The organism is Streptococcus intermedius SK54 = ATCC 27335 (genome assembly GCF_000413475.1).
In the GTDB taxonomy this organism is placed as follows: domain Bacteria; phylum Bacillota; class Bacilli; order Lactobacillales; family Streptococcaceae; genus Streptococcus; species Streptococcus intermedius.
Window position 1 is genome coordinate 173,015 of sequence record NZ_ATFK01000001.1, and the last position, 56,270, is coordinate 229,284.

General features: G+C 38.2%; 58 protein-coding genes, 3 pseudogenes and 1 riboswitch (2 of these 62 running past the window's edge). Of the genes and pseudogenes, 53 read left to right on the forward strand and 8 right to left on the reverse strand.

What is annotated here, in order from left to right; all coding sequences use genetic code 11:
* From treC to HMPREF1654_RS00890, 7 genes are all read left to right on the forward strand, one after another.
* A protein-coding gene (treC, locus tag HMPREF1654_RS00860; RefSeq protein ID WP_003078290.1) for an alpha,alpha-phosphotrehalase crosses the window boundary here: on the forward strand, nt 1-1,370 show its 3' portion. It extends 274 nt beyond the left edge of the window; 1,370 of the gene's 1,644 nt are visible here — the last part of the coding sequence; the start codon falls outside the window, past its left edge; its stop codon occupies nt 1,368-1,370.
* 147 nt (nt 1,371-1,517) lie between these two features.
* Nucleotides 1,518-3,692, forward strand: coding sequence for an endonuclease/exonuclease/phosphatase family protein (locus tag HMPREF1654_RS00865; RefSeq protein WP_004234078.1), 2,175 nt, complete (start codon nt 1,518-1,520; stop codon nt 3,690-3,692).
* A 168-nt stretch (nt 3,693-3,860) separates the two neighbouring features.
* Nucleotides 3,861-4,658: a pyruvate formate-lyase-activating protein gene (gene pflA, locus HMPREF1654_RS00870; RefSeq protein ID WP_003078337.1), complete on the forward strand. Its 798-nt coding sequence runs from the start codon at nt 3,861-3,863 to the stop codon at nt 4,656-4,658.
* Between the two features lie 144 nt (nt 4,659-4,802).
* Nucleotides 4,803-5,738 (forward strand): manganese-dependent inorganic pyrophosphatase, encoded by a 936-nt coding sequence (locus HMPREF1654_RS00875; protein ID WP_003078406.1) that lies wholly within the window; start codon nt 4,803-4,805, stop codon nt 5,736-5,738.
* A gap of 500 nt (nt 5,739-6,238) precedes the next feature.
* Entirely contained in the window at nt 6,239-6,751 is a 513-nt protein-coding gene (locus tag HMPREF1654_RS00880; protein WP_003073546.1) for a YiiX/YebB-like N1pC/P60 family cysteine hydrolase, read from the forward strand.
* Entirely contained in the window at nt 6,735-7,418 is a 684-nt protein-coding gene (locus tag HMPREF1654_RS00885) for a DUF1803 domain-containing protein (RefSeq protein WP_004234061.1), read from the forward strand. The genes HMPREF1654_RS00880 and HMPREF1654_RS00885 overlap by 17 nt, the downstream gene beginning before the upstream one ends.
* A gap of 334 nt (nt 7,419-7,752) precedes the next feature.
* On the forward strand, nt 7,753-8,511 hold the full coding sequence (locus HMPREF1654_RS00890; protein ID WP_003078272.1) for a CPBP family intramembrane glutamic endopeptidase: 759 nt from the start codon (nt 7,753-7,755) through the stop codon (nt 8,509-8,511).
* 123 nt (nt 8,512-8,634) lie between these two features.
* Here HMPREF1654_RS00890 and HMPREF1654_RS00895 read toward each other — a convergent pair whose 3' ends face one another.
* Nucleotides 8,635-10,080 carry a UDP-N-acetylmuramoyl-L-alanyl-D-glutamate--L-lysine ligase gene (locus HMPREF1654_RS00895; protein ID WP_003078286.1) on the reverse strand — a complete coding sequence of 482 codons (1,446 nt, stop codon included), beginning with the start codon at nt 10,078-10,080 and terminating at the stop codon, nt 8,635-8,637.
* 85 nt (nt 10,081-10,165) lie between these two features.
* Here HMPREF1654_RS00895 and HMPREF1654_RS00900 point away from each other — a divergent pair, with 85 nt between their 5' ends.
* The 13 genes and pseudogenes from HMPREF1654_RS00900 to HMPREF1654_RS00960 all read left to right on the forward strand — a co-directional run bounded on the left by HMPREF1654_RS00900 (nt 10,166) and on the right by HMPREF1654_RS00960 (nt 24,405).
* Nucleotides 10,166-11,794, forward strand: coding sequence for a putative polysaccharide biosynthesis protein (locus HMPREF1654_RS00900; RefSeq protein WP_003078382.1), 1,629 nt, complete (start codon nt 10,166-10,168; stop codon nt 11,792-11,794).
* Nucleotides 11,795-12,185: 391 nt separating this feature from the next.
* Nucleotides 12,186-12,398 carry a PLP-dependent transferase gene (locus HMPREF1654_RS10140; protein ID WP_003078200.1) on the forward strand — a complete coding sequence of 71 codons (213 nt, stop codon included), beginning with the start codon at nt 12,186-12,188 and terminating at the stop codon, nt 12,396-12,398.
* A 185-nt stretch (nt 12,399-12,583) separates the two neighbouring features.
* Nucleotides 12,584-13,749, forward strand: a pseudogene (locus tag HMPREF1654_RS00910) (MalY/PatB family protein).
* Between the two features lie 68 nt (nt 13,750-13,817).
* A riboswitch (M-box (ykoK) riboswitch) is annotated at nt 13,818-13,970 on the forward strand.
* A 260-nt stretch (nt 13,971-14,230) separates the two neighbouring features.
* Nucleotides 14,231-16,885, forward strand: a complete 2,655-nt coding sequence (gene mgtA, locus HMPREF1654_RS00915; protein WP_003078159.1) for a magnesium-translocating P-type ATPase — start codon at nt 14,231-14,233, stop codon at nt 16,883-16,885.
* Between the two features lie 97 nt (nt 16,886-16,982).
* Nucleotides 16,983-17,612 (forward strand): uracil phosphoribosyltransferase, encoded by a 630-nt coding sequence (gene upp / locus HMPREF1654_RS00920; RefSeq protein ID WP_003025639.1) that lies wholly within the window; start codon nt 16,983-16,985, stop codon nt 17,610-17,612.
* A gap of 88 nt (nt 17,613-17,700) precedes the next feature.
* On the forward strand, nt 17,701-18,315 hold the full coding sequence (locus HMPREF1654_RS00925) for an ATP-dependent Clp protease proteolytic subunit (RefSeq protein ID WP_257995664.1): 615 nt from the start codon (nt 17,701-17,703) through the stop codon (nt 18,313-18,315).
* Between the two features lie 90 nt (nt 18,316-18,405).
* A complete protein-coding gene (locus HMPREF1654_RS00930) occupies nt 18,406-18,675 on the forward strand; it encodes a DUF2129 domain-containing protein (RefSeq protein ID WP_003073520.1) in 270 nt (89 codons plus the stop codon).
* 82 nt (nt 18,676-18,757) lie between these two features.
* On the forward strand, nt 18,758-19,921 hold the full coding sequence (locus tag HMPREF1654_RS00935; protein ID WP_003078199.1) for an ABC transporter substrate-binding protein: 1,164 nt from the start codon (nt 18,758-18,760) through the stop codon (nt 19,919-19,921).
* Between the two features lie 383 nt (nt 19,922-20,304).
* Complete coding sequence (locus HMPREF1654_RS00940; protein ID WP_003043257.1) at nt 20,305-21,174, forward strand: branched-chain amino acid ABC transporter permease; 870 nt, start codon at nt 20,305-20,307, stop codon at nt 21,172-21,174.
* Nucleotides 21,175-21,177: 3 nt separating this feature from the next.
* Nucleotides 21,178-22,128, forward strand: coding sequence for a branched-chain amino acid ABC transporter permease (locus HMPREF1654_RS00945; RefSeq protein ID WP_003078202.1), 951 nt, complete (start codon nt 21,178-21,180; stop codon nt 22,126-22,128).
* Nucleotides 22,128-22,892 (forward strand): ABC transporter ATP-binding protein, encoded by a 765-nt coding sequence (locus HMPREF1654_RS00950; RefSeq protein WP_003078178.1) that lies wholly within the window; start codon nt 22,128-22,130, stop codon nt 22,890-22,892. Before HMPREF1654_RS00945 ends, HMPREF1654_RS00950 begins: the two co-directional genes overlap by 1 nt.
* Entirely contained in the window at nt 22,892-23,602 is a 711-nt protein-coding gene (locus tag HMPREF1654_RS00955) for an ABC transporter ATP-binding protein (protein ID WP_003078197.1), read from the forward strand. Before HMPREF1654_RS00950 ends, HMPREF1654_RS00955 begins: the two co-directional genes overlap by 1 nt.
* Nucleotides 23,603-23,748: 146 nt before the next feature.
* Nucleotides 23,749-24,405 carry a CBS domain-containing protein gene (locus tag HMPREF1654_RS00960; protein WP_003078187.1) on the forward strand — a complete coding sequence of 219 codons (657 nt, stop codon included), beginning with the start codon at nt 23,749-23,751 and terminating at the stop codon, nt 24,403-24,405.
* Nucleotides 24,406-24,469: 64 nt separating this feature from the next.
* On the opposite strand, the gene HMPREF1654_RS00965 is transcribed toward HMPREF1654_RS00960, so the two are convergent.
* On the reverse strand, nt 24,470-25,333 hold the full coding sequence (locus HMPREF1654_RS00965) for a YitT family protein (protein ID WP_003078147.1): 864 nt from the start codon (nt 25,331-25,333) through the stop codon (nt 24,470-24,472).
* Between the two features lie 152 nt (nt 25,334-25,485).
* Here HMPREF1654_RS00965 and tmk point away from each other — a divergent pair, with 152 nt between their 5' ends.
* From tmk to nth, 7 genes are all read left to right on the forward strand, one after another.
* The gene (gene tmk, locus HMPREF1654_RS00970; protein WP_003078145.1) at nt 25,486-26,124 is read left to right on the forward strand and encodes a dTMP kinase; all 639 of its coding nucleotides are present in this window, start codon (nt 25,486-25,488) and stop codon (nt 26,122-26,124) included.
* Nucleotides 26,121-27,014 (forward strand): DNA polymerase III subunit delta', encoded by an 894-nt coding sequence (locus HMPREF1654_RS00975; RefSeq protein WP_003078169.1) that lies wholly within the window; start codon nt 26,121-26,123, stop codon nt 27,012-27,014. The genes tmk and HMPREF1654_RS00975 overlap by 4 nt, the downstream gene beginning before the upstream one ends.
* Nucleotides 27,015-27,048: 34 nt before the next feature.
* Entirely contained in the window at nt 27,049-27,366 is a 318-nt protein-coding gene (gene yabA / locus HMPREF1654_RS00980) for a DNA replication initiation control protein YabA (RefSeq protein WP_003078181.1), read from the forward strand.
* A 2-nt stretch (nt 27,367-27,368) separates the two neighbouring features.
* Nucleotides 27,369-28,232, forward strand: coding sequence for a 16S rRNA (cytidine(1402)-2'-O)-methyltransferase (rsmI, locus tag HMPREF1654_RS00985; protein ID WP_003078138.1), 864 nt, complete (start codon nt 27,369-27,371; stop codon nt 28,230-28,232).
* An 11-nt stretch (nt 28,233-28,243) separates the two neighbouring features.
* Nucleotides 28,244-28,753: a methylated-DNA--[protein]-cysteine S-methyltransferase gene (locus HMPREF1654_RS00990; protein ID WP_003078172.1), complete on the forward strand. Its 510-nt coding sequence runs from the start codon at nt 28,244-28,246 to the stop codon at nt 28,751-28,753.
* 17 nt (nt 28,754-28,770) lie between these two features.
* Nucleotides 28,771-29,124 carry an arsenate reductase family protein gene (locus tag HMPREF1654_RS00995; protein WP_003073487.1) on the forward strand — a complete coding sequence of 118 codons (354 nt, stop codon included), beginning with the start codon at nt 28,771-28,773 and terminating at the stop codon, nt 29,122-29,124.
* Nucleotides 29,125-29,507: 383 nt separating this feature from the next.
* Nucleotides 29,508-30,137 (forward strand): endonuclease III, encoded by a 630-nt coding sequence (gene nth, locus HMPREF1654_RS01000; RefSeq protein WP_003078163.1) that lies wholly within the window; start codon nt 29,508-29,510, stop codon nt 30,135-30,137.
* 27 nt (nt 30,138-30,164) lie between these two features.
* Here the strand turns inward: nth and HMPREF1654_RS01005 are convergent, their stop codons facing one another.
* Together HMPREF1654_RS01005 and HMPREF1654_RS01010 are read right to left on the reverse strand one after the other, a co-directional pair.
* Nucleotides 30,165-30,551 (reverse strand): bleomycin resistance protein, encoded by a 387-nt coding sequence (locus tag HMPREF1654_RS01005; protein ID WP_003073479.1) that lies wholly within the window; start codon nt 30,549-30,551, stop codon nt 30,165-30,167.
* An 11-nt stretch (nt 30,552-30,562) separates the two neighbouring features.
* Nucleotides 30,563-31,390 carry an exodeoxyribonuclease III gene (locus HMPREF1654_RS01010; RefSeq protein ID WP_003073477.1) on the reverse strand — a complete coding sequence of 276 codons (828 nt, stop codon included), beginning with the start codon at nt 31,388-31,390 and terminating at the stop codon, nt 30,563-30,565.
* A 115-nt stretch (nt 31,391-31,505) separates the two neighbouring features.
* Here HMPREF1654_RS01010 and HMPREF1654_RS01015 point away from each other — a divergent pair, with 115 nt between their 5' ends.
* The 5 genes and pseudogenes from HMPREF1654_RS01015 (at nt 31,506) to HMPREF1654_RS01035 (ending at nt 33,689) form a co-directional block, all read left to right on the forward strand.
* Complete coding sequence (locus HMPREF1654_RS01015) at nt 31,506-31,739, forward strand: hypothetical protein (RefSeq protein WP_003078205.1); 234 nt, start codon at nt 31,506-31,508, stop codon at nt 31,737-31,739.
* A 267-nt stretch (nt 31,740-32,006) separates the two neighbouring features.
* Nucleotides 32,007-32,207, forward strand: a pseudogene (locus HMPREF1654_RS10145) (transcriptional regulator).
* Nucleotides 32,194-32,503 (forward strand): annotated as a pseudogene (locus tag HMPREF1654_RS01025) (DUF1648 domain-containing protein); the annotation flags it as partial. The pseudogenes HMPREF1654_RS10145 and HMPREF1654_RS01025, both read left to right, overlap by 14 nt.
* Nucleotides 32,504-32,604: 101 nt before the next feature.
* Nucleotides 32,605-33,060, forward strand: coding sequence for a DUF3290 family protein (locus tag HMPREF1654_RS01030; RefSeq protein ID WP_003078142.1), 456 nt, complete (start codon nt 32,605-32,607; stop codon nt 33,058-33,060).
* Nucleotides 33,057-33,689: a DUF421 domain-containing protein gene (locus tag HMPREF1654_RS01035; RefSeq protein ID WP_003028311.1), complete on the forward strand. Its 633-nt coding sequence runs from the start codon at nt 33,057-33,059 to the stop codon at nt 33,687-33,689. The genes HMPREF1654_RS01030 and HMPREF1654_RS01035 overlap by 4 nt, the downstream gene beginning before the upstream one ends.
* A gap of 362 nt (nt 33,690-34,051) precedes the next feature.
* Here HMPREF1654_RS01035 and HMPREF1654_RS01040 read toward each other — a convergent pair whose 3' ends face one another.
* Nucleotides 34,052-34,312 (reverse strand): SemiSWEET family transporter, encoded by a 261-nt coding sequence (locus tag HMPREF1654_RS01040; protein ID WP_003043441.1) that lies wholly within the window; start codon nt 34,310-34,312, stop codon nt 34,052-34,054.
* Between the two features lie 246 nt (nt 34,313-34,558).
* Between HMPREF1654_RS01040 and metG the strand changes: the two genes are divergently transcribed.
* Entirely contained in the window at nt 34,559-36,556 is a 1,998-nt protein-coding gene (gene metG / locus HMPREF1654_RS01045) for a methionine--tRNA ligase (RefSeq protein ID WP_003078166.1), read from the forward strand.
* Nucleotides 36,557-36,645: 89 nt separating this feature from the next.
* Here metG and HMPREF1654_RS01050 read toward each other — a convergent pair whose 3' ends face one another.
* Nucleotides 36,646-37,827, reverse strand: coding sequence for a DUF2974 domain-containing protein (locus tag HMPREF1654_RS01050; RefSeq protein ID WP_003078207.1), 1,182 nt, complete (start codon nt 37,825-37,827; stop codon nt 36,646-36,648).
* A 91-nt stretch (nt 37,828-37,918) separates the two neighbouring features.
* On the opposite strand from HMPREF1654_RS01050, the gene HMPREF1654_RS01055 reads away from it, so the two are divergent.
* The 9 genes from HMPREF1654_RS01055 (at nt 37,919) to HMPREF1654_RS01095 (ending at nt 46,171) form a co-directional block, all read left to right on the forward strand.
* Nucleotides 37,919-38,605 carry a response regulator transcription factor gene (locus tag HMPREF1654_RS01055; protein ID WP_003078190.1) on the forward strand — a complete coding sequence of 229 codons (687 nt, stop codon included), beginning with the start codon at nt 37,919-37,921 and terminating at the stop codon, nt 38,603-38,605.
* Nucleotides 38,589-39,569 carry a sensor histidine kinase gene (locus HMPREF1654_RS01060; protein WP_003078184.1) on the forward strand — a complete coding sequence of 327 codons (981 nt, stop codon included), beginning with the start codon at nt 38,589-38,591 and terminating at the stop codon, nt 39,567-39,569. Before HMPREF1654_RS01055 ends, HMPREF1654_RS01060 begins: the two co-directional genes overlap by 17 nt.
* 122 nt (nt 39,570-39,691) lie before the next feature.
* Entirely contained in the window at nt 39,692-40,450 is a 759-nt protein-coding gene (locus tag HMPREF1654_RS01065) for a TraX family protein (protein WP_003078156.1), read from the forward strand.
* A gap of 217 nt (nt 40,451-40,667) precedes the next feature.
* Nucleotides 40,668-41,447 (forward strand): ABC transporter ATP-binding protein, encoded by a 780-nt coding sequence (locus HMPREF1654_RS01070; RefSeq protein ID WP_009568230.1) that lies wholly within the window; start codon nt 40,668-40,670, stop codon nt 41,445-41,447.
* On the forward strand, nt 41,428-43,407 hold the full coding sequence (locus HMPREF1654_RS01075; protein WP_003077109.1) for an FtsX-like permease family protein: 1,980 nt from the start codon (nt 41,428-41,430) through the stop codon (nt 43,405-43,407). Before HMPREF1654_RS01070 ends, HMPREF1654_RS01075 begins: the two co-directional genes overlap by 20 nt.
* 148 nt (nt 43,408-43,555) lie before the next feature.
* Complete coding sequence (locus HMPREF1654_RS01080; RefSeq protein ID WP_003077113.1) at nt 43,556-44,422, forward strand: ABC transporter ATP-binding protein; 867 nt, start codon at nt 43,556-43,558, stop codon at nt 44,420-44,422.
* Between the two features lies 1 nt (nt 44,423).
* Nucleotides 44,424-45,287, forward strand: a complete 864-nt coding sequence (locus tag HMPREF1654_RS01085; RefSeq protein WP_003073448.1) for an ABC transporter permease — start codon at nt 44,424-44,426, stop codon at nt 45,285-45,287.
* A 26-nt stretch (nt 45,288-45,313) separates the two neighbouring features.
* Nucleotides 45,314-45,769 carry a LytTR family DNA-binding domain-containing protein gene (locus HMPREF1654_RS01090; protein WP_014829592.1) on the forward strand — a complete coding sequence of 152 codons (456 nt, stop codon included), beginning with the start codon at nt 45,314-45,316 and terminating at the stop codon, nt 45,767-45,769.
* A gap of 12 nt (nt 45,770-45,781) precedes the next feature.
* Nucleotides 45,782-46,171, forward strand: a complete 390-nt coding sequence (locus HMPREF1654_RS01095) for a DUF3021 domain-containing protein (protein WP_003073443.1) — start codon at nt 45,782-45,784, stop codon at nt 46,169-46,171.
* A gap of 73 nt (nt 46,172-46,244) precedes the next feature.
* On the opposite strand, the gene HMPREF1654_RS01100 is transcribed toward HMPREF1654_RS01095, so the two are convergent.
* A complete protein-coding gene (locus HMPREF1654_RS01100; RefSeq protein WP_003077116.1) occupies nt 46,245-47,210 on the reverse strand; it encodes a hypothetical protein in 966 nt (321 codons plus the stop codon).
* Nucleotides 47,211-47,716: 506 nt separating this feature from the next.
* On the opposite strand from HMPREF1654_RS01100, the gene HMPREF1654_RS10280 reads away from it, so the two are divergent.
* From HMPREF1654_RS10280 to HMPREF1654_RS01130, 7 genes are all read left to right on the forward strand, one after another.
* The gene (locus HMPREF1654_RS10280) at nt 47,717-47,845 is read left to right on the forward strand and encodes a hypothetical protein (protein ID WP_003073439.1); all 129 of its coding nucleotides are present in this window, start codon (nt 47,717-47,719) and stop codon (nt 47,843-47,845) included.
* A gap of 139 nt (nt 47,846-47,984) precedes the next feature.
* Nucleotides 47,985-48,752 carry an ABC transporter ATP-binding protein gene (locus HMPREF1654_RS01105; protein ID WP_014829593.1) on the forward strand — a complete coding sequence of 256 codons (768 nt, stop codon included), beginning with the start codon at nt 47,985-47,987 and terminating at the stop codon, nt 48,750-48,752.
* Entirely contained in the window at nt 48,745-50,733 is a 1,989-nt protein-coding gene (locus HMPREF1654_RS01110; protein ID WP_004233790.1) for an ABC transporter permease, read from the forward strand. The genes HMPREF1654_RS01105 and HMPREF1654_RS01110 overlap by 8 nt, the downstream gene beginning before the upstream one ends.
* A gap of 171 nt (nt 50,734-50,904) precedes the next feature.
* Complete coding sequence (locus HMPREF1654_RS01115) at nt 50,905-52,293, forward strand: APC family permease (protein WP_004233991.1); 1,389 nt, start codon at nt 50,905-50,907, stop codon at nt 52,291-52,293.
* 68 nt (nt 52,294-52,361) lie between these two features.
* Entirely contained in the window at nt 52,362-52,790 is a 429-nt protein-coding gene (locus tag HMPREF1654_RS01120; RefSeq protein ID WP_003078125.1) for a GNAT family N-acetyltransferase, read from the forward strand.
* Nucleotides 52,791-52,802: 12 nt separating this feature from the next.
* Nucleotides 52,803-53,264 carry a GNAT family N-acetyltransferase gene (locus HMPREF1654_RS01125; protein ID WP_004233937.1) on the forward strand — a complete coding sequence of 154 codons (462 nt, stop codon included), beginning with the start codon at nt 52,803-52,805 and terminating at the stop codon, nt 53,262-53,264.
* Complete coding sequence (locus tag HMPREF1654_RS01130) at nt 53,261-53,899, forward strand: RpiB/LacA/LacB family sugar-phosphate isomerase (RefSeq protein WP_004233743.1); 639 nt, start codon at nt 53,261-53,263, stop codon at nt 53,897-53,899. Before HMPREF1654_RS01125 ends, HMPREF1654_RS01130 begins: the two co-directional genes overlap by 4 nt.
* A gap of 145 nt (nt 53,900-54,044) precedes the next feature.
* Here HMPREF1654_RS01130 and HMPREF1654_RS01135 read toward each other — a convergent pair whose 3' ends face one another.
* Nucleotides 54,045-54,248, reverse strand: a complete 204-nt coding sequence (locus HMPREF1654_RS01135) for a cold-shock protein (RefSeq protein WP_003069970.1) — start codon at nt 54,246-54,248, stop codon at nt 54,045-54,047.
* Between the two features lie 194 nt (nt 54,249-54,442).
* On the opposite strand from HMPREF1654_RS01135, the gene HMPREF1654_RS01140 reads away from it, so the two are divergent.
* The 4 genes in view from HMPREF1654_RS01140 to HMPREF1654_RS01155 are tightly spaced (at most 20 nt apart) and all read left to right on the forward strand, a layout consistent with a single transcriptional unit that may run on beyond the window.
* Entirely contained in the window at nt 54,443-54,679 is a 237-nt protein-coding gene (locus HMPREF1654_RS01140; RefSeq protein WP_003073423.1) for a DUF2829 domain-containing protein, read from the forward strand.
* Entirely contained in the window at nt 54,672-55,370 is a 699-nt protein-coding gene (locus HMPREF1654_RS01145) for a 3-oxoacyl-ACP reductase (RefSeq protein ID WP_014829597.1), read from the forward strand. The genes HMPREF1654_RS01140 and HMPREF1654_RS01145 overlap by 8 nt, the downstream gene beginning before the upstream one ends.
* Nucleotides 55,371-55,390: 20 nt before the next feature.
* Nucleotides 55,391-56,128 (forward strand): GNAT family N-acetyltransferase, encoded by a 738-nt coding sequence (locus tag HMPREF1654_RS01150; RefSeq protein ID WP_004233929.1) that lies wholly within the window; start codon nt 55,391-55,393, stop codon nt 56,126-56,128.
* Nucleotides 56,125-56,270, forward strand: the 5' portion of a protein-coding gene (locus tag HMPREF1654_RS01155) for a DUF7716 domain-containing protein (protein WP_004233746.1). It continues 187 nt past the right edge of the window; the window shows 146 of its 333 coding nt (coding positions 1-146); the start codon lies at nt 56,125-56,127; the stop codon falls past the right edge of the window. The genes HMPREF1654_RS01150 and HMPREF1654_RS01155 overlap by 4 nt, the downstream gene beginning before the upstream one ends.

Here is a 56,270-nt window from a genome sequence, read left to right on the forward strand (position 1 = left end):
ATTTTATGCTAGACATGGTACTCAACCATTGCTCAACGGAACATGAGTGGTTTCAAAAAGCACTAGCTGGAGATAAATATTACCAAGACTTCTTTTTTCTACGCGACGAGCCGACAGATTGGCTGTCTAAGTTTGGTGGAAATGCATGGGCACCTTTTGGAAAGACCGGCAAGTACTATTTGCATCTTTATGATGTGACCCAGGCTGATCTTAATTGGCGCAAGCCTCATGTTCGTGAGGAACTCTTTAAAGTTGTCAATTTTTGGCTAGGCAAGGGTGTGAAGGGGTTCCGTTTTGATGTTATTAACGTCATCGGGAAGGATGAAATATTAGAGAATTGTCCGGAGAATGACGGGAAGCCAGCCTATACTGATAGACCTATCGTACACGAGTATCTTCACATGTTGAATGAGGAGACTTTTGGAACGGATGAGACTATTATGACTGTTGGTGAAATGAGCGCGACGAATATTGAAAATTGTATTCTTTATACAGCTCCAGAACGCCACGAATTATCTATGGCTTTCAATTTTCACCATTTAAAAGTGGATTATGAAAATGGCAAGAAATGGACACTGAAGAATTTTGATTTCGAGGAATTAAAGCGTCTTTTCCATACATGGGGCAAGGAGATGAGCGATCATAATGGTTGGAGTGCTCTTTTCTGGAACAATCATGACCAGCCTCGCGCACTAAATCGTTTTGTAGATGTTAAGAATTTCCGCAATGAAGGTGCAACAATGTTGGCAGCAAGTATCCATTTATCTCGTGGAACACCTTACATTTATATGGGAGAAGAAATTGGTATGATTGACCCAGGCTATGATAGCATGGAAGATTATGCAGATGTTGAATCTTTCAATGCATACAAAATGTTACTAAATGAAGGGAAGCAGGTAGAAGAAGCGTTTAAGATTATTCAAGCTAAATCTCGTGACAATTCTCGTACTCCTATGCAATGGGATAGCTCAGCGAATGCTGGTTTCACAAGTGGAACTCCTTGGTTAAAAGTAGGTAAGTTTTATCCGGAAATCAATGTTGAGAATGAAATTCGAGGTCCAATTTTTACTTTTTACCAAAAATTGATTGCTCTTCGTAAAAAATTGCCTCTTATAGCGGAGGGCAGCTACAAACCAGCTTATGAAGATAGCCAGCAAGTCTATGCCTTCGAACGTCAGTTGGGTGATGAAAAACTGTTAGTGCTCAATAACTTCTACTCGGATCCGATTACAGTAGATGTGTTACCGGAGTATCAGAATGGTGAAATGCTCCTTTCTAATTATGGAGATTCCCAAGTGGAGGCTGTTATGACCTTGAGACCTTATGAAAGTTTGGCTATTCTGATGAAGAAACACGAATTGCAGCAATAAATTCTAAAATCGACTGAATATTTCAGCCGATTTTTTAAAACTCGATAGAAAGCGCTTGCGCTATTCTTCTGTTTTATTTATAATAGTTACGGTAGGAACACATCTCAAGGAAATTTAATTTCCAATTTATGATGTAAAGGAGAATATATGAAAAAAAGTTCAAAGCAATTATCTGTCTTGTTTGCGACAGCTATTTTGTTAGCAAACACCACTGTTAGTCCTCTTGTTCAGGCGAAAGAGAGTAGTTCCACAGGTTCAGAAACTTCTGTAACGACAACTTCAGGGTCTAGTTCTGTTGCTTCAACAACGCAGTCGCAATCATCAAAACGTGCTTCTGAAAGTTCAGCAAGCAGTATGAGCGAAGCAAGTGGCAATAGGGAAGGAACAGGTAAGACAGAAGCTGCAAGCGGTGAAGAACGAACCGATACTTCGAAAGTTACTCCAGTTGCTAATATAGGTCAAATACAGGGCGAGTCACATGAATCACCTTATAATGGGAAAAAGGTTCGTGTTGCCAATGTGGTTGTGACAAAAACAGACCAATATGGTTTTTACGTGCAGGACATCAAAGGGGATGGAAATACTAAAACTTCAGATGCTATTTATGTAGTTTCACAGGAAAAAGTCGCTGTTGGAGATCAACTAACTATTGAAGGTGAAGTCAAAGAAGGCTATATGGAAGCTCTCGGTCTTCGTCCAGGACAAGAGTTTAAAAAGCCGACTAATAGTTTAACAGTCACACAATTGTTTGCTTCTAAGGTAACGAAAAACGGTACAGCCACATTACCAGAACCAGTTAATATTTCAGAGCGAATGCCAAAAGATATCGTAGACAATACCCCGACTACTTATGATCCAGAATATGATGCATTGGATTATTGGGAAAGTCTGGAGGGTATGTTGACAACAGTGAAAAAACCTCGTGTGCTTGGCCCACAATATCGAGGAGATATTTATCTTTTGCCTGCTGCTTACCAAGACCTTCCACTCAATAATATCGGTGGTGTCAATCTTCGCCCTAATGTCCAAAACACAGCAACTATTCCAGTCTATGTGGGAAATACATATGTTGCAAAAGCTAAGGACTACTTTAATGAAGATGTGGTTGGTGTTGTGACTTACCGAGGTAGAATTTACAAGTTGAACCCAACCAAATTACCAGACTTACAAGATGGTGGTTTAAAAAGAGAAGTTTCCAAAATTTACCCAAGTGAGGATAAATTGACGATTGCTTCCTACAATATCGAAAATTTCTCAGCAAATAACGCAGCTGGTGAAACCCCTGATGAAAAAGTAGACAAAATTGCTAAGTCCTTTATCAATGAAATTCATAGTCCAGATATTATTACCCTGATAGAAGTTCAAGATAATAATGGCAGCGTTAATGACGGAACAGTTAGTGGTGTAAAAAGTGGTGAAAAACTAGCTGCTCGCATTAAACAATTAGGTGGAAAAGAATACAGATATACCGAAGTCGCCCCTGTTGATGGAGCAGATGGAGGAAAACCAGGCTCCAATATTCGTGTAGCTTACTTGTATAACCCTCAAAGAGTAAAACTAGTGGAGCGAGCAGCAGGAAAGAGCACAGAAGCAGCTGCGTTTAAAGATGGACACCTAGTCAAAAATCCTGCAAGAATTGACCCGACCAATCCAATTTTTACGAAAGTTAGAAAATCCTTAGCAGCAGAATTTGAATTTAAAGGTGAGCATATTGTCGTCATTGCCAATCATTTGAAATCTAAGCTTGGTGATGATGCAGTGTATGGCGCCAAGCAACCAGCAGTACAAAATACCTTGGGCCAACGCATTGAGCAAGGCAAGCTGTTGAACGCTTTTGTCAAAGAAGGTTTGAAGCAAAATCCTAATTTGAAGTTTGTCTTGACTGGTGACTTTAATGACTTTGAATTTTCAGAAACTGCCAAAGCAGTGGCTGGTAATGAATTAGTCAATATGATGCTTAATCACGACGCAGCAGACCGCTATTCTTATTTCTATCGTGGTAGCAATCAAAGTTTAGACAATATCTTTGTCTCAAAAAACATTGCTGATAAGACAGTATTCTCACCAGTTCATATCAATGCTTCTTTCATGGAAGAACATGGCCGGGCATCAGATCACGATCCTGTTATTGCTCAGCTTGACTTCAGTAAGAAGCAGGAAACTCCACCAGCTAGCCCTAAGCCTTCTGACGAAAATAAAGCTGAGAAATCTGGTGAAAAAGGAACTTTACCATCTACAGGAACAAAAGGTACTGAAGTAGCTGTTGTAGGATTACTCTTGTTTAGTGTAACACTTCTCTTTAGAAAAAAATTAACAAAATAATATAGTAATGAGAGATTGAGGCCATAGTTCTCAATCTCATTTGTTTTGAAAAATATTGAAAATGAAACTGAAAAACAGATTATTTTCTAAAAAATAGGCAAATTATGCCTCTATATAGAAAAGAAGTGTTATAATAGTAACATAAAACGTTTTCAAGAGGATAAGACGATGAAAAAAGAAGTAATTGATTATGGAAAAGTAACAGGTATGGTCCATTCGACTGAAAGTTTTGGAGCTGTTGATGGGCCTGGTATCCGTTTCATTGTCTTTTTACAGGGGTGTAAAATGCGTTGTCAATATTGCCACAATCCAGATACATGGGCAATAGAAACAAATAATTCAAGAGAGCGAACGGTTGAAGATGTCTTGCAAGAAGCTCTTCGGTATCGTGGCTTTTGGGGTAAAAAAGGTGGGATTACAGTAAGTGGCGGTGAAGCCCTTTTGCAAATTAATTTTGTGACTGCACTCTTTACCAAAGCTAAAGAATTGGGAATTCATTGCACTTTAGATACTTGTGCGATGCCTTTCCGCAATACACCAGAGTATCTCAAAGTTTTTGATCGTTTACTTGAAGTGACAGATTTAGTGTTGCTGGATATTAAAGAAGTCAATGATGCTCAGCATAGATTTGTAACAGGGCACACTAATAAGAATATTTTGGAATGTGCAAAATATTTATCTGATAAAGGTGTTCCAATGTGGATTCGCCATGTTTTGGTTCCAACGTTAACAGACCGTGATGACGACTTAAAGGAATTAGGTGAGTTTGTCAAAACTTTAAAAACAGTTGATAAATTTGAAGTGCTACCTTATCATACAATGGGAGAATTTAAATGGCGTGAATTAGGAATTCCTTATCCATTAGAAGGTATTAAACCACCAACCGCTGACCGAGTAAAAAATGCCAAAGAACTCATGAAAACCGAATCCTATATAGAGTATATGAATCGCATACATAATAGTTGATCAAAAGTAGAAAGTGAAATGTTGACCAGCACTTAAGAAGTTAGCTAGAAAAACTGACGATTAAGTGCTTTTCTATTCCTCTCTTTGTGAAAATCTTAAAATTGTGCTAAAATAAGGTGTATAAAAAGTTTATGAGGTACTATCATGTCTAAAATTTTAGTTTTCGGTCATCAAAATCCAGATTCAGATGCGATTGGCTCAGCTGTGGCCTTTGCTTATCTTGCGCGTGAAGCTTATGGCTTGGATACAGAAGCAGTGGCTCTTGGGACTCCAAATGAAGAAACAGCTTTTGTCTTGAACTATTTTGGTGTAGAAGCACCGCGTGTGGTGACATCTGCCAAAGCAGAAGGAGTTGAGCAAGTCATTTTAACAGACCATAATGAATTTCAACAGTCTATTTCTGACATTGCAGAGGTAGAAGTGTATGGCGTTGTGGATCATCACCGTGTAGCGAATTTTGAAACAGCCAGCCCGCTTTATATGCGTTTGGAGCCTGTTGGTTCTGCATCTTCTATCGTTTATCGTATGTTTAAAGAATGTGGCGTAGCTGTACCAAAAGAACTCGCAGGACTAATGCTCTCAGGTTTGATTTCGGATACTCTTCTTTTGAAATCACCTACCACACATCCAAGTGATAAGGTCATTGCTCCAGAATTGGCTGAACTTGCTGGTGTAAATTTGGAAGAATATGGTTTGGCAATGCTAAAGGCTGGAACTAACTTGGCTAGCAAAACAGCAGAAGAACTGATTGATATTGATGCTAAAACATTCGAATTAAACGGAAACCAAGTTCGTGTAGCACAAGTCAACACAGTTGATATTGCAGAAGTCTTAGAACGTCAAGGTGAATTGGAAGCAGCAATGCAAGCAGCTAATGCAGCAAATGGTTATTCTGACTTCGTTTTGATGATTACAGATATCGTTAACTCAAACTCAGAAATCCTTGCACTTGGATCAAACATGGACAAGGTTGAAGCAGCCTTCAACTTTAAACTTGAAAACAACCACGCTTTCTTGGCTGGTGCTGTTTCCCGTAAGAAACAAGTAGTGCCTCAATTGACTGAAAGCTTTAATGGGTAATTCTTAATGAATGTTAGGAACTGCTAATTTGACTACTTATACAAGGTGATGGTATGATACGATTGATTGAAGGACTACGCTTTTTGGTTGAGATTGTAGCAATCTTTGGTCTTTTCTCTGTGTCTGTGATACAAATTTCCTGATTGGAAAAATTCCTGTTTTTTCTTCTAGCAGTTCTATTAATCTTATTCTGGGCTCGATATATGGCACCAAAATCTCCATATGCTTTAAAAAATGGCAACGCATCGTTACTGAGACATCGATTTTTATTCTAGTTAGTGGTAGTTTTTGGTATTTGTATGGGTTGCAAATAGGAGTCCTCTACTTTGTTCTATCATTTGGAAGTTTAGTGCTACTTTATTATTTTCAGCTAGAGTGATTCTTATAGTATAGTTGATGAATTATTTAGACGACAATAATTTGACTAGCAATTGAATTAGGAAATTCTTGTTTCCTTATAGCTAAAGGGGTCTCGGCTCCTTTTTTTCTAGGAGAGAAGTATGTTAGAAAATGGCGACTTGATTTTTGTGAAAGAGAGTTCTGATATGGGGCGAGCTATCCAGACTTCGACAGGTAGCTATAGCCATGTTGCTATCTTTTTGGAGGGATTGATCTACCATGCTAGCGCAGAAGCAGGTGTTAGCTGTCAAAAGCCAGCAGATTTTTTTGAGTCTAATCGTATTTATGATCTCTATGTCTATCCAGATATAGAACCTCTGCGAGTTAAAGAAAGGGCTTGCCAGCACCTAGAAGCATCCTACAATGCTTCCTTTTATCCAGATGGGGATGGGTTTTATTGTTCCCAGTACATCGCAGAAATCCTGCCTATTTTCGAAACTATTCCTATGAAGTTTGGGGATGGTGATCAGGAAATTAGTGATTTTTGGAGTGATTATTATAGAGAGCTGGGGCTTCCTGTACCAGTGAACCAGCCTGGTACAAATCCTAGTCAGTTAGCAGCATCTCCACTTTTGAAATGTAAAGAAAGGAATCTTTATGATTCAGATTTTTAATCCATCTCGTTTAACACGTCAGCCATTTTTTTTCAAATTGATAAATTACTTAGACCGACATGACGATGTTTCTTTGCGAGAGATTAAACGTGAATTTGCAAACTTTGCCAACATTGATCGTTCTATAGAAGACTATATCAAGGCAGGTTATGTGGTTCGAGCAAATAAACGGTATCACCAAACGGTTCCTCTGTTGGGAGATGTGATGGATTTGTCTTTTGATCAAGAGGTCTTTGTACGAGATGATAGTCCTCTTTATCAAGAATTGCTGAATTTGCGCTTTGAGACATACTTGACTAACCAAACCAATCAAGCAGTTCTATTGGAAAAAACAGATTTTCTTAGAAATCAATTGACGCTTTCCAATTATTTTTATAAGCTGAAGCAACAATACCCATTGACCAATCAGCAACAGAAACTTCATGCTCTACTAGGAGATGTGAATCCTGAATATGCTCTAAAATATATGACGACTTTTCTGTTGAAGTATGGTCGTAAAACTGAGCTGATGCAGAAACGGCGTGATATTTTTGTAGATGCTCTAGCGATTCTAGGCTATATTACGCCTAACGAAGCGGGACGATATGAACTGTGTTTGGATTTTGATAAGGCAACTTTAACTTTTCGTGCAAAGGAATCAGTAGACTTTTCAAGCTCAAAATTATAGAATAAACAGATTTTAAGGTTTATTGATAGATTTATTATAAGTAAAAAAATTAAATTTAGCATGAAGCGAGAGTGGGGGTCTCCAGCTTTAAAATATACAGTACAATAAATCAACAATGCACTAGCTGACAGATAAGGCTTGTAAAGAAAGTCTTAAAACTGCTCACTTTTCAAGCTTGGAAAAACACCTTTAACGAAAACGAAGTTTTTATCAGTCATCATCATGATAGACTTCTAGAATGTTGAGTCACTTTGCGAGGGGGAGGCTGTCATCTAGAAATCTTCTATTTTTGAGTTCTATTCTGCGCCATATCGTTTCATGAAAGGAGTGTATCATGAATACTTTAGCAAAAATTCGTCCGCCTCAACCACTAAAATATCTGAAATGGTTTGATATTGTCGTCGTGACAGCTCTGCTGTTTGGACAATTCATCTATCGTTCGACAGAACTGTATCTTGCTAGTCTGTCCCCGTCCACAACGGCAACAGCAGCAGATACAACGAATAAAACAGTAAATGATGGAGCCGCTTATTCTAGTAACTTAGAATTACAACTTCTCATGTTAGCTCTGACGGTAGTATATTTGTTGTTTCGTCGATTTGACTTTAAGCAGTTGCCGATTCGCTTATCGTGGTCTGTACTCTTTTGGGTTCCATTTATTTTTGCAGTTATGGGGATTCTATCAGATACCGTGATGACCCTTAGCGGAGAATATAACTATTTTGATCCTCAATTATGGAAATACATTGATTTGACAGAAATTTTCCGTAAGCTTATCGATTTGACACCTAGGGCTATTCTCTATGATCTGCTGAATGGCTTTTATGAAGAATTTTTCTTCTTGGGACTACTGACTTCTGTTCAAGATAGATATAAGTGGTGGATTCTTCTTTATTCGACAATCATTCGTATTTCTTTCCATACTTATCAGGGCATGCTCTGGGCGCTAACGATTGGTGTTGGCTTTGGACTTCTCTATTATTTTCTTTACAAATATAAGGTTAAAAATCTCTTACCATTTTTCCTCGTGCACGCTCTTGCAGATATGTATGGTTCAAGTCTACTGTATGTTTTGATTAGTTGGAGAAAATAGTAAAAAATAAGAATTACGCTATTAAAGAAATTGTGGTTATATTATTTTTCATATTAGTATGAATTCATATCTTTCCCTCAACAAATAAAGGTCGAGACAACAGTCTTCGACCTTTATTCAATTCTATAAATACCTTTCCGCAATCGCGTAATCGCCTAGATAGTCTGCTTTTTCTCCATTTATGATTTGGTAACAATCAGCACCTTTACCAGCTAGAATAACAGCATCACTTTCTTTGTTTGTTAAGCTAAGAGCTTTTTTGATAGCTTCTTTGCGATCTGCAATCGTGTAAACGTCAAAAGAAATGTAGCTGGCAATTTCTTTTGCAATGGCAATCGGATCTTCGTAGTTAGGGTCATCTGCTGTCAAGATAACGATCAATTCTGGATGGCGATTGAGTAGTTGTCCAAAATCTTTGCGACGACTTTCTCCTTTATTTCCGGTTGCACCAAGTACTAAAACAATTTTGCCTTTTTGGTGTTCTTGAACGACAGATAGGAGATTAGCCAGACTGACACCATTGTGCGCATAATCAACAAAAACTTTTGCACCATTGTTTTGAGTTAGCACTTCCATGCGCCCAGGTACACGTGTAGCAGCAATGCCTTTTTTTATATCAGAAATAGTGGCACCTAAGCGTAGACAGGCAAGGCTAGCAGCAAGTGCATTTTCTTGGTTAAAACGTCCGATTAGCTGAATGTCAAATTTTTCTGTGAGGATTCCGCTTGTTTCAAAAGAAAATGCTTGTGAATGATGAATTTGATTGTCGGAATATTGTCCATAGAAATCATGTTCTATAGATGTGACTTGTTCCGCTACCACTTGGAAATAATCCATTTCGCTATTAACTACAACAGCTCGGCTATTTTCCATGAGGAGTCGTTTATGATAAAAATAATCTTCAAATGTCGGATGTTCAATTGGTCCGATATGATCAGGACTGATATTGAGGAAAACACCAACGTCAAAAGTTAAACCGTAAACTCGCTTTTTTAAATAAGCCTGGCTGGAAACTTCCATGATCAGATGAGTTCGGCCATTTTCAACCGCTGTCGCCATCATTTTGAACAAATCTAAGCTTTCCGGTGTTGTCAAAGTAGATTTGAAGAAATGTTCTCCATCGAGCGTCGTGTTCATGGTAGACAACAAAGCAGGCTTATAATTTTGTTGAAGAATATAATAAGCAAAATAAGCCGAAGTTGTCTTTCCTTTGGTTCCTGTAAATGCGAGCAGTTTGAGTTTGTCTTGCGGATTTCCATAAAATTCCATGGCAAGAAGACTCATGGCTTGTTTGACATCATTGACTAGAATCACTGGGATAGTTACTTCAAAATCCGTCTCACTGACATAGAACCGTAAGCCTGATTCAACCGCTTTTCCCAAAAATTCTTTTTTAAAATTGTCACCTTTGACAAAGAAAAGAGTTGAAGCAGTCACATCGCGGCTGTCATAGCTGATGTTATCAAATGTGACATCAGTAATGTTATAATAGTATTCACCTTTATGAATGATTTCGCGGAAATTGTGATCATTTTTTAAAATATTTAATGCGTTTTCAAATGTTATCATATTTCTATTGTAAACTTAATGAGGAGGTTTTACAAGTGTAAAGGAAAAGTTTATAATAAGATAAGACTACTTTTAGAGGTTATGTATGGACCAACAAACAACAACTCAACAAAAACAAATGCTTCTAGGGACAGCTTGGTTGACAGCAAGTAACTTTATCAGCCGTTTTTTAGGGGCGATTTATATCATTCCTTGGTATATCTGGATGGGCAAGCAGGGTGCGGAAGCTAATGGCTTGTTTACAATGGGCTATAATATTTATGCTTGGTTTCTTCTGATTTCCACAGCAGGTGTACCTGTTGCGGTCGCTAAGCAAGTTGCGAAATACAACACAATGGATCAAAAGGATCATAGTTTTACGCTCATTCGTGAATTTTTGAAATTTATGCTCTTGTTGGGAGCCATTTTTGCAGTGGTGATGTATCTCTTATCACCTTTCTTTGCGCATGTATCAGGCGTTGGGAAAGAACTCATTCCTGTCATGCAAAGCCTATCTTGGGCAGTACTGGTATTCCCAGCTATGAGTGTTATCCGTGGCTTTTTCCAGGGATTTAACAATTTAAAACCATATGCAATCAGTCAAATTGCTGAGCAGGTGATTCGTGTTATTTGGATGTTGCTTGCAACTTTCTTTATCATGAAATGGGGCTCTAAAGATTATGTTGTAGCAGTTACTCAATCAACATTTGCGGCTTTTATTGGAATGTTCGCTAGTATGGCGGTTTTGATTTATTTCCTTTGGAAAGCGAATTTGCTGTCATCCATTCTGCATAAGCCAGTGTCAAGCACTAACATTAACAGTCGTGCTCTTTTAGTGGATACGATTCGGGAAGCTATTCCGTTTATTATCACTGGTTCTGCCATTCAGCTTTTCCAGATTATTGACCAAGTAACTTTTATCAATGTTATGAAATGGTTTACGAACTATACGAATTCTCAGCTGGTGGTTATGTTTAGCTATTTCTCTGCTAATCCCAATAAAATTACGATGATTTTGATTGCGGTAGCAACTTCTATTGGGGGTGTAGGAATTCCACTGCTAACAGAAAACTATGTCAAAGGTGATTTGAAGTCTGCAGCACGTCTTGTTCAAGATAACTTAAGTATGTTACTGTTATTTCTCTTACCAGCAACAATTGGCTCTGTCTTAGTGGCGCGTCCATTATACACAATTTTTTATGGGAAACCTGATCGTTTAGCTTTAGGTTTGTTCATTTTTGCTATGTTACAGACAATTATTTTAGGCATTTATACTGTTTTATCGCCAATGATTCAAGCGCTTTTCCAAAATCGCAAAGCTATTATCTATTTTGGCTATGGAGTTCTTGTTAAGCTTGTTTTGCAAATTCCATTTATTTATTTATTCAGAGCATATGGTCCGCTTCTTGCAACGACAGTCGGATTGATTGTTCCAATTGTTTTGATGTACCAACACATTCGCCAAGTAACAGGACTCAATCAAAGAATTCTCGTTAAACGGAGTTTATTGATAGGGATTTTAACTGCTATCATGTCTCTTTTAATTGCTATTGTGGAAGTGGTACTGGGAGTCGTCTTTCATCCAAATGGACGCATTTCTAGCATGCTTTATTTAATTATGATTGGTGGTCTGGGAATTATCATTTATGGAGCAATGGCTTTGCGGGTTCGCTTGTTAGACCGATTTATTGGTGAAAAAGCTCAATCTTTACGTGAAAAATTTCATATTCATTAAAAAGCCGTACGGCTTTTTATGTTGTAGAAAATTTATAACATTTACGTTATAATGGAAATAGCTATTCTAGCGATAAACTTCCATCAGCTACTGTAATTTAAAACTATATCTGTCTCTTGAAAAGAATAAAACCCACTACTTTCCGTAAGATGTTACAATCGAATCACTTACAAATGATAAAGTTGATTGCTTTTCTTGTGTTCTTATAGAGGTTATGATGGATAAAAAATTACAATTAGATACATTATTAACTCATGCTGGTATTAAAACAGATGAAGTAATAGGTGTCTTGACAGCTCTCCTTTGTTTAGATGACTACAATGATATTTTAACATGAGCTATTCTGGCGAATGATAAGGAGCTGTATGAAAATCTATACTTCAATCTCAATATGACGGGAGCTGTTTTATCTCCATTTGGTAGTTATCTTTTGCTTTTGGGGGGTGAAAACCTTGTCTCTTCGTATAGAGCGTTCTACAAAAATGCACAAACTGTAGCAGCTTTCTTGAAAGATTCGCCAGCAATAAAAGTGGTTCTCTATCCGAGAAAGAGTGGCATGATTTCCTTTAAAGTAAAAGATGAAACAGACTTTCGTATCTGCTAATAGGCTACAAGTCTTTATCTTTGCAGAAAGTTTGATTACTTATCCTGCGGACCAAACATATGTAGATATTCCAACAGCCGTGTGGTAAGCCCATGTCTTAACAGATGATTTGTTACGTTTAGCCAGTGGAATTGAGGATAGCTGAGATTTGATAACAGATTTAACATTTGCTTTGGAGGTATAATATGAGCAAATACAATTTTCAAACAGCCCCAAATCGCTTATCTCATCACGCTTATAAGTGGAAAGAGACAGAGAATGATCCTCAACTACTGCCAGCATGGATTGCAGATATGGACTTTGAAGTCATGCCTGAAGTAAAAAATGCGATTCATAAGTATGCAGAACAGTTGGTTTATGGCTATACGTATGCAAGTGATGAGCTACTCCAAGCAGTGCTGGATTGGGAAAAGAATGAACATCAGTATTCGTTTGATAAGGACGCTGTTGTTTTTGTGGAGGGAGTTGTACCATCTATCTCTATTGCAATCCAGGCTTTTACAAAAGAAGGAGAAGCTGTTTTAATCAATTCTCCTGTCTATCCTCCTTTCGCCCGCAGTGTTCAGTTAAATCATCGAAAATTAGTGTCCAATTCTCTCAAGGAGGAAAACGGACTGTTTCAAATTGATTTTGAACAATTGGAGAAAGATCTTATTGAAAACCATGTGAAATTGTATCTTCTTTGTAATCCGCACAATCCAGGGGGACGTGTTTGGGAAAGGGAAGTTTTAGAACAGATAGGTCATCTTTGTCAAAAACACCATGTTATCTTGGTATCAGATGAAATTCATCAAGACTTGACCTTATTTGGCCATGAACATGTTTCCTTTAATACTGTTTCACCGGATTTTAAAGACTTTGCTCTGGTACTTTCTAGTGCTACCAAGACTTTTAATATTGCAGGCACCAAAAATTCCTATGCCATTATTGAAAATCCTACGCTATGTGCACAGTTTAAACACCAGCAACTTGTTAATAACCACCATGAGGTGTAAGTTTAGGCTACATTGCGACAGAAACGGCCTATCGTTATGGGAAACCTTGGTTAGTGGCATTAAAAGCTGTGTTAGAAGAAAATATTCAATTTGCAGTAGAGTATTTTGCCCAAGAAGCTCCGCGTTTAAAGGTTATGAAACCACAAGGGACATATCTGATTTGGCTTGATTTCAGTGACTATGGTTTGACAGATGATGCACTCTTTACTTTATTGCATGACCAAGCAAAAGTCATTCTCAATCGGGGAAGTGATTATGGAAGTGAGGGTGAGCTGCATGCGAGACTAAATATTGCGGCGCCTAAGTCACTGGTAGAAGAGATTTGTAAGAGAATCGTGCGTTGCTTGCCCAAATAAAATAAAAAGAAATGTTCGAAAACAGTCACTTTTGGTTGACAATCGTTCTTAAGAGGAGTATAGTTAGTATGAAAAATCGGTAGGTGAGGCTACCATAGGGATACGGATGACTACCGCAAAGTAGTGGAGACACTATGCGCTGGTTAGCAGTTGAGATCGCTAAGGTTTTGACTAATGTCATTTCACTGCCCTACGGAGTTAAAGCTTGAACGGTAACACAAGACATACAGTCCTGCCATGTTTTTCATGGTAGGATTTTATCGTTTTGAGCTGATTTTTTAAAGAAAAAATGCAAGGGAAAGGGGTGGAGAATATGCCGAATGATGATCACCCGAGTCAACAGGAAAACAGTCGATTACCATATCTGAGCATTCCTCACGCTCCCTTGGAATCGACTCTAGCAAATGAATGACATCTGAGTAAAAAGGCTGTATGCAGCTATTTTGTCACTCGGATGTATCTTAGATAGAGGAGAAAATCAGTGAAAACAGCAAAAGAAAGATTAACAGATGCTCTTCGTATGTCTGTAGTGGATACGATGACATTTTTCAACACATCTAGATTGGGTTTGACAGAGGAGCAAGTAGAAGAAAATCGTGATCTATACGGTGAAAATGAATTGACCAAAGGGCAAGAAGATTCAATTGTTAAAAAAATTTATGAGTCTATTATCAACCCGTTTACCGTTATTCTTTTACTCATTGCATTGGTGTCCTTGGTTACCAATGTTTGGCTGGCAAAACCAGGGCAAGAAGATCCGACAACGTTTATCATTATTGTTGTCCTTGTTTTGTTGTCTGGTAGTATTCGCTTTGTGCAAGAATTGCGGAGTGACAAAGCTGCCAGTAATCTTTCGCGTATGATTGTCAATACAGTGACAATTGTTCGTGAGGGAAAAGAGCAAGAAATTCCGATTACAGAATTAGTGGTGGGAGATATTATCCGCTTGAGTGCAGGAGACATGTTGCCAGCAGATGTGCTAATTTTGGATTCGCGCGACTTCTTCGTACAACAGTCAGGTTTGACAGGTGAAAGTGATGCGGTTGAAAAAATGGCATTGGATAAATGTGAGATCAAAGATACAGAGAGTTTACTTGAATCTGACTCACTTGCCTTTATGGGAACCAATGTAATCTCTGGTCGTGCTAGCGCGCTTGTGCTTGTTGTTGGCGACGACACAAAAATGGGAGCTATTGAGCAAACGCTTAACACTTATGATGAACCAACTTCCTTTGAGCGGGAAATGAACAGTATTTCATGGTTGTTGATTCGCCTTATGTTGGTACTCGTACCTATTGTCTTTTTTATCAATGGTTTGACAGATGGGGATTGGCTAGAAGCTGGGGTATTTGCACTCAGTGTTGGTGTCGGTTTGACGCCAGAAATGCTTCCTATGGTCATCACAGCAAGCTTAGCAAAGGGTTCAATTCTTATGGCAAAAGAAAAAGTTGTCATCAAGAAACTCAATGCCATTCAAGATTTAGGAGCAATTGATATTCTTTGTACGGATAAGACAGGGACATTGACACAAGATGAGATTGTCTTGGAGTATCCACTTGATATTCATGGAGATCTTGATTTGGCTGTGCTTCGTCGGGCTTACTTAAATTCTTATTATCAAACAGGGTTAAAAAACCTGATGGATCGTGCCATTATCAATCGGACAGAAAAAGAAGCTGAAAAGCATGAAATCGTTCGCAATTTAGACCAAACTTTTAAGAAGATTGATGAATTACCTTTTGATTTTGAACGCCGTCGCATGAGTGTACTGGTTCGAGATGATGAGAATGTCGTTAGTATGGTGACAAAGGGTGCTTTAGAAGAAATGTTGACTATTTCAAATTCTGTCGAATATAAAGGGAACATTCTTCCCTTGACAGAAGAAATCCGTCAAGAAATTTTAGCAGAAGTCGCACAGTTAAATGAGCAAGGTCTGCGTGTGCTGGGAGTCAGTTATCGTTCGGACTTGGATGCTGATTATGAATACACGGTCAAAGATGAGTCTGACATGATTCTGACAGGTTATCTTGCTTTTCTCGATCCACCAAAACCGTCAGCAGCCCCTGCTATTAAAGCATTAGCTGAGTATGGCGTAGCTACCAAAATTTTAACAGGTGACAATGAAAAAGTTACAGAAGCAGTTTGTGAGAAGGTTGGCTTAGATGCAAAGAACATCTTGCTAGGCTCTATGATTGAAACGATGTCGGATGAAGAATTGAGCAGAGTTGTTGAAACCACAACTGTTTTTGCTAAATTATCGCCTGACCAAAAGGCGCGCATTATTTTACAATTGAAAGCAAACGGGCACAAGGTTGGTTATATGGGTGATGGAATCAATGATGCTCCTTCTATGAAAGTAGCTGATGTAGGTATTTCAGTTGATACAGCTGTTGATATTGCAAAAGAAACAGCTGATGTTATTCTGTTAGACAAAGACTTATTGGTGCTTGAAAAAGGCTTGGTGGAAGGTCGCAAAGTCTATGCTAACATGACCAAGTACATCAAGATGACAGTGAGTTCCAACTTCGGAAATATCTTTTCCTTGCTAATCTCAAGTATTTTCTTACCATTTTTGCCCATGGCACCGATTCATTTGATTGTGTTGAATTTGGTCTATGATATTTCTTGTATCGCTTTACCATTTGACAATGTAGATCGTGAATTTTTGCAAAAGCCTCGCATTTGGAGCGCCAAATCCATTACTCGCTTCATGGCCTGGATTGGTCCAATTAGTTCTATTTTTGACTGTACAACCTTTTTAATTTTGTTCTTTATCATTGCACCAATGATAACAGGGTCCGTTTATCATCATGGTATGTCTAGCAATTTCATTACGATTTTCCAAACAGGTTGGTTTATTGAGTCCATGTGGACGCAAACGATGGTTATCTATATGTTGCGCTCACCCAAGTTACCATTTATTCAAAGTAGACCAGCTTTATCTGTAGTCATGACCACTCTAGCGGCAGTCTTCTTTGTGACTTTATTGCCGTATGGCCCTTTTGCAAATCTTTTAAAGGTTTCTCCACTAAATGGTACTTATTTCTTATTCTTAATGATGATCATGGCTTTGTATATGATAAGTGTCACGTTTGTGAAACATCTTTATATTAAGAAATATCATGAATGGTTATGAATCATTATCGATCTTTGAAAAGGCTTGTTTATTATAAGCCTTTTTTATGTTTTTTTGTTATAATAAGAAGAATAAATTGAAAGAAGGAACACCAATCATGGAAAAATTTCAAGTGATCGCACATCCGCTCATTCAGCATAAATTGTCTATCTTACGCCGTACAGATACATCTACCAAGGCTTTTCGTGAGCTAGTAAATGAAATTGCTATGCTAATGGGTTATGAAGTTTTACGTGACTTACCATTAGAAGATGTGGAAATTGAAACACCCATTACAAAGACAGTTCAAAAACAACTAGCTGGTAAAAAATTAGCTATTGTCCCAATCTTACGTGCAGGTATTGGTATGGTAGATGGTCTTTTGAGTCTTGTACCAGCTGCTAAAGTCGGACATATTGGAATGTATCGTGATGAAGAAACTTTGAAACCAGTTGAATACCTTGTGAAATTACCGGAAGATATTAGCCAACGTCAAATTTTCGTAGTGGATCCGATGTTAGCAACAGGTGGCTCAGCTATTTTAGCTATTGATTCACTGAAAAAACGTGGGGCACACAATATTAAATTTGTCTGTCTTGTTTCGGCTCCAGAAGGCGTGAAAGCTTTACAAGAAGCTCACCCAGACGTAGAAATCTTTACGGCAGCCCTTGATGATCACTTGAATGAAAATGGCTACATCGTTCCAGGATTGGGAGATGCAGGAGATCGTCTTTTTGGTACAAAATAATAAGTTTTATGTTTGACCTTTTTTGACCAAAAGGCTATAATAGTCTCATATTTGAAAAATCTTACTAAGAATTGTTGGTCAGATTAAAATATCAGATAAAAAGGAGAATACAATGATTCCTGTAGTTATTGAACAAACAAGCCGTGGGGAACGCTCGTACGATATTTACTCACGCCTTTTAAAAGATCGTATTATTATGCTCACTGGAGCGGTTGAAGATAACATGGCCAATTCCATTATTGCCCAATTGCTTTTCCTAGACGCTCAAGATAGTACAAAGGATATTTATCTTTATATCAATACACCAGGAGGTTCTGTATCGGCGGGTCTAGCGATTGTCGATACAATGAACTTCATCAAATCAGATGTTCAAACAATTGTCATGGGAATGGCTGCGTCCATGGGAACCATCATCGCTTCAAGTGGTGCTAAAGGCAAACGCTTTATGTTGCCAAATGCAGAGTACATGATTCACCAACCAATGGGTGGAACTGGTGGCGGTACGCAACAAACCGATATGGCGATTGCTGCTGAACATTTGCTGAAAACTCGAAACAATTTGGAAAAAATTCTTGCAGATAATTCTGGTAAGACCGTTAAGCAAGTTCATAAAGATGCTGAACGTGACTACTGGATGAGTGCTCAAGAAACGCTAGATTATGGTTTCATTGATGAAATCATGGCAAATAACAACTTGAACTAATGCTCTATTTGCTATTATCTGAAAAAAATGTCCTCTGATGGGCATTTTTTTGATATACTTATAAATGAAAAAGTATTAGAAAGAAAACTCATGTTTAAAAAAGAAGAACGAACAGGTATCATTGTCTATTTATATTATAATCGTGACATAAAAAGAATTGCGTCCATTGGTGATATTGTCTATCATTCCAAAAAGCATCGTTATCTTCAGTTGTATGTAGATACTGCGCAAGTAGATGGTATTGTTGAGAAACTATCTAAGGAAAAATATGTCAAACAAGTACGGGTTTGTCATATTCAAGAATTGGATACAGACTTCGTTGGAAGTTTGTTTAGAGAGAAGGAAAACGTAAACATGTAAAAAAATTCTGTTGACTACTTGACAATTGTCAGATAATTCGGTATATTCTTAACATATTATTTTGAAACAAGGAGTTAAGAATATGAAAAAGAGAATTGCGCTATCATTTGTTGCTCTTGCAAGCGTTGCTCTTCTTGCCGCTTGTGGGGAAGTGAAGTCAGGTGGATCTAATGCAACAGGTACAAAAGTTGCTGATAAGACTATTAAAATTGGATTCAACTTTGAAGAGACAGGCGCAACAGCTGCTTATGGTACAGCCGAGCAAAAAGGCGCTCAGCTTGCAGTTGAAGAAATCAATAAAGCAGGTGGTATTGACGGAAAAAAACTAGAAGTAGTGGACAAAGATAATAAATCTGAAACAGCAGAAGCAGCTTCTGTAACGACCAACTTAGTAACCCAATCGAAAGTCAATGCAGTTGTAGGACCTGCGACTTCTGGTGCAACGGCGGCAGCTGTTTCTAATGCGACAAAAGCAGGTGTACCCTTGATTTCACCTAGTGCTACTCAAGATGGCTTGACAAAAAATCAAGAGTATTTATTCATTGGGACTTTCCAGGATAGCTTTCAAGGTAAAATCATTTCTAAATATGTGACAGAAAAGTTAAAAGCGAAAAAAGTTGTGCTTTATACAGATAACTCAAGTGATTATGCCAAAGGTATCGCAAAAGCTTTCCGAAGCGCCTATAAAGGCAAAATTGTTGCGGATGAAAAATTCGTCGCTGGTGATACGGACTTCCAAGCAGCTTTGACCAAGATGAAGGGAAAAGATTTTGATGCAATTGTCATCCCTGGTTACTATACTGAAGCTGGTAAAATTGTCAACCAAGCGCGTGGTATGGGAATTGATAAGCCAATCGTTGGTGGTGATGGCTTTAATGGCGCAGAATTTGTCCAACAAGCGACACCAGCTAAAGCTTCAAATATCTACTACATTTCAGGCTTCTCTTCAACAGTTGATGTCTCAGCGAAAGCTAAGAAATTCCTAGAAGCTTACAAGGCTAAATACAACAATGAAGAACCTTCAACATTTGCAGCGCTAGCATATGATTCTGTTTATCTTGTTGCTAATGCTGCCAAAGGTGCGAAAACATCTGTTGACATTAAAAACAATATGGCTAAGACAAAGAATTTTGAAGGTGTAACAGGTGATACCAGCTTTGACAAGCATCATAATACTGTAAAAACAGCCTTTATGATGACCATGAATAATGGGAAAGTCACAGCAGCTGAAACAGTTAAGCCATAATCTTTCATAAAGAACTGCTTAAAATATATTTTATAGTGTATAGAAGAGTAACTATTTATGGTGGACATCGTAGATAGTTACTTCTCTTTATATGGGTTAAAAGAGATCGTTAGGATAGATATCTTAGTGTTAAGAATGTAGCTCATTATGATTTGTAAGATAGAGTAACTGCTAGATCTGTCTTAAATTGTTTAACATCAATCAGCTATAAGGTGAGAAGAAGGAACTGACGACTTCTTTTGCTCAAACTTGGAATAGAGAGTAAGGAGAACCAATTTCTTTGAAACCGCGACTTACTCACTCTTTTTTTGCGATAGGATAAGAAAGATGTGAATCACCACATCATCCTTTCATCGATATTATATTTAGAAAGTGTGGTGGCCATGCTCCAACAACTTGTTAATGGTCTAATTTTAGGGAGTGTCTATGCTTTGCTCGCTCTCGGCTATACCATGGTTTATGGAATTATCAAACTCATCAATTTCGCTCATGGAGATATTTACATGATGGGTGCTTTTATGGGGTATTTCTTGATAAATTCCCTTCATCTTAATTTTTTCCTTGCCTTAATCTTGGCAATGATTGGGACAGCGGCTTTAGGCGTACTAGTCGAATTTTTGGCTTATCGCCCGTTGAGAAATTCGACTCGAATTGCAGCTTTGATTACTGCAATTGGTGTTTCGTTTTTCTTGGAGTACGTGATGGTGTATTTTGTAGGAGCCAATACTCGTTCGTTCCCCCAAGTGATTGAAACGGTTCGTTATAGTTTTGGACCGATTAGTCTCACCAATATCCAATTAATGATTTTGGCTGTTTCCCTAATTTTAATGGTGTTGTTACAAGTCATCGTTCAAAAAACAAAAATGGGAAAAGCCATGCGGGCAGTTTCGGTCGATAGCGATGCGGCGCAACTAATGGGAATTAATGTCAATCGTACGATTAGTTTCACTTTTGCTTTGGGCTCGGCTTTGGCAGGAGCGGCAGGTGTGCTCATTGCGCTTTATTATAATTCCCTTGAACCATTGATGGGAATGACTCCAGGGCTGAAATCGTTTGTTGCCGCAGTTCTTGGTGGGATTGGCATTATCCCTGGAGCAGCATTAGGAGGCTTTGTCATTGGTTTGTTAGAAACCTTTGCAACAGCCTTTGGTATGTCAGATTTCCGTGATGCGATTGTGTATGGTATTTTAATCTTAATTTTACTCGTTCGTCCTGCAGGGATTCTTGGTAAGAATGTGAAAGAGAAGGTGTAAGCTATGAAGAAGAATTTAAAAATAAATATTTTATGGTTTGTTCTCCTTCTTGCTGGGTATGGGTTGATTACCTTGCTTGCTAGTGCAGGAGTTTTGAATGATTTTTATCTACAAATCTTACAACAAATTGGTATTAACATTATTTTGGCAGTAGGTTTAAATTTGATTGTCGGCTTTTCAGGTCAATTTTCTCTGGGACATGCTGGATTTATGGCAATTGGTGCCTATGCAGCTGCGATTATTGGCTCGAAATCAGCTACTTATCCGGCCTTTTTTGCAGCTATGGTATTAGGAGCGTTGATTGCAGGAGCAGTAGCTTTGATTGTCGGGATTCCTACTCTTCGCTTGAAAGGTGATTATTTAGCGATTGCAACGCTTGGGGTCTCTGAAATCATTCGCATTTTAATCATTAACGGTGGTGATTTGACCAACGGAGCTGCGGGTATCTTGGGTATTCCTGCCTTTACCAATTGGCAAATGGTATATTTCTTTGTAGTTATTACAACTATTTTGACCATCAATTTTTTACGGAGCCCAATTGGACGAGCAACCTTATCAGTTCGTGAAGATGAAATTGCGGCAGAATCTGTAGGAGTCAACACTACTAAAATTAAAGTGGTTGCGTTTGTCTTCGGAGCTATAACAGCTAGTATTGCAGGCTCACTTCAGGCGGGATTTATTGGTTCTGTTGTGCCGAAAGATTATACCTTCATCAATAGTATCAATGTCTTGATTATCGTGGTCTTTGGTGGTCTTGGTTCTATGACAGGCACTATTGTTGCAGCAATTCTCTTAGGTATCTTAAACATGGTGCTACAAAATGTGGCAAGTATTCGTATGATTATTTACTCTCTTGCTTTGATTTTAGTGATGATTTTCCGACCAGGTGGACTTCTTGGTACTTGGGAATTGAACTTCTCACGCTTCTTTAAAAATGATAAGGAGGTCAACTAATGGCGCTTCTTGATGTAAAAAATCTAACAAAAAATTTCGGCGGGCTGACCGCTGTTGGTGATGTAACCTTAGAGCTGAATGATGGGGAATTAGTCGGTCTCATTGGCCCAAACGGTGCAGGAAAAACAACGTTGTTCAACTTGTTAACGGGTGTTTATGAACCAAGTGAGGGAAGCGTGACCTTGGATGGCCATTTGATCAATGGCAAGGCTCCTTATAAGATTGCTTCGTTAGGGCTTAGTCGCACATTCCAAAATATTCGATTATTTAAGGATTTGACAGTGCTAGATAATGTCCTGATTGCTTTTGGAAATCATCACAAAGCACATGTCTTTGCTAGCTTTTTTCGTTTGCCAGCTTTCTATAAAAATGAGGCAGCATTGCGTGAGAAAGCTCTCAAATTACTGAAAATTTTTGACTTAGATGGAGAAGCAGAGACTCTTGCTAAAAATTTAGCTTACGGACAGCAGCGGCTGCTGGAAATTGTGCGTGCTCTAGCAACAGAACCCAAAATTCTCTTTTTAGATGAGCCTGCTGCGGGAATGAATCCGCAGGAAACAGCGGAATTGACAGAGTTAATCCGTCGTATTAAAAATGAATTTCAAATTACAATTATGTTGATTGAGCACGATATGAGCCTCGTCATGGAAGTAACCGAGCGAATCTATGTATTAGAATATGGTCGGTTGATTGCACATGGGACTCCTGATGAGATTAAAAATGATAAACGTGTTATCGAAGCTTATCTGGGAGGTGGAGCCTAATGTCTATGCTAAAAGTTGAGAATCTTTCTGTTCATTATGGCATGATTCAGGCAGTCCGAGATGTCAGTTTTGAAGTCAATGAAGGAGAAGTTGTTTCTCTTATTGGTGCAAATGGTGCTGGAAAAACGACGATTCTTCGGACAATTTCAGGACTGGTTCGTCCAAGTTCAGGGAAAATTGAGTTTTTAGGAAATGAATTTCAAAAAGTTCCTGCTCAGAAAATTGTGGCAGCAGGACTGTCTCAAGTACCAGAAGGACGCCATGTATTCTCAGGTTTGACCGTTATGGAAAATCTGGAAATGGGTGCCTTTCTGAAAACAAATCGTGATGAAAATCAAGCAAATCTAAAGAAAGTTTTTTCACGTTTTCCACGTTTGGAAGAGCGTAAGAATCAAGATGCTGCAACTCTTTCTGGAGGTGAGCAGCAGATGCTTGCCATGGGACGGGCTCTCATGTCTACTCCCAAACTCCTGCTTTTGGATGAGCCCTCAATGGGATTGGCTCCTCTTTTCATCCAAGAAATTTTTGATATTATTCAAGATATTCAAAAGCAAGGTACAACTGTCTTATTGATTGAGCAAAATGCTAATAAAGCGCTCTCGATTGCTGACCGTGGCTACGTTTTAGAAACAGGAAACATTGTCTTGTCTGGTACAGGAAAAGAATTGCTCGCTTCTGATGAAGTTCGTAAAGCTTATCTTGGTGGGTGAAACGAGGAAAAAAGAAGTGGTTTTCTGCTTCTTTTTTAGTCACTAATTTGTTATTGGAAAGCGGAACAATGACTTTGAAAGCGTTTGAAATAAGCTGAAAAATACAGTATAATAGAACTGAAAATTAGAGATAAAGGAGAATTTCCATGGCTGTTAAAGATTTTATGACACGAAAAGTGGTATACATTAGTCCAGATACGACAGTGGCACATGCGGCAGATATCATGCGGGCGCAGGAACTTCATCGACTTCCAGTTATTGAAAATGACCAATTGGTCGGTTTGGTGACTGAAGGAACGATTGCAGAAGCAAGTCCTTCAAAAGCAACAAGTTTGTCTATTTATGAGATGAATTATTTGTTAAACAAGACCAAAATCAAAGATATCATGATTCGTGATGTGGTGACAGTGTCGCAATTCGCTAGCTTGGAAGATGCAACTTATTTAATGTTAAAAAACAAGATTGGAATTTTACCAGTTGTGGATAATCAACAAGTTTATGGTGTCATTACAGATCGTGATGTTTTTAGAGCCTTTCTGGAAATTGCTGGCTATGGAGAAGAAGGAATCCGTGTCCGCTTCATTACAGAAGATGAAGTCGGTGTGTTGGAAAAAATTGTGCATTTGATTGTCGAAGAAAATCTTAATATCTCTAATGCTGTCAATATTCCACGAAAAGATGGGAAAGTTGTTATTGAAGTGCAAATCGATGGCGATATTGATTTGCCAGCTTTGAAAGCAAAATTTGAAGACAAAGACATTCAGGTTGAGGATATAACCCGTACTTCAGCAAAAGCTTTATAGCAAAATAAAAACGCATGGAATCAGTAAAAACTGCTAGCATGCGTTTTTTATAATGAGTGCAAGATTATTTCTGAAGCGGTTGCTTATTGACATCTAAGGTAAAGCCTTCACCAAGGATTTCATGGGCATCTGTAATGGTAATAAAGGCATGCGGATCAACGCTATGAATTACATTTTTCATCGTTTGCATTTCGTTCCGTCCAACGACACAGTAAATGAGTTTTAAGTTGTTTTCACTATAATAACCTTGTCCATTGATGAACGTAACTCCGCGGCTTAGATCTTCATCGATTTTCTTTGCTAACTCTTCTGGATGATTTGTGATCACCATAAATCCTTTACCAGCATAACCGCCTTCACCAATTAAGTCAATCACTCGTGAAGCGATAAAGACAAAAATCAAGGTATAAGTCACTAAGCGAACATCTTTAAAAACAAGTACAGTGAAAATAAGGACACAGAAGTCTACAGTAAACATCAATTTTCCCATAGAGATGTTCGTATACTTGTTAGCAATTCTAGCAATGATGTCCGTACCACCAGTGGTGCCACCAGCATTGAAAACAATTCCTAGTCCAACGCCAGCAATAATCCCGGTTAGGAGCGCTACAATTACGAGATCGCCTTCAAGGTTAATCACGAAAGGAATTTTCTCAAAGATAGCCAGCCAAGCAGAGACTGCAAAGGTCCCTAAGATGCTAGAGTACAATAGCCGTGAGCCAAAGACTTTCCAGGCAATGATGAAAAGAGGAATGTTGATGATGAGATTCATCAGTGAAACAGGAATTTTAAATAGATAGTATGTAATGAGGGTCACCCCAGTCGCGCCCCCTTCATACAAATGATTTGGAATAATCAGATAATTGATTGCAAAAGCAAAAATTCCAGCTCCTAGAATAATCGTCAGATAGTTTTTAAACTTAGACATGATAACCTCCTAATAGTTTCTGTACACTCTATTGTATCAAATCTTGAAAGCTTATGTATCATTTTGAAAAAATTTTTTTAAATTTTTTCAAAATGATTTTTCTGGAGTTTTTTGTTAAAATAGAAAAGAGAAAAAAGAAGAAATGAGTTAATATGTCAAAAGGAATGTTCATCTCTTTAGAAGGGCCAGACGGTGCAGGGAAATCAAGTGTTTTAGAAGCTTTGATTCCTATTTTAGAAACAAAAGGGCAGGCGTTTATCACAACACGTGAGCCTGGTGGAGTAGCAGTTGCGGAGAAAATTCGTGATGTTATTTTGGATCCAAAACATACAGAAATCGATAAAAAAACAGAATTGCTCCTATATATAGCTAGTCGTAGGCAGCATTTAGTGGAGCGCATCGTACCAGCATTGAACCGCGGTGAGCTTGTGTTAGTAGACCGTTTTATTGATAGTTCTGTTGCTTATCAAGGATTTGGCCGGGGATTGAAGGTCGCTGATATCGATTGGCTGAATAATTTTGCGACAGACGGTTGGAAGCCAGATTTGACTCTCTATTTTGATATTGATGTAGAGGAAGGTTTAGCCCGCATTGCTAAGAGTAAGGATAGGGGAGCAGATCGTTTAGATCAAGAAAGTGTGGAATGGCATAAACGAGTCCGTGAAGGATATTTATCTATTCTTGAAAAAGAGCCAAATCGTATGAAAAGGATTGACGCCAGTCAGCCACTTGAAAAAGTAATTTCCGATACGGTAGCAGTGCTAGCAGAGCATGTTGAGAGTCTAAGATGAAAATAGAAGAATTAGCTCAGTTACAGCCAGTCTTGTTTGAGCGTTTTGAACAAATTTTACAGCAGAATCGTCTGAATCATGCTTATCTGTTCACAGGAGCTTTCGGTAGTTTTGAGATGGCTCAATGTTTAGCACAGAGTTTATTTTGTACCAATAAAAATGGTGTCTTACCCTGTGGTGAATGCCGAAATTGTCGCTTGATTGAGGAAGAGGATTTTTCAGATGTGACGGTTGTTCGACCAATCAATAATATTATAAAGACAGAGCGAGTCAGAGAATTGGTACGCAATTTTTCGCAGTCTGGATTTGAGAGCAACAAGCAAGTTTTTATCATTTGTGATGCGGACAAAATGCATATCAATGCGGCTAATTCACTGTTAAAGGTCATCGAAGAGCCGCAAAGTGAAGTGTATATTTTTTTACTGACAGCAGATGAAAACCTTATTTTGCCGACCATTAAAAGTCGAGCGCAGCGATTTTATTTTCCGAAAAATAAAGCATATTTGTTTGAGAAATTAGAACAAGCTGGAGTGATGAAGACGCAAGCAGAATTGTTGACAGTTTACAGTCAGACGAAAGAAGAAGCTATGCGTTTGGCAGCTAGTTCATCATTTTTTGAACTAGTTAATGAATGTGAATGTCTTGTATCTTTTTGCTTGAATCAAAAAGCAATCGCCTATTTGCAGGTTGCGAAGTTAGCTAGTCTGGCTGATGATAAGGAAAAGCAAGGACAGGCTTTGAAGGTGTTGGAAATTTTATTTGCTAAAGAGATGGAAACAGAGTGTGGACGTTATTACTTAGACGGTATATTTACAGCGAGGAAAATGTGGCAAGCAAATGTTAGTTTTCAAAATGCACTCGAATATATGGTGTTACAAGAAAGAATCTGATGTGCTGTATTAGCATAAGAAAATGGTAGTGGGGATGAATAAAAAAGAATTATTTGATGCGCTAGATGAATTTTCTCAAAACCTACTTATTACTTTAGCAGAGGTAGAGGCAATTAAGAAAAATCTGAAAGGCGTAGTAGAAGAAAATGTAGCGCTTCGTTTGGAAAATGATAAATTACGAGAGCGATTGGGCCAAGTGGAGCATATAACAACACCAAAAACAAAAAGAAATCGGGATAATCTGCGTAAATTATACGAAGACGGTTTTCATGTCTGTACGGATTTTTATGGCCAACGCCGTGAAAATGATGCAGAATGCATGTTTTGTGACGAGTTGCTGTTTAGGGAGTAGGCATGCAGATTCAAAAAAGTTTTAAAGATCAGTCGCCTTATGGAAAGCTTTATCTAGTGGCAACTCCGATTGGGAACATGGATGATATGAGCATTCGCATGGTGAATACTCTGAAAGAAGTCGATTATATTGCAGCAGAAGATACCAGAAATACTGGTCTTTTACTTAAACATTTTAGTATTGCGACGAAGCAGATTAGCTTTCACGAGCATAGTGCCAAAGAAAAAATTCCTGATTTGATTCGTTTGCTGAAAAGCGGGCAGGATATTGCTCAGGTTTCGGATGCCGGCTTACCTAGTATTTCTGATCCAGGGCATGATTTCGTCAAGGCTGCTATTGCTGAGGGAATCGCAGTAGTAACTATTCCTGGACCAAGTGCGGGAATTTCAGCTTTGATAGCAAGCGGTCTAGCTCCGCAGCCTCATCTTTTTTATGGATTTTTGCCACGCAAGGTTGGACAACAGAAAGAATTTTTTGAAAGTAAGAAATCTTATCCTGAAACTCAGATTTTTTATGAATCTCCTCATCGGGTCAAAGCTACTTTAGAAAATATGCTCAGTATCTATGGGGATCGTTCTGTAGTACTAGTACGGGAATTAACTAAGATTTATGAGGAATACCAGCGCGGCTTGATTTCGGAAGTGATTGGCTTTATTACGGAAAATCCACTAAAAGGTGAATGTTTGTTAATCGTAGAAGGTTTTAAGGAAGAAGAGATTGAACAGTCAGAAGCGGATTTGTTGGTAGAGATTGAACAGTTAGTAGCAGCGGGGACAAAGAAAAATCAGGCTATCAAACAAGTAGCAAAAAAATACGGTTTGAATAAAAGTTCGCTTTATGCACGGTACCATGAACAAGCGAAATAGTGAGAAAAATCATGATTTTTTACAAACAAATGTATCTCTCCCCTTTAGGAGAAATGTCTCTTGTTGCTAATGAATCAGGTCTTGTTGGAGTTTGGTTTTTACAGCAGAAATATTTTGAACATGGTTTAGAAGAAGGAAACCTGCTTCTGGAAAAAAATGACGTTTTGAAAGAAACGGAACTTTTGCTAGAACATTATTTTAGCGGAGATTGTCCAGATTTTTCGAGTCTTCCTTTAGCTTCTGTTGGGACAAATTTTCAACAACAAGTTTGGGCTTATCTGCAAACTATCCCTTACGGAGAAACAGTTACTTATGGTCAGATAGCAAAGAAGTTAGGAAATCGTTCTGCGCAGGCTGTTGGCGGTGCTGTAGGCAGAAATCCTTTTTCTATCATCGTTCCTTGTCATCGGGTGCTAGGCAGTCAAGGACAACTAACTGGCTATGCTGGGGGGCTGGACAAGAAACAGTGGCTTTTGGAGCATGAAGGCATTGAGCTTAACGAGAAAGATTTAGATAAATGATAAATGGAGGAGAAAATATGTTACGATTTATTGAATATCCAAAATGTTCGACCTGTCGCAAAGCTAAAACTGAATTAAACCAATTGGGTTTGGACTTTGAAGCAGTAGATATTGTCAAGGAAACACCGAGTAAAGAGGAGATTCTAACTTGGATTGAAAATTCTGATTTGTGCCTTAAATCTTTCTTCAACACTAGCGGACTCAAATACCGTGAGTTAGGTTTGAAAGACAAACTATCAGGATTGTCAATTGAGGGAGCCGCAGATCTTCTAGCGGCAGATGGCATGCTCATCAAGCGTCCAATCTTAGAAAAAGATGGGAAAATCCTACAAATAGGCTACCGTAAAGAGTATGCGACATTAGATTTATAGAATAAAAAGGAAGTGAACGGGCAAAATGAATTTCTCTGAAATCATGAGGGCTCTCTCACTTCTTTTTAAACACTATATTTTGGTATCATTTGAGTTCATGTTATAATGTTTTTATACTCTGAAAAAAATCTTTTCAAATTTCGACGGCTTTTATAGTTTCGAGGGTTAGACTATGGGGATGGTAGACGAAGAAGATGAAATGTTTGTCAACTTTATCGTATTCTTTGTCACTGATATCGTCAATTTTACTTCTAACCTTAAGTGTCAGGCCTTTGTCTGTATTAACAGTTTGGTAGTAAGGTAAGTCGGTAGGGAGTCGCGCAGTGAATATCTTTGCGATTTGTTGATTTTCATTAAATTTAGTAAGGAACGAAAAGAGAAAAATGGTTTTATCAAAAAAACGTGCACGAAAGGTGATTGAGGAGATAATTGCTCTATTTCCAGATGCTAAGCCTAGTTTGAATTTTAACAATTATTTTGAATTGCTGGTAGCGGTCATGCTGTCGGCTCAGACGACAGATGCTGCGGTCAATAAGGCAACGCCGGCTTTATTTGAAGCCTATCCAAGTCCTCAAGACATGGCTGCGGCTGGTGAAGCAGACATTGCTAAATACATCTCCCGACTAGGGCTCTATCGCAACAAGGCCAAGTTTTTGAAGAAATGTGCCCAGCAGCTTCTGGATGACTTTGATGGCCAAGTACCACAAACGCGGGCTGAATTGGAAAGTCTAGCTGGTGTTGGTCGCAAGACGGCCAATGTGGTCATGAGTGTGGGCTTTGGTATTCCAGCCTTTGCTGTCGATACCCATGTGGAGCGCATCTGCAAGCACCATGATATCGTTAAAAAGTCGGCAACACCACTGGAAGTAGAAAAGAGGGTCATGGAAGTCCTTCCACCGGAACGTTGGTTGCCAGCTCATCAGGCCATGATTTACTTTGGCCGTGCCATCTGTCATCCCAAAAATCCCGAGTGCGATCACTATCCGCAACTCTATAACTTTAAGGACATATAAAAAGCGAGGTCTGATGACTTCGCTTTCTTATTCACTAAATCTTAAAAAATAACCATCTGGATCCAAAATCGCAAATTCATGAGGGTAAATAAAGCTATCTCCTACTCGAAATTCTCTTTTTGTCAGCGGACGATGAATGGGATAGTCAGCTTCTAGCAGTTTTTGGTGGAGCTGAGGGACATCTTCAATGCCAAAGGAAATATTGACACCGCGCCCGAAAGGATAGGTCAGTTGGGCTAATTCTTCTGCGCTACCTTCTTCTAGCATAAGCTGGCAGTCTTCAAGCGAGAGGAAGAGAAATTTCTCCTCTGGACGCTCGTATTCGACAGAGAATCCCAGTAAGTCGCAGTAAAAGTGGCGTGACTTTTCGATGTTGGATACCACAAATTCGGGGATGACAGCTTGATAGTCCATTCGTTTTCTCCTTAGAGTTCAATCTCCATGACAATCGGTGTGTGGTCTTGGCGCGCACCGGAGTCAATCATATCAGACTTGGTTACCTTGTCAGCCACGCGGTTACTGGTCAGCCAGTAGTCGATTCTCCAGCCTGTATTGTTGATTTTAGAAGTCTTGCTGCGCTGGGCCCACCAAGTGTATTGGTTAGGGATATCGCCGTGCAAATGGCGGAAGGTATCGGTAAAGCCTTTAGCCAGCAAGTTGGTAAAACCGGCACGCTCTTCATCGGTAAAGCCTGGTGAACGGCGGTTGCTGGCTGGATTGGCCAAGTCGATTTCCTTGTGGGCCACATTGTAGTCGCCAGTAGCGAGGACTGGTTTTTGTTCATCTAGTGTTGCCAAGTATTCAGCGTATTTGGCATCCCAGACTTGACGGTCATCCAAGCGTTTGAGGCCATCACCAGCATTAGGCGTATAGACCTGTGTGACAAAGAAACCGTCAAATTCCAGCGTAATGATGCGTCCTTCAACATCCATGGTTGACGGAGCGCCGATTTCAGGGAAGGTTATGGTTGGTGTCAGTTCTTTATTGTAGAGGAACATGGTTCCTGCATAGCCCTTGCGGGCCGGCTCTTGGGAGGAGCGCCAAGTGTTTTCATAGTCTGGGAAAAGATTTGTCAAAATCTCCAAGTGCTTTTTTGTAGGACCTTTAGCAGATAGCTTTGTTTCCTGAATGGCGATAATATCCGCCTTTTCTGCCTGAAGCGTCTGAAGAACAGCCTGAGAGAGCTGAGCGCGGGCAGAATCACTGGTCAATGCAGCGTTGAGAGAGTCAATGTTCCAAGAGATGAGTTTCATACGGATACCTTTTCTAGATTTATTTTTTCTATTGTATCAAAAAATGACTGGCTAGGCGAGTTTGAGGTTGTAAAAAGGATAGTAAGGTGTATAATATTAGTTAAAGGAGATAAAAATGGGTGCATTATTATTGAAAGTCATCTTATTCATATTCTTTATTTGGTACCTTATTAGGTTACTTCGTTTTTGGGGAAAACAATCATCTTTTGAGCCATTTTGGGTACAGAAAGAAATTGGTGTTGGAATTGGGATCAATCCAAGGAACACAGCTGGTTTTTGGGTAATTCTGGCTGTTACACTTTCGGCCCTTATTGCTCTTTCTGCCTTGATAGTCTCTTTCTTTTTATAGAAATCATTTGAAGGTGCAGGACCTTCTTTTTTTATTTAGAAAGTTATCTAAATATCTATTGTATCTTTTGAAAATAAAGCGTATAACTCTATTTAGAAAAGTATCTAAATAGAGTATAGAAGTGATTAAGATGATACAAAGGTCGAGTATCTTTTTCTTTATTGTTTTAGCTTATGACTTAACATGGATTCTTTGGATATGGGTGTGGTGGTATGATGTTGAGCTGGGGACACTGTGAGTCAGATATCTACTATTGCCGCTATGTAGATGACTTCTGGGGAAATAGCAGACCAGTTTGAATTGACAGGGTCCGCTATTCCGTAGATTTCAACATTTTGAGACAGGCAGAGTAATGTGGAAACACGGGAGAAAAACTTCATTTATTATGAACTCAATACGTCTGTGTTGGAGGATATGATGGTGTGGTTAGCAGACTTGAAAGGAAGTAAAAGAGCTGAAAATGAATAAAAAAATATTAGGACTAACAAGTGTTATGATTCTATTGCCTGTGCTTGTGGGTTGTTTCTTTTGGGATCGGCTACCAGAAACGATGGCAACACATTTTGAGCTATCGGGTCAAGCAAGTGGCTTTAGCAGTCGATGGGTAACAGTTTTTGGGCTTCCTAGCTTTTTTGTTTCTCATCCATTAGTTTTGCGTATTTGTAACCAGTAAAGACTCCAAGGCAAACAATATCAGTACGAAGATGCATCGTTTGGAGTATTGGGTTATTCCGTTTATAGATTGCTTCGTTATGACGAGTATCTAGGCACAAACCTATTATTTTGTTAAAAACGAATAGCTTAGAAATATTGAAAAATATCGAAATTTTTTCTATAATAGACCGAGAAAATAGAGGGAGAAAAAATGAAATTTTATTCTTATAATTACGTTTTAAGTCAAATTAACCAACAAAACTGGCTGATGGTCACGCTTTCCGCCTTGCTACTGCTAGTGACAGGTTTTTTTGCTTTTAAGGCTTATCGAAATAAGCGCGATTCGAAATTTCGTGAATTGGCGATTATCTCCATTTTGTCTTTGATTGCTATCGTTCTGATTGGGATTAGTACTTTTCAGACCAATCAAGCCTCTAATAACCAGTTCCAAACTTCTCTTCATTTTATTGAAGTTATTTCAAAAGATTTGGGAGTAGATAAGTCAGAGGTTTATGTCAACACTTCAGCTGCGACGGATGGAGCAATTTTAAAAGTTGGAAAAGATTTTTATCGAGCTATGAGTGGCAGTGAGCCAGATAAGTACTTACTGGAAAAAATTAAATTGCATAAGAAAACAGATATCAAATTAGTGGAGGTTAAAAAATGACATTGAATTTTCTTGAAATCTTGATTAAATTAGCTTTGGGACTATTCTCACTCGTGTTTGTTATCAATGTGACAGGAAAAGGAAATCTGGCACCTAATTCCGCGATTGACCAGATTCAAAATTATGTTCTAGGTGGTATTATTGGTGGGGTGATTTATAATAGCTCTATTAACATTCTTCAGTATGCGATCATCCTCATTATGTGGACGATTTTGGTCTTGACTCTAAAATGGCTCAATAACAATGTCCGGGCAGTCAAGCATTTGATTGATGGTAAACCGACTACCCTGATTCAGCACGGGAAGTTGAGCCCTGAAGCTTGCCGCTCCGTTGGCCTTTCAGCGGCTGATGTGGCTCTGAAGTTGCGTAGTCAAGGAATTTTTCAACTAAAGCAAGTTAAACGAGCAGTCATGGAACAAAACGGTCAGCTTATTGTCGTACAGGCAGGTGAAGAAAATCCGAAATACCCCATTATCACAGACGGTGTTGTCCAGATTGATATTTTAGAGTCTATTGACAAAACAGAAGAATGGTTAATCGAGAGGCTCGCTAAGGAAGGCTATACTGATATTTCTAATATCTTCATCGCAGAATATGAAAGTGGTAACTTGAGCGTTGTGACGTATTAAGGGTATTTTCCTTTTTGAATAGATAAAAGCAAAAAATAGAAAAGGAGATCTTGCTAGGAATCTTGCAGAGAAATCAAGATAAAGGAGCTGTGAAGCTTATTTGAAATAAAAAGGTGAAAAATGAAGCTGCTGTTGAAATTATAGTTAAAAGACAGATAGCATTAAAGATAGCAAAGGAATATTAAAAAATCTTTTTCTAAAATGGTACAAATATAAAAAATAAAGCTCTATCTGACTAGTCCATTCAGATAGAGCTTTTGCTTTTGAGTAAATCAGAATTTTTGTTTGTAATTCTATTCTTGTAAGAACTGTCAACAAAAATCCTTACTGTCGGATAGGACAGTAAGAGAACTCAATCAGGGTTAGAACATTGCTGTTAGTACAGTAATAAGTCCAAATACAATACCTGGAGCATTTGCGGCAGCAAGTGGTAAATCGCGTTCTTTTTTAAACAAACCATAATAAACCCAAAGGCTACAGTTGATTGCAGCTACCAAAGGTTGGATAAAGTTTCCCTTATGTCCAGCTAAATTATCCATAATTTGTGGGATATAAGATACATACATCATAACAGACATGAATGTCGCCACCCAACCTATGATTTTCATTCGTTTTTCATTCATTTCCATAACTCCTCATAAAACGTAGTGTAGAGAACGAAAACTCATTTATAACATACTAAGTTCATATAAAACAAGCCTCATTCAATATTATCATTTTATACTAAGCATAAGATTTAAGCAAGAATAATATACTAATGATTATGAGTACAACGTAAGTCAACTCTATTTTTCATTTAAAAAGCTGTGTAATATGTTATAATAAAGTGTTATCAAAAAAGGTTTCATTCGCCTTGAAAGGATTAAAAAATGACTGAAAAACAACCATTTTATATTACGACACCGATTTATTACCCATCTGGCAAGCTCCATATAGGGAGTGCTTATACGACTGTTGCTTGTGATGTCCTCGCTCGTTACAAGCGTCTCATGGGGTATGATGTTTTTTATTTGACAGGGCTTGATGAGCACGGTCAAAAGATTCAACAAAAAGCAGAAGAAGCGGGCATAACTCCTCAGAAATATGTGGATGGAATGGCAGAAGAAGTAAAAGAACTCTGGGAATTGTTGGATATCTCTTATGATCAATTTATCCGCACAACTGATGACTACCATGAAAAAGTTGTGGCAGATGTCTTTGAACGTCTCTTGTCTCAGGATGATATTTACTTGGGTGAATATTCAGGCTGGTACTCTGTTTCTGATGAAGAATTTTTTACTGAAAGTCAGTTAGAAGAAGTTTTTCGTGATGAATCTGGCAAGGTTATCGGAGGCATTGCCCCATCAGGCCACGAAGTTGAATGGGTGTCAGAAGAATCTTATTTCTTGCGTTTGGGTAAGTACGCTGACCGTTTGGTAGAATTTTTCCATGCACATCCTGATTTTATACAGCCAGATGGTCGTATGAACGAAATCATCAAGAACTTTATTGAGCCCGGTTTAGAAGATTTAGCAGTTTCGCGTACCTCATTTACTTGGGGCGTTAAAGTACCTTCAAATCCTAAGCACGTGGTTTACGTATGGATTGATGCCCTTCTCAACTATGCAACAGCTCTTGGTTACGGTCAAGATGACCATGCCAACTTTGATAAGTTCTGGAATGGTACAGTCTTCCACATGGTTGGGAAAGACATTCTGCGCTTCCACTCCATTTATTGGCCAATCATGCTCATGATGCTTGATTTGAAGATGCCAGAACGTCTGATTGCTCATGGTTGGTTTGTCATGAAGGACGGCAAGATGTCCAAGTCTAAAGGAAATGTCGTTTACCCAGAAATGCTGGTTGAACGCTACGGACTTGATCCGCTCCGCTATTATCTCATGCGTAGTCTTCCAGTTGGTTCTGATGGCACTTTTACGCCAGAAGATTATGTTGGTCGGATCAACTATGAACTTGCCAATGACCTCGGTAACCTCCTCAACCGCACGGTTGCTATGATTAACAAGTATTTTGAAGGTGAAGTTCCAGTTTATGTGGAAAATGTGACGAACTTCGATGCTGATTTGGCAGCAGTAGTTGCTGATAATTTGGCACAATACCACAAACAAATGAATGCTGTGGATTATCCACGCGCCCTTGAAGCGGTTTGGAACATCATTTCGCGTACCAATAAATACATTGATGAAACAGCTCCGTGGGTCTTGGCGAGGGATGACACTAAAACTGATGAGTTAGCAGCAGTTATGGCACATCTGGCGGCTAGCCTCCGTGTGGTGGCTCATCTCATTCAACCATTTATGATGACTACATCAAATGCTATCATGGAACAGCTTGGTTTGGGGGCAGATTTTGACCTAGAAAATCTAAATTTAGCAGGACTGCCAACGGGTATTAAAGTAGTTGCCAAAGGGACACCAATCTTCCCACGTCTTGATATGGACGAAGAAATTGCCTATATCAAAGAGCAGATGGAAAGTGGCAAGCCAGCTATTAAGAAGGAATGGAAGCCAGAAGAAATAGAGCTCATACTCAACCGTAAAGAAATCAAATTTGACGACTTTGATAAGCTGGAAATTCGTGTCGCAGAAGTCAAAGAAGTTTCTAAAGTGGAAGGGAGTGATAAATTACTCCAATTTCGCTTGGATGCTGGAGATGCAGAAAATCGTCAAATCCTCTCTGGGATTGCTAAATACTATCCGAACGAACAAGAGTTAGTTGGTAAGAAGGTACAAATCGTAGCCAATCTTAAGCCACGCAAAATGATGGGACGTATCAGCCAAGGTATGATTCTTTCAGCCGAACATGGTGATCAGTTGACACTTCTGAGTGTTGACCCAAGCGTGCCAAATGGGAGTTTGATTGGGTGATTTAGAAAGAATAATATTAGAATAAAAAATGAATGACGGTCTTACAAATGTGACTAGTCATTCATTTTTTGATTTAATTAGTTAAAGTACTATTCATCTTTATTTAAAAATGAAAATCTCTCCGTCAGGCTCGCCCAATTTCCCCGCATATCGGTCATAAAAGTGGCTGGATTGGATGTTTTAAAATCATCAATCCAAGCTTGGTAACGGATTGAAATGAGGAGCCGAGTTAAGCGGTTCAGCATTTCTTTTTCTTGTTCTGTTAGGGCATGGGCATTTTGGACAATAGTCAGTAATTTTTTGATACTGTTGGGTTGGAAAAAATCATCAATAGATGTAATTTGAGCGTCTAAAATGAGACCGAAAAAGACATCAAAGAAATCTTTTAGATCGTCATCTGGAACAGCATCCACCCATTCTTTTAGAGTTTTGTCTGTCTGAATGCTGTCTGGATTGAGCGTGTTAAGTAAAACAAAGTGCTTATTTTCAATCTGCCAAGAGAAAGTGTCATGCTGGGCAATTCCACCAATGGCTACGCTTTTAACGATGTGAGCTTGTTTAGGCGTTTCCAGCATCATCCCGACGATAGAGCCCTGAGGAATGTAGCGTTTGATTTTTGAAGCAATGCGTTGATAGCCCTCTGTTTCAATAATCGTATGGTTTAATCCTGGAGCATCAAAACTGTAGACTTGCTTGATTCTATCTTGCAAAGCAGGCTCTACTTGGCTGCTAGCATAAGTCGCTAGATTACCACCTTTGGAATGTCCAGTCAAGATAAAGGTGGCTTTTGGAAATGCCTTCATAACCTTTTGAACGTAGTGCACAGCAGTTTGCTGGGCAGGGACATGTTCCATATAAGTCATATGGAAATCTTCCTTCCAGCCGATAATGGAATCATCTGTTCCGCGAAAAGCAATGACATAGGTGTCTAAGTTGATTTTATAAACCATAGCGGCAAATTGCTTTTGCATCTCAAGATCAATATCGTTTATATACCCAAAGAGTTTGAGGTTTTTATAACGCTTCACTATAGCAGCTTGCGTCAAAAGCTTTAAGCGATGTTTGGTATTCATCAGGGAGTTTACTTCAGACATATATTGTGGTACATCAATTAAACGGCTCGCTTTTTGTAGTTCAAGACTGTCCGTGACGATTGTATCGTAGTTTAAGTAAGTAATTTCGGTTAGGAGCAAAAAATCCAGCTCTGTAAAGGGCTGATCATAGATGTTATCGTATTGTATATCTTCTAAATAGTTAAAAATATTTCCCATAGTCATTCTCTTTCGTAGATTTACTGTTAGTATAGCATATTTCATCAAGTCTTTGTTATAATAGAAAGAGGAAAAAGAAGAGAGGGATAGCATGCACAAGATATTATTAGTGGAAGACGATGCCGTCATTCGTCAACAAGTCAAAAAAATGCTGGAACAATGGGGATTTGAGGTGATTGCTGTAGCGGATTTTATGCAGGTGCTGACGATTTTTGTCAAGGAAGAACCGCATCTAGTCCTGATGGATATTGGTCTACCGTTGTTTAATGGTTATCATTGGTGCCAAGAAATTCGCAAGATTTCTAAAGTGCCTATTATGTTTTTATCTTCACGTGATCAGGCGATGGATATTGTCATGGCGATTAACATGGGCGGAGATGATTTTGTCACCAAGCCATTTGACAATAATGTCTTGCTGGCTAAGGTTCAAGGACTCTTGCGTCGTTCGTATGAATTTGGGACAGATCAAAGTTTGTTGGAATACCATGGGGTTATTCTCAATCTCAAGTCCATGGATATGATGTATGATGGAGAAGTGATTACGTTAACGAAAAATGAATTTCAAATTCTGCGTGTGCTATTTGAGCATTCTGGCAGTATTGTTTCGCGTGATGATCTCATGAAAGAACTTTGGAATAGTGATTTCTTTATTGATGATAATACCTTATCTGTGAATGTTGCACGGCTGCGCAAGAAATTAGAAGAAGTCGGTCTCAAGAATTTCATTGAAACAAAGAAAGGTATAGGGTATAGGTTAATCAATGGAACATCAGAATAAGCATCTATTTTTCAAATATTATCTGCGTTCTCGAAAACTTTTATGTTCATTGTTATTTATTTTTTATAGTTTGTTGTTTATTTTTTCTTATCTTTTTGAAGATGAACGCACCGTTTTGCAATATGTTATAATACTCTTGCTTTTGACGAGCTTAATAGGACTCATCTTAGACTTTGTGAAACAATATCAAAATTTTCGTCATGCTGTCTTATATGGTGAAAGCGATGCGTACACTCCTTTAGAAGCATTGCTTACCTCCAAAATTAGAACTTTAGAAAAAGATAAAAAAGAGCTAAAAATACAGCATCAAGAAAAGCAGAGTGATTTACTGGATTATTACACACTTTGGGTGCATCAGATTAAGACACCAATTGCCGCTAGCAAGTTATTGGTACAGGATTTACAGGAGCAAATGCTCAAAAATCAATTGGAGCAAGAGTTGTTTAAGATTGACTCTTATACGAACTTAGTCTTGCAGTATTTGCGGTTAGAAAGCTTCCATGATGACTTGGTCGTAGAGAAAGAAAATATAGGGGATTTAATCAAAGAAGTCGTCAAAAAATATGCGCTTTTCTTTATTCAGCAAGGTCTTAGTTTGAATTTGCATGATTTAAATCACACCGTTATTACAGATAAAAAGTGGTTTCTTGTCATTTTAGAGCAAGTGCTTTCTAATAGTCTCAAATATACGAAGCAAGGTAGCATTGAAATTTTCTTTCAGGAAGATACCTTGTATATGAAAGATACTGGTTTGGGGATTCAAAATTCCGATCTTCTCCGTGTATTTGAGCGAGGTTTTTCTGGTTATAATGGACGTTTGACGCATCAATCTTCAGGATTAGGGCTCTATTTATCTAAGAAAATTGCGGATAAATTGGGCCATGAATTACATTTGCATTCTGTGGTCGGCGAAGGGACAACTGTGATGATTACGTTCAAAGAGAAGAAATTGTTATTTGAATGAATGCAATCTTACAAAATTGTAAGGTTGATATCTAAAAATGAAAGGTTATGTTATGGTAGCAGCCTTTCTTTTTTTGTATCATAAGATTAGAAAATAAACAATGTTTGATAAAGGAGGTAGTCATGAAAACAAAAGGATTGAATGCTTTTCAGCTGAAGCTCTTCATGGCTTTATTAATGGTTTTTGATCATCTTGGGAAAATACCAGGCCTACTGTCTGGTGAATGGGAGGGGATTTTTCATGCTTTGACACGTTGTGTAGCTGTTTGGTTCGCTTTCGCAGCAGTAGAAGGGTTTCGATACACACGGAGTCGCTTGCTTTACAATCTGCGTCTCTTTTTCTGGGCAATGATCATGTTTGTTGGAAATACTATTCTCAATCTGCTATTTCAGTCTAAAGGAATTCAGATCTACAATAATATTTTCCTAACGTTAGCTTGCGGTGTACTTGCGCTAATTCTCTTTTTTGGAATTTCGCCCAATGACGACCCAATTAACATTAAACGGCAGCCCATCCGCTTTATCTTAGGACTTGTCGTTTGCTTATTAGCTGGCTTTGTAACGGAGGGTGGTCTACCTATCATTCCATTTATGCTGATTACGTATATCTGTCGAGAAAAGAAAAAGTTACGAAATCTTCTATATGGTATTTTAGCAGTAATCTTATTTTGTATGAGCATTCAGATTTATCCGACATGGGTTACAACCCTCTCAATGATGCTTTATAATTCGGATTGGCTCTTTATTACAGTGCTGCCATTCATTTCGCTCTATAATGGTGAGCGCGGTTCTGTGACTAAGTGGAGTAAGTATTTCTTTTATATTTTTTATCCTGCTCATTTGTGGTTAATTACATGTATTGCTTATCTTGTCCAAAAATGAGAAAATTATGATGGAAATAATGATTTAGCAGCGAGTAATTTGTTATAAACAAAGTCATCTCAAAAAGGAAGAACAAGATGATATCTGTTAAAATTTTTTGAAACAAGCTAAAAATTGCTTCAGTAGAGCGATAAAGACATTGAAAAAGTACAATTTGGCTACGAAGTGAGTCAATTAGTATAACATTTATATTTTGGATTTCAAAGAGGAGCAAACGATGACATTATTAGATGTACAACATGTAAAGAAAATTTATAAAACACGCTTTCAAGGAAATCAAGTGGAAGCACTGAAGGATATTCATTTTACAGTAGATGAGGGTGACTATGTAGCGATTATGGGTGAGTCTGGGTCTGGAAAATCTACCTTACTCAACATTCTAGCCATGCTGGATAAGCCAACTGAAGGACGTGTCTTTCTCAACGGTACTGATACAGCGACGATTAAAAACAGTCAAGCTTCTAGCTTCCGTCGGGAGAAATTAGGTTTCGTCTTTCAAGATTTTAACTTGTTAGACACACTGTCAGTCAAGGACAATATTCTCTTGCCACTCGTCCTATCGCGCCGTCCCATCACGGAAATGATGCAAAAGCTGGTCACAATTTGTAACGAATTGGGAATTAACCAACTGCAAGAAAAATTTCCCTATGAAATCTCAGGTGGTCAAAAACAACGGGTGGCAGTAGCACGTGCTATTATCAGTAATCCAGAAATTCTGTTAGCAGATGAACCAACTGGAGCGTTGGATTCTAAGTCTTCTGCGGCTCTTTTAGATGTCTTTGATGACATCAATGATCGTGGTCAAACGATACTTATGGTGACGCATTCGACCTCTGCAGCAAGTCGTGCTAAGCGGGTACTTTTCATTAAGGATGGTATTTTGTATAACCAAATTTTCCGAGGCGACAAGACGGAGCGGCAGATGTTCCAAGAGATTTCTGATACCTTAACGATCATGGCAAGCGAGGTGAATGATTATGTTCAAACTAACGAATAGATTAGCCATCTCAAATCTGGTAAAAAACCGTAGTTTATATTATCCATTTGCGTTAGCAACGATTGTAGCAACAGCAATTTTATATAGCTTTGTATCACTTGCTCACAGTCCAAACTTAGAAGCTACTTACGGTGGTACTGCGGCTCGTATGACTCTACAATTTGGTATCTCAGTCATTCAAATTGCAGTTCTTATCTTGATTACTTATGCCAATAGCTTTGTCATGAAAAATCGTTCCAAAGAGTTAGGATTATACAGCATTTTAGGAATGGAGAAACGTCATTTGTTGCTGATGACTTTCTTTGAAATGTTTTATTTCTCTCTAGTGACTATTGGACTTGGACTTGCTTTGGGTCTCCTTTTAGACAAAATCCTTTTTGCCGTTTTACTCAAATTCATGGGAATGAAAGTAGTCATTGCCTCGACCTTCCAATGGTTGAATGTCTTTATTGTTCTAGCCAGTCTAGGTCTTGCCTTTGCGTTGATTCTATTTTTAAATTCCACGCGTCTGCTTCGATACAGCTCGCTTCATTTGATGAAAGAAAAGAAGGCTGGAGAGAAGAAAGGACGATTTCTTGGTTTGCAGACACTTTTAGGACTTGGACTTCTTGCTGTGGCTTATTATATTGCGCTCACAGTTGAGAAACCAGTTGCTGCGATTTTTAATTTTTTTATCGCAGTTCTCATGGTTGTTTTAGCAACCTATCTTCTCTTTAATGCAGGAACGATTACGCTTTTGCAATTCTTAAAGAAACGAAAGAGATACTATTACAAAATACAAAATTTTATTTCTGTTTCGAATTTGATTTCTCGTATGCGTAAAAATGCTGCAGGTCTGGCTACAATTTCTATCCTTTCAACTATGCTGTTAGTAACCTTGGTTGGCTCTATTAATATCTATGTGGGTGGGAAAGATTATATGACTTCTTTGCATCCAAAGGATTATAATATTTCAATTACAAGTAGAACGATGGTTAAAAATGCTGCAATTTTACAGGCAGTAAAAGACGTAGTGCACAAAAAAGGGATACGCGATGCTAAGTATGAAGATTATAGTTATCAAATCTCTTCTATTTCAAAAATCAATGGCAATCAGCTAACGATTCCTGAAAATACAGCTAGATTAAATGTAGAAGAAGCTCAAAAATCAATGGCTACTTTCCTTGTCATTAGCTCTCAAGAGTATGAAAAAATGACTGGGAGAAAGGTTAATTTAACGGATAATGAAACGCTTCTTTATACCAAAAATCTTCAAATCAATCAAAAACAAGATCTGACCATCAATGGGAAATCGTGGAAGATCAAAGAGCGTTTGACAACAGATTTTGCACATGGAAAGATTGCCAATGCATCCAGTATGGTATCGCAAAAAATGATGTATCTGGTTGTCAATCAACCAAGTCAAGTGGGTTTGAAAGACGGTTACACGTATTTTATTGGTATTCAATCGGCTAATAAAAAGGTTAATCTGCAAGAGAGTATTTTTAATGCTCTTCATAATCAGCAAGGGAAAGAAAGTAAAATTATCAGTGTTTCTGAACGTTATCACATTGAAAAAGAATATCAGGGTGTGATTGGGACTCTTCTCTTTATCGGAATTTTCCTTTCTACGATTTTCCTACTTGGGACAGTTCTTGTGATTTATTACAAACAAATTTCAGAAGGTTATGAAGATCGTGAAGGCTTTATCGTTCTGCAAAAAGTTGGACTGGATGAAAAGCAAACGAAGGCAACGATTCGAAAGCAAATCGTAACAGTTTTCTTCTTACCACTTATTTTTGCCTTTCTTCATATCGCTGTTGCTTTTCATATGTTGCAGCTGATTGTAGCTCTCTTAGGTGCAACAAATGTAGCACTTTTAATCCGAACTACAATAATTACTTGTGGCATCTTCTTGCTTGTCTATATTCTTGTTTTCACATTAACATCTAGAAGTTATCGAAAAATCATAGCAAGATAAGCGTTTTAAACCATTCGTCTTTTGACGAGTGGTTTTATCTTGCAATTTTGACCTCTTATCTATTTCAGAGAACCTCTTATCTACAAATGCGAGATTTTTTTAAAACTGAGGAGTATGATAAGCTTATAAAGTTTATTGGAGGAATGTTATGATATTAGAAACACGACATCTTAGTAAAATTTATGGTAACAAGAGAGCTGTTCATGATCTGAATCTTCAGATTGAAGCAGGAAGTTTTACGGCTATTTTAGGGCCAAATGGTGCTGGAAAGTCCACAACAATTCAAATGTTAACCAGACTTTTACAACCTACAACAGGAGAGATCTTGTATAATAGTAACATTAAATTAGGCGTTGTTTTCCAAAATAGCGTTTTGGATGATATGCTAACAGTACGAGAAAATTTAGACATTAGGGCAGGTCAATATAATAGGATTGACAAAGGAAAAGTTGATAGTTTAATTGAGCAATTAGGGTTGAAAAAATTTTCAACACAATTATATGGGACTTTATCAGGTGGGCAAAAGCGACGAGTAGATATCGCACGTGCTTTATTGAATAACCCAGATGTTCTCTTTCTTGATGAACCAACTACAGGTTTAGATATTCAAACCAGAAAGGTTATATGGGACTTGATACATCACTTACAAATGAAAGAAAAAATGACTGTTATCTTAACTACTCATTATTTAGATGAAGCTGATGATGCGGATATGATTTATATTGTGGATTATGGGCAAGTCATTGCCAAAGGCTCTGCTGACCAAATTAAGGAACAATACGCCCAGAATTTTCTGAAGGTATTTGTGACGAATTCTGCTGACTTTAAAGAAATTATGGAAGGAAATATTTCTTTTGAGGAAGTCAGACCAAATGAATTTTTGATACATCCAGAAACGACAGGAATGGCTTTAGGACTTCTAACACGTGGTCGTTCTTTTATTCGGCAATTTGAATTTCGCCCAGGAACAATGGATGACGCATTTATGGCATTAACAGGAAGAGAGGTACGTTAACATGATGATGCTAATGAAAAGAAATATTTTGCTCTATTTTCGTAATCGTAGTGGGGTAATTTTATCGCTTCTTGGAGCTATGATTTCCTTTATTTTGTATTTAGTCTTTTTAAAAGTAAATATCAAGGATTCATGGAGTCAGGTCCCTCATAGCAATCAATTGTTGGATTCGTGGCTCATTGGTGGGACACTTGCTATTACAGGATTGACCACGACATTTTCCAGTTTCTCTCAACTAGCAAAAGATAGAGAAAGCAAAGTAACACAAGATTTGATTCTGACAGACTTGGGACGTTGGGGCTTGTCTATCAGTTACCTTCTGAGTACGACCTTTATTGGATTTTTGATGCAAATCATTATGTTTGCTGTCATGGAAGGCTACTTTATCTGGGAAGATCAGATTATCTTTGATTGGACTTTGCTGCCTCAGATTCTCCTTATTATGGTGCTCAATGCACTCTTATGTTCTATTTTTAATGGTATTCTTGTGAATCGTTTCAAATCAGTAGATACGCTTGGAAAGTTAGCAACAATTATCGGAGCTGCTTCTGGCTTCTTAGTTGGAACTTACATTCCAATAGGAGTTCTGCCATCGTTTGCTCAAATGATTATGAAATGTACCCCCTCTACTTATGTTGCGTCTCTCTTTAGGCAAGTAATGATGAAAGATAACTTAGCCACTACTTTTCATCATAATACAGCAGCGCAAGATTATTTTAAAAAGATGATGGGGATTCAATTAAAATGGGACTCTCTATTGACAATAAAAGAAACATGCTATATAGTTGTAATAGTTTTAGTTGCTTTGCTTTTTATTTGGATAATCCAACAGATTGCTATCAATCGGTGGACTAAAACTGCTTAAATTGATGGAAAGTTAGAGATATTCTTTTGCAGACTAAATTTACAATGGATCCGACCATTCCTTCAAACGATCCACTTGTCATGATTAAAGCGGATAGGTTGGAAGATGAAGCTAAAGAAATTTTTGAATATGTACATCGTTATAAGTCATCCTATAACAATGTGATTCCTATAAAAACAGATGATAAAATTGTTATGCTGAAAACGGATCAAATTATCCTGGCAGATATCAACCAAACAACACTGATGTTGTATTGTATGGATGCTATTTATACTACAAAAGAAACGCTTACGCATTTTCAAAATCGTGTCAATCGCCAAAATTTTGTTCAAATTTCTAAGCATGCTATTATTAATATCGATCATTTGTTGTCATTATCGGATAGTTTTTCAGGGAATATGACAGCTAGATTGACAAACAATATTAAATCAAGTGTCAGTCGAAAATATGTCAAGTTGTTGATGGATTATCTGGGTCTGTAGAAAGGAGCGAACATGAAAAAAATTGCAACTTCTATGTTAGAAGGCCTGCGTACGGGTTCTTTAGCGTATTTACTTGTTTTGGCTTTTCGAATCCAAGAATCACCTGTTACGACTTCTAACATTCTCAGTATTTTGATAATGAGTGCTTTGATTGGCTTGTTTTCCTTGCTGTTTGAAATTGAACGTTTTTCTTATTTGGTGCAGTTGACGATTCATTTTTTTCTTACTTTAATGGTGGTTAGTGTCATGATGGTCTATAATGGTTGGGCTTTTAATCTGGCACGGACTGAATTTTGGTTGGATTTTATTGTTATCTACATTTTAATTTGGCTGTTCGTTCGTTTAGACATTTATCTAAAAACAAAGAAAATCAATGAGGCGTTGTTAAAACGGAGACAATAACATAATTATGACCATCCGTGGCGTCATATAAAGAAAAACAAAATGAGGCTCTCAGGACCTCATTTTGTTTGTTTTAAACACCTAGTATGATGGTTGGAAAATGGTCGTTGATATACGCAAAGGTACTTTGTAGTTGCTCGTCTGTGTGTTTACCAGTGTTTTTGAAAGCCAATCTTTGTTTTTTCTGTTTACCATCTTGCATGTGAATGGCAATCAAAGTTGATTGACGATTGGTAACAAAGAATCCAGAATAAGTTTTCAAAATATGATGATAAAGCTGAACCGTTTGACGTAAGTCTGTAATAGCAAAACCTTTATAGTAAGTAATCAAGTGATTCTTATAAATGACAATCTGTAACTCTGCATCATGAAACTGTGCTTCAGAGAGAAGATGCTCTACATTTCCTTGCAATTCTGGGTACTCTTGATAGAAATCATCGTAAGCTTGATTTATTTTCTTACGAACAAAGAACGCATTTCCTAGGAAAAAGAGTGCGATACCCAAACAGACTATTCCCATTAAGAGTGTAAATAGATTATCTGACTTTGCTCCTGAAAGAGACAGGTAAGTATTAAATGAAAAATAGCGACTGAATTTAGGATAGCGTAGGAAGAAATTACGCATATACCCAGAATAGTTTTTGATCGTTTTCTTTGTACTTCCAGTTCGTACATTGTAGAATTTTACTACAAGTTTTTCAGGTTTATTTTTTAATTGCTCAGCCTTATTTTGCAATTTTTTGATCGTTTTATCATTTTTATCAGCTTGCAATCCAACATAGCCTTTCTGATAAGCAACCAACCATATTTCAGTTTTATTATCCACTTTAGCGATTGGCCTTTTAGAAATTCCGTAAACATCAATGGAAACTAAACCGTTTTTGGGTTGTGTAGCTTCGCTATTGAAAGCAGGAAAATCAGCAGGTTTACTTGATGACAAGCTTTGATGATAAACAAAAAATGCGATAGAACAAGTAAGTACAATGGCAGCTACAACTAAGTTAGCCACAAAGCCTTTATTTCGTTTTTCTTTTAACATGAAAATCCCCCTATAAAAAAGTTTGAAAATCAAATAGATTTTTAAATAACTATATCATATTTGCTGAATGAATTTCAAGTATTGATCAAATTTTTATGTGAATAGATTTAAGGATAATTTTTACGGAAGAGCTATTGATGTCAGATAAAGCTAAGAAAATTTTAAGATGGAAACGAGGTTTAAAGAGATTTCAAAGAGCAGGCTTTAAGCTCGTATATTTGTATAGCTTGATGATTGTATTAGTGAGTTCATGACTGGGATCGTATTTTGAACTGTGTATTGAATACTCCATCTTATCAGAAGAAACAATGCGAAAATAAATTTTTGAAAAGTAGGGTGTCAATGTGTTTGTACGAATCTCAAATGCAGTAATTGGATTGGAGTCTAGATTCAAATTTTTCTTACAAAAATGTAAGCTTTTAGAGCCTAAATGAAAGATTATGTTATGGTAGATGCTTTGCGATTTTTGTATCATATAAATGTAAAGAAAATAAAGGAGAAACAGCATGAAAACAATGTTATTTAAGCAAGCATCCATCTCTAAGACAGAAAAAATTACAAAAGAGGATATTGAAAAAACAAAACTTGGCTGCGCATCTAGTCAATATTATTTCTGGTTACAATATAATCATTAAGATACATTTATTGATATAAACGCAGTTTCAGGTAATCTTACAAAAATGTAAGATTAAAATAAAAAATGAAAGGTTAAAGTATGGAAACTTACTGTTCTTTTCAGTATGATAGATATATAAAAATTGTGAGGAGCAAACGATGACATTATTGGATGTACAACATGTAAAGAAAATTTATAAAACACGCTTTCAAGGAAATCAAGTGGAAGCACTGAAGGATATTCATTTTACAGTAGATGAGGGTGATTATGTAGCGATTATGGGTGAGTCTGGGTCTGGAAAATCTACCTTACTCAACATTCTAGCCATGCTGGATAAGCCAACTGAAGGACGTGTCTTTCTCAACGGTACTGATACAGCGACGATTAAAAACAGTCAAGCTTCTAGCTTCCGTCGGGAGAAATTAGGTTTCGTCTTTCAAGATTTTAACTTGTTAGACACACTGTCAGTCAAGGACAATATTCTCTTGCCACTCGTCCTATCGCGCCGTCCCATCACGGAAATGATGCAAAAGCTGGTCACAATTTGTAACGAATTGGGAATTAACCAACTGCAAGAAAAATTTCCCTATGAAATCTCAGGTGGTCAAAAACAACGGGTGGCAGTAGCACGTGCTATTATCAGTAATCCAGAAATTCTGTTAGCAGATGAACCAACTGGAGCGTTGGATTCTAAGTCTTCTGCGGCGCTTTTAGATGTCTTTGATGACATCAATGACCGCGGACAGACGATTCTTATGGTAACACATTCGACTTCGGCGGCAAGTCGTGCTAAGCGCGTACTGTTCATCAAGGATGGTATTTTGTATAACCAAATTTTCCGAGGCGATAAGACGGAGCGGCAGATGTTCCAAGAGATTTCTGATACCTTAACGATCATGGCAAGCGAGGTGAATCAAGGTGCTTAGATTAGCGGGAAAATTAGCGGTTTCTAACCTAGTGAAAAATCGTAGATTATACTATCCATTTGCGTTGGCAACTTGTTTAGTCGTCGCTATTTCATATATTTTTAATTCTTTAACGTTTAATCCTCATTTACAAAAAATGCAGGGGGCAAGTTCTATTTCATTTGTCTTGGCTCTTGGAGTAATTATTGTGACGATTGCTGCAGCGATTATCGTTTTTTATGCTAATAGCTTCGTCATGAAAAATCGTTCGAAAGAGCTAGGTCTTTATGGAATGCTAGGGCTTAATAAACGTCATCTCTTTACCATGGTGTTCATTGAGTTATTGATTTTAGGAGCGACGACTGTCACGATTGGTCTTGGATTTGGTATTGTATTTGATAAACTGATTTATGCCTTTTTACTGAAATTGATGGGGTTAAAAGTTGTCTTAGTATCCACGTTTCAATGGTTAGTTCTTATTTCAGTTGTTGTCATCTATGGCGTTATTTTTGCGGGCTTGGTGCTTGTCAACGGTTTGAGGATTCTACGTTTTAATGCTTTGCAATTGGCTAAGGAAAAGAATAGCGGTGAAAGAAAAGGACGATTTCTTCTGATTCAAACGATTATTGGATCGATTTCTTTAGGCTATGCTTATTACCTAGCTCTGAGTGTCAAAAATCCATTGACAGCAATTGGTATATTTTTTATAGCTGTTCTCTTTGTTATTTTAGGGACTTATCTGCTGTTCAATGCAGGAGTTACAGTATTTTTACGGTTGCTTCAGAAAAATAAACGGTATTATTATCAACCTAATAATATGATTTCTGTGTCCAATTTGATTTTTCGGATGAAGAAAAATGCAGTGGGATTGGCAACGATTGCGATTCTTTCAACGATGGTTTTGGTCACCTTGGCTGGAGGTGTCAATATTTATGCAGGTGCTGGTTATCTTAAAAGCGTGATGTATCCCCAAGATTATACGATAAAGGGGAAGGGGGTGTCAGCTGCTCAATTGGATCAGGCATTGACAGAATTTGCAAAAGAGAATCATTTAACAGTCACTAAGAAAAATGCTTATCAATATTATTCGATGGGAATTAAAAATCAAAAGGGCAATCAGCTTGATATTTATCCAAAAGGTGAAACACGAGTTTCTCCACAGGCTTATATTCTGCTGTTTTCAGCTGATGATTATCGGAAAATGACGGGCAAAACATTGAATTTAAAAGATAATGAGACAGTAATCTTTGCAAAAGGAATCTCTATCAGGCAAACTCAGCCTCTTAAGCTGAACGGGCAAGAATTGATAGTTAAAGAACTTTTAAAAGAGGACTTTGTTCTTGGAAACATTACAGATCAGTATAATATCATTATCCCTCAGTCACTTTTTATGGTGGTCAATGACCCACAAAAATTGGTGGATTCCCAAAAGCAACATTACACGATTAATACAGAATTATATGGCGGCTTGAATATCAGGGCTTCTAATAAGAAAAAGGGCGATTTGGATACAGCTTACCAGAAGAAGCTGAAACAGTTCAATACGACGTTCCTCGATAATGCCGGTGTGTATGGTTATACAAGAATCCAAGGTGTGCAGGAAATTATGAGTATGTTAGGTGGCGTTTTCTTTATTGGTATTTTCCTTTCAATTGTCTTTATGCTGGGAACGGTTTTGGTAATCTACTACAAACAGATTTCAGAAGGGTATGAAGACCGAGACCGCTTTGTAATTTTACAAAAGGTAGGATTAGATGAAAAGCAGACCAAGCGCACCATTCGCAAACAAATTTTGACTGTGTTCTTCTTACCGCTTGCTTTCGCTTTTGTGCATCTGGCATTTGCTTATCATATGCTGAGTCTCATGTTGAAAGTTTTAGGTGTGTTGAATGCATCATTAATGCTAACTGTTACGCTTAGTGTTTGTACTATCTTCTTTATCGTCTATGTACTTGTCTTTCTCATCACATCACGCAGTTATCGAAAGATTGTGTCGATGTAAGTTGGAGATTAGTGATAAGCATAATGAAAAATGTTATTGATATAGTAATTAAAACAGGAGTAAGTTAAATCTTACTCCTGTTTTAATTTCCTTCATAAAAAATAGTCTGTCGGATTCCTTTTTAGTTGCTTTTATGGTAGAATAATTCAATCTAGGAAATTGGAGTTTGGGATGGGTATATTTAGAAAAAAAGATGTTAGTCGAGATCGGACTGGCATGCATCGTCATTTACGATTGTTGGATTTGATTTTGTTAGGAATTGGCGCTATGGTAGGGACGGGGATTTTTACGATTACTGGAACGGCAGCTGCCACATTAGCTGGTCCTGCTTTAGTTGTTTCGATTATTATTTCTGCTCTTTGCGTGAGTATATCTGCTTTCTTTTATGCAGAATTTGCGTCGAGGATTCCTGCAAATGGGGGTGCTTATAGTTATCTTTATGCTGTTTTAGGTGAGTTTCCAGCTTGGATAGTAGGCTGGCTGACCATTATGGAATTTATGACAGCTGTATCTAGCGTGGCATCTGGTTGGGCATCCTATTTGAAAGGTTTGCTGAATGGATTTGGTTTGAGTATGCCCAAAATGCTCAACGGAACCTTTAATCCGCAGGCGGGGACTTATATAGATTTACTGCCGATACTTGTTTTGGTATTTGTAACTGGCGTGGTGCTGTTAAATTCTAAAGCAGCTTTGCGGTTTAATTCTGCTTTGGTTGTTTTGAAGTTCTCGGCACTTGCTCTTTTTATTCTGGCAGGAATCTTCTTTATTAAGCCTGAAAATTGGTCTCATTTTGCTCCATTTGGGTTTGGTAAACTGTATGGTGGTGAAGTTGGTATTATGGCTGGTGCTTCTCTGATGTTCTTTGCTTTTTTGGGTTTTGAGTCCATATCTATGGCGGTGGACGAGATAAAGGAGCCACAAAAAAATGTTCCACGAGGGATTGTGTTGTCTCTATCCATTGTAACAGTTCTTTATATATTAGTGACATTGGTTTTGACAGGGATTGTTCACTACAGCCAGTTAGATGTAGCCGATGCAGTCGCTTTCGCCCTTCGTAGTGTGGGGTTTAGCTGGGCGGCTAATTATGTGTCGGTAGTGGCTATTTTGACGTTGATTACTGTCTGCATTTCCATGACCTATGCTCTGTCACGCATGATTTATAGTATTGCGCGTGATGGTTTGCTGCCAAAGTCCTTTAGAAAATTAACTGCTACTAGCCGAGTTCCGAAAAATGCTACGATTTTGGTTGGAATAGCTGCAGCAGTTTGTGCGGGGATGTTTCCTTTAGCAAGTATTGCCTCCTTTTTGAATATCTGTACATTGGCTTATTTGATGTTGTTGGCAGTTGCTATTCTGAAGCTTCGAAAGGACAAAGGACTTCCTCAAGCAGGGGAATTTAAAACTCCTTTGGTACCGTTGACGCCTATCTTATCGATTATTATCTGCCTGTCTTTCATGAGCCAATATGGCTCTGACACTTGGCTAGCATTTGGGCTTGCTTTACTAGTCGGAACGATAATCTATTTTATCTATGGCTACCACCATTCGGAAATCAATTGATGAGTTTTAATCCAGACAGCCGGCTAGGCTGTTTTTTGATATAATAGAAGCAGAAATGAGGTGTTTTGATGATTTGTCATGCAAAATTGTCAGATGCAGCAGCTATCCAAAAAATCAACTTGGAGATCTTGGGTTACAATTATGATGTTGGAGCAACGAAAGCTCAATTAGCACGAGTTTTGCAGCAGCCAGAACAGATTATTTTAGTAGCCAAAAATCCAGCTGGACAAGTGATTGGCTATGCCCATGCAGCTAGCTATGATTGTCTCTATTTTCCGCCTTTACTCAACCTGTTGGCATTAGCAGTTAACAAAGATTTTCAAGGTCAGGGATATGGCAAAGCTTTGATGCAGGCCATTCGTGAAGAGGGTGTGGCAGCGGGTTACACAGGTATTCGAATAAACTCTGGTATTTCACGAATGAAGGCTCATGAGTTTTATCGAAAATTGGGTTGTGAGGAAAAAGCTGATCAGAAACGTTTTTATTGGGAATTTTGAGAAATGATATCTATGAAGATTGAACCATTAAGTCAAAGCAATGCAGAAGAAATTGCGAATCATTGGCATTACGAAGGAATCTATGCTTTTTATGATATGCAAGCGGATCCTGAGGATTATGAAGAAATTTTATCTCCTGAAGCGCGTGGTAATCACTATTATCAGGTTCTCAAAAATGATGAATTATATGGCTTTTTTTGCCTTTTTCCAGTTGACAAGGACAAGCAGGAGCTAGGTTTAGGCATGAAGCCAGAGTATTGCGGCAAAGGTCAAGGCAAAGAGTTTTTACAAATCATTTTGCGTTTTATCGAGGAAAATCTTTCAGCAAAAATCCTGACTCTCTCAGTTGCAGATTTTAATCAAAGAGCTCAAAAGCTCTATCTTCGCTGTGGCTTCAACGTGATTGGGCGGAAGCCTCAGGAAAGCAATGGCGATAGTTACCTTTTTGTCAAAATGGAAAAGGAGTTGAAATGAGAGTTGCGGTTATACAAGGAACCACTCGAAGAAATATGAATTCGCTGCTATTTGAATCTGTAAAAAAAGCAGTCCAATCGTCTGACGAAGTGCTGAATTTTGGTATTTTTGAGGAGGAGAACGAGCAGTATTCTTATGTTGAGATAGCGATGATGATTAGTCTCTTAATAGAAAGTGGAGCAGTGGATTTTGTTGTAACAGGTTGCTCTTCAGGTCAAGGTATGATGCTTGCCTGTAATAGTTTACCGGGTCTTTTGTGTGGCTATATAGAGACCCCACAAGATGCTTTCCTCTTTGGACGAATCAATGGAGGAAATGTTGCTTCCCTGCCATTAGGGTTAAATTTTGGTTGGCAAGGAGAATTGAACCTACAATATACATTGGATAAATTATTTGATGGCGAGTTTGGTATGGGTTATCCTGAAAATGAAGCGGAAAGAAAACGGTTGGAAGCAAGTGCCCTAAAGGACCTGAATCAGTTGACGAAACGAAGTTGGGAAGAATTAGTAGAACAACTTCCAACTGATACTTTCACTAAATTGTTGCAAAGAAAGATAGTGATGAATGCTATTATAACGAATGGAACCAATGAAGAGTTCATCCGTTTTCTGAAAGCAAAAATAGGTAAAAAGTGAAATGGAAAAGCGGAGGCACTAAGTAGATGTTCCTACACATTTCATTATCTTTGCAATTTTGATTGTTTATGGTAAAAATTGAGCTTGACATTATAACGTCATTTTAAAACAATAAAAAGACTGGGATTTCCAGTCTTGTCTTGTTTTATGCTAATGTTGTAATATTGACTGCTTGAAGACCACGCTGACCTTCTTCAATGTTAAACATTACTTTGTCACCTTCATTCAGTGATTTGAATCCGTCGGATTGAATCGCTGAAAAGTGAGCAAAAACGTCTGGTCCATTGTCCTGTGAAATAAAACCATAGCCTTTTTCAGCATTGAACCATTTTACTGTACCTTGTGTCATACATCTTACTTCCTTTCTCTAAAAGATTGTGTAAAAAATAGAAAAAGTAAAGATGAAAAACAAAAATACTTACTCAAAATTCATTTACTCTTGCTAGTCTAGCAAAAGTAGCAGCAAAAGGCAAGGAAAAAACAGCGTAGGACATCATATTTTGCTATACTAGTTATATGAAAAGAAGAAAGAGGTATAAGATAATGACATTTGAAGAAATTTTACCAGGTCTGAAAGCTAAGAAGAAATACGTTCGTACTGGTTGGGGTGGTGCAGAGAACTACATCCAGCTTTTTGACAGCATTGAACAAAATGGAGTGATACTTGATGTGACTCCGTACTTTCTTATCAACGTGTCAGGCGAAGGGGAAGGCTTTTCCATGTGGAGCCCAACTCCTTGTGATGTCTTAGCAGATGACTGGGTGGAAGTTCATGACTAAGACAGTATTGGTGACGGGAGTCAGTTCAGGGATTGGACGAGCACAGGCACAGCTCTTTTTGGAAAATGGCTGGCGCGTCTATGGTGTAGACCAGTCTAAAGAACCAAACCTGACAGGAGATTTTCATTTTCTTCAACAAGATTTAACGCTGACGCTTCAGTCAGTTTTTAACTGGTGCCCGCAAGTGGATGTCCTCTGCAATACAGCTGGAGTACTAGATGATTATAAACCTTTACTGGAGCAGACTGCTCAAGAAATCCAAGAAATTTTTGAGATTAACTATGTGACACCAGTAGAATTAACACGTTATTATCTGACACAGATGTTGAAGAAAAACTCAGGCATCATTATCAATATGTGCTCTATCGCATCGAGTTTAGCTGGTGGTGGCGGGCATGCTTATACCTCTTCTAAGCATGCTTTAGCAGGATTTACCAAGCAATTAGCACTTGATTATGCTGAAGCAGGAATTCAGATTTTTGGAATTGCACCGGGAGCAGTCAAAACCAAGATGACTGCGGCAGATTTTGAACCAGGTGGCTTAGCAGATTGGGTTGCTGAAGAAACGCCGATCAAGCGCTGGTTAGATCCTCAAGAAGTGGCTGATGTCACCCTTTTTCTAGCCAGTGGCAAGGCAGCTGCTATGCAGGGTGAGATTCTCAAAATCGACGGTGGCTGGAGTTTGAAGTGAGGAAATCAAAGGTGAAAGCAATGAAGACTAAGTATTTTTACTCTTGGTCTAAAAACATGGTTGTTTACGGCTTGGATGCTGGCCTAGGAAAGCTCTTCATGAACGAATCTGAGACAGCCTGCCTATACCAATTAGGAAATTTCATCTTTCCGGCTGGTCAGGCGGATTCGGATTTTTGGCAGGATTATAGCACTAAATACAGATTGGCTGACAAGGTTATTGTCTCCGAGGAGCCTAGTTGGCAGGAGTTCTTGGATAGCCAGAGTGAGCTGCATCGGTTTACTCGCTATGCTTTTGCGGAGAGGGCCGACTTTGACACAGAGACGTTGGAGAAATGGCAGAGCAGGATACCAGCAAACTGCCAACTTTTTCTGATGGATGAGACGAGATATGAGCGTCTAGCTGAGGAAGTTTGGTCCCAGGATTTACAGGGTGACTTTGCTGATTTTAAACAGTTTCAAGCAGCGGGTGGTTTTGGCTTTCTACTCTGTTCAGGAGAAGAAATAATCGCCGCTGTATCGACAGGATTGGTCTATCATGGAGCCCTTGAGATTGAAATTGCTACCAAGCCAGCCTACCAAAGGCAGGGCTTGGCCAAAATCTTGGGTGCCCAGATGATTTTAGAAGCTCAAAAACGCTCACTCTTTCCTCTCTGGGATGCGCACAATGAAGCTTCCAAGAAGGTCGCAGAAAGCTTGGGCTATCAGTGCCTAGGAGCTTATCCGGCTTATGAATGGAAAGGGACTTTTGACCAATGAAGAAAAACCAAACCTATTTCTTAAAAGACATCATTGAGGCTGTAAAATCGGAAGAGCTAGATGATGATTTCTGTTTGTATGCTAAGGAAAATGGAGAACTGAATTTTCAGACTAGCTACTTGCTTGCTGATTATCCTCAAGT

Coding starts and splice junctions, on each gene's coding strand:
- HMPREF1654_RS00950 (WP_003078178.1), top strand. CDS start 22,128: ATGGCGCTTCTTGATGTAAAAAATCTAACAAAAAATTTCGGCGGGCTG.
- HMPREF1654_RS01010 (WP_003073477.1), bottom strand. CDS start 31,390: ATGAAACTCATCTCTTGGAACATTGACTCTCTCAACGCTGCATTGACC.
- upp (WP_003025639.1), top strand. CDS start 16,983: ATGGAAAAATTTCAAGTGATCGCACATCCGCTCATTCAGCATAAATTG.
- HMPREF1654_RS01015 (WP_003078205.1), top strand. CDS start 31,506: ATGGGTGCATTATTATTGAAAGTCATCTTATTCATATTCTTTATTTGG.
- HMPREF1654_RS00900 (WP_003078382.1), top strand. CDS start 10,166: ATGGACCAACAAACAACAACTCAACAAAAACAAATGCTTCTAGGGACA.
- HMPREF1654_RS00955 (WP_003078197.1), top strand. CDS start 22,892: ATGTCTATGCTAAAAGTTGAGAATCTTTCTGTTCATTATGGCATGATT.
- HMPREF1654_RS00865 (WP_004234078.1), top strand. CDS start 1,518: ATGAAAAAAAGTTCAAAGCAATTATCTGTCTTGTTTGCGACAGCTATT.
- HMPREF1654_RS01035 (WP_003028311.1), top strand. CDS start 33,057: ATGACATTGAATTTTCTTGAAATCTTGATTAAATTAGCTTTGGGACTA.
- HMPREF1654_RS01040 (WP_003043441.1), bottom strand. CDS start 34,312: ATGAATGAAAAACGAATGAAAATCATAGGTTGGGTGGCGACATTCATG.
- HMPREF1654_RS01080 (WP_003077113.1), top strand. CDS start 43,556: ATGATATTAGAAACACGACATCTTAGTAAAATTTATGGTAACAAGAGA.
- HMPREF1654_RS01145 (WP_014829597.1), top strand. CDS start 54,672: ATGACTAAGACAGTATTGGTGACGGGAGTCAGTTCAGGGATTGGACGA.
- HMPREF1654_RS01085 (WP_003073448.1), top strand. CDS start 44,424: ATGATGATGCTAATGAAAAGAAATATTTTGCTCTATTTTCGTAATCGT.
- HMPREF1654_RS01055 (WP_003078190.1), top strand. CDS start 37,919: ATGCACAAGATATTATTAGTGGAAGACGATGCCGTCATTCGTCAACAA.
- HMPREF1654_RS00880 (WP_003073546.1), top strand. CDS start 6,239: ATGTTAGAAAATGGCGACTTGATTTTTGTGAAAGAGAGTTCTGATATG.
- HMPREF1654_RS10280 (WP_003073439.1), top strand. CDS start 47,717: ATGAAAACAATGTTATTTAAGCAAGCATCCATCTCTAAGACAGAAAAA.
- HMPREF1654_RS01100 (WP_003077116.1), bottom strand. CDS start 47,210: ATGTTAAAAGAAAAACGAAATAAAGGCTTTGTGGCTAACTTAGTTGTA.
- pflA (WP_003078337.1), top strand. CDS start 3,861: ATGAAAAAAGAAGTAATTGATTATGGAAAAGTAACAGGTATGGTCCAT.
- HMPREF1654_RS00875 (WP_003078406.1), top strand. CDS start 4,803: ATGTCTAAAATTTTAGTTTTCGGTCATCAAAATCCAGATTCAGATGCG.
- HMPREF1654_RS00890 (WP_003078272.1), top strand. CDS start 7,753: ATGAATACTTTAGCAAAAATTCGTCCGCCTCAACCACTAAAATATCTG.
- HMPREF1654_RS01050 (WP_003078207.1), bottom strand. CDS start 37,827: ATGGGAAATATTTTTAACTATTTAGAAGATATACAATACGATAACATC.
- HMPREF1654_RS00940 (WP_003043257.1), top strand. CDS start 20,305: ATGCTCCAACAACTTGTTAATGGTCTAATTTTAGGGAGTGTCTATGCT.
- HMPREF1654_RS01060 (WP_003078184.1), top strand. CDS start 38,589: ATGGAACATCAGAATAAGCATCTATTTTTCAAATATTATCTGCGTTCT.
- HMPREF1654_RS00990 (WP_003078172.1), top strand. CDS start 28,244: ATGATTTTTTACAAACAAATGTATCTCTCCCCTTTAGGAGAAATGTCT.
- HMPREF1654_RS00995 (WP_003073487.1), top strand. CDS start 28,771: ATGTTACGATTTATTGAATATCCAAAATGTTCGACCTGTCGCAAAGCT.
- HMPREF1654_RS01115 (WP_004233991.1), top strand. CDS start 50,905: ATGGGTATATTTAGAAAAAAAGATGTTAGTCGAGATCGGACTGGCATG.
- tmk (WP_003078145.1), top strand. CDS start 25,486: ATGTCAAAAGGAATGTTCATCTCTTTAGAAGGGCCAGACGGTGCAGGG.
- yabA (WP_003078181.1), top strand. CDS start 27,049: ATGAATAAAAAAGAATTATTTGATGCGCTAGATGAATTTTCTCAAAAC.
- nth (WP_003078163.1), top strand. CDS start 29,508: ATGGTTTTATCAAAAAAACGTGCACGAAAGGTGATTGAGGAGATAATT.
- HMPREF1654_RS01005 (WP_003073479.1), bottom strand. CDS start 30,551: ATGGACTATCAAGCTGTCATCCCCGAATTTGTGGTATCCAACATCGAA.
- HMPREF1654_RS01105 (WP_014829593.1), top strand. CDS start 47,985: ATGACATTATTGGATGTACAACATGTAAAGAAAATTTATAAAACACGC.
- HMPREF1654_RS01130 (WP_004233743.1), top strand. CDS start 53,261: ATGAGAGTTGCGGTTATACAAGGAACCACTCGAAGAAATATGAATTCG.
- HMPREF1654_RS00960 (WP_003078187.1), top strand. CDS start 23,749: ATGGCTGTTAAAGATTTTATGACACGAAAAGTGGTATACATTAGTCCA.
- metG (WP_003078166.1), top strand. CDS start 34,559: ATGACTGAAAAACAACCATTTTATATTACGACACCGATTTATTACCCA.
- HMPREF1654_RS01120 (WP_003078125.1), top strand. CDS start 52,362: ATGATTTGTCATGCAAAATTGTCAGATGCAGCAGCTATCCAAAAAATC.
- HMPREF1654_RS00885 (WP_004234061.1), top strand. CDS start 6,735: ATGATTCAGATTTTTAATCCATCTCGTTTAACACGTCAGCCATTTTTT.
- HMPREF1654_RS01125 (WP_004233937.1), top strand. CDS start 52,803: ATGAAGATTGAACCATTAAGTCAAAGCAATGCAGAAGAAATTGCGAAT.
- HMPREF1654_RS01070 (WP_009568230.1), top strand. CDS start 40,668: ATGACATTATTAGATGTACAACATGTAAAGAAAATTTATAAAACACGC.
- HMPREF1654_RS00930 (WP_003073520.1), top strand. CDS start 18,406: ATGTTTAAAAAAGAAGAACGAACAGGTATCATTGTCTATTTATATTAT.
- HMPREF1654_RS01150 (WP_004233929.1), top strand. CDS start 55,391: ATGAAGACTAAGTATTTTTACTCTTGGTCTAAAAACATGGTTGTTTAC.
- HMPREF1654_RS01030 (WP_003078142.1), top strand. CDS start 32,605: ATGAAATTTTATTCTTATAATTACGTTTTAAGTCAAATTAACCAACAA.
- HMPREF1654_RS00935 (WP_003078199.1), top strand. CDS start 18,758: ATGAAAAAGAGAATTGCGCTATCATTTGTTGCTCTTGCAAGCGTTGCT.
- HMPREF1654_RS00895 (WP_003078286.1), bottom strand. CDS start 10,080: ATGATAACATTTGAAAACGCATTAAATATTTTAAAAAATGATCACAAT.
- HMPREF1654_RS01140 (WP_003073423.1), top strand. CDS start 54,443: ATGACATTTGAAGAAATTTTACCAGGTCTGAAAGCTAAGAAGAAATAC.
- HMPREF1654_RS00975 (WP_003078169.1), top strand. CDS start 26,121: ATGAAAATAGAAGAATTAGCTCAGTTACAGCCAGTCTTGTTTGAGCGT.
- HMPREF1654_RS00945 (WP_003078202.1), top strand. CDS start 21,178: ATGAAGAAGAATTTAAAAATAAATATTTTATGGTTTGTTCTCCTTCTT.
- HMPREF1654_RS01065 (WP_003078156.1), top strand. CDS start 39,692: ATGAAAACAAAAGGATTGAATGCTTTTCAGCTGAAGCTCTTCATGGCT.
- HMPREF1654_RS10140 (WP_003078200.1), top strand. CDS start 12,186: ATGACGGGAGCTGTTTTATCTCCATTTGGTAGTTATCTTTTGCTTTTG.
- rsmI (WP_003078138.1), top strand. CDS start 27,369: ATGCAGATTCAAAAAAGTTTTAAAGATCAGTCGCCTTATGGAAAGCTT.
- HMPREF1654_RS00965 (WP_003078147.1), bottom strand. CDS start 25,333: ATGTCTAAGTTTAAAAACTATCTGACGATTATTCTAGGAGCTGGAATT.
- HMPREF1654_RS01075 (WP_003077109.1), top strand. CDS start 41,428: ATGTTCAAACTAACGAATAGATTAGCCATCTCAAATCTGGTAAAAAAC.
- HMPREF1654_RS01135 (WP_003069970.1), bottom strand. CDS start 54,248: ATGACACAAGGTACAGTAAAATGGTTCAATGCTGAAAAAGGCTATGGT.
- HMPREF1654_RS01095 (WP_003073443.1), top strand. CDS start 45,782: ATGAAAAAAATTGCAACTTCTATGTTAGAAGGCCTGCGTACGGGTTCT.